The following is a 57,671-nucleotide window of genomic DNA, read 5'->3' as shown; positions in this document are numbered from 1 at the left end:
CCGCCGCCAAGCGATTGAGCGCGGACGTCATCAATTTCTCGGCCAAGGGCTCGAGCGTTTCCAAGGGCGAGTCCCTGAAGGATACCGCCCAGACCCTGTTGGCCATTGGTGCCGACGCAGTGGTCATCCGCCACCCGGATTCCGGCGCCCCGGCCCGGCTAGCGGCCACGGACTGGATTGGCCTGCCCATCGTCAATGCAGGCGACGGCACGCACGAGCATCCCACCCAGGCGCTGCTGGACGCATTCACCCTGCGCCGCCAGGTGGCATTGCGCGATGGCACCAGCCCGGCAGGCCGCGGCCTGGACGGACTGAAGGTCGCGATCGTCGGGGATATCCTGCATTCACGCGTGGCCCGCTCCAACCTGTGGCTGCTGAACACCCTCGGTGCCGAAGTGACGATGGTGGCCCCTCCGACCCTGCTGCCTTTCGGCGCCGGCTCCTGGCCCTGCGCCATCAGCTACGACCTGGATGCAGTGATCGCCTCGGGGGTTGACGCGCTGATGATGCTGCGCGTGCAGGGCGAGCGGATGAACGCCGCCTACTTCCCGAACCCCCGCGAATACTCGCGCTACTGGGGACTGGACGATGCGCGCCTGGCGCAATTGGACGCCTCGGGCGCCGAAACCCTGATCATGCACCCGGGCCCGATGAACCGCGGCCTGGAAATCTCCTCGGCTGCCGCGGATTCGCCGCGCTCCACCGTGCTCGACCAGGTCACCAATGGCGTGGCCGTGCGCATGGCCAGCCTCTACATGCTCCTCTCCGGCGACCTGATCTGAAGGAAGAAACCATGAACTACTTGATCCAGCAGGCCTCCAACCTCGGCGGCGAACCGGTCGACGTGCTGATCGCCGACGGCAAGATCGCCCAGCTGGGCAGCATTGCTGCCGCCGGCGATGCCCAGGTCATCGACGCGCGGAATCTCGTGCTCCTGCCCGGGCTCGTCGACACCCACACTCACCTGCGCGAACCAGGCCGCGAAGACGCCGAAACCGTGGAAACCGGTTCGCAGGCAGCGGCCCGCGGCGGCTACACCGCCGTGCACGCCATGGCCAACTCCACCCCGGTAGCCGATACCGCCGGCGTCGTCGAGCAGGTCTACGAATTGGGCCGCAAGGCAGGCTGGGTGGATGTCCGCCCGGTCGGCGCGGTGACCGTCGGGTTGGCCGGCAAGCAGCTGAGTGAAATCGGCGCAATGGCCGATTCCCGTGCCCAGGTGAAGATGTTCTCCGATGACGGCATCTGCGTCTGGGATCCGCTGCTGATGCGCCGCGCCCTGGAATACGTGAAGGCCTTCGACGGGGTCATCGCCCAGCACGCCCAGGAACCGCGCCTGACCGAAGGCGCCCAGATGAACGAGGGCGAAGTCTCCGCCATCCTGGGCATGCCAGGCTGGCCAGCGGTCGCCGAGGAATCGATCATCGCCCGCGATGTGCTCTTGGCCGAGCACGTCGGTGCCCGCCTGCACGTGTGCCATGTGTCCACGGCCGGCTCGGTGGAGATCATCCGCTGGGCCAAGGCCCGCGGCATCCAGGTCACCGCGGAGGTCACCCCGCACCACCTGCTGCTCACCGATGAGAAGGTGCGCACCTACGACCCGGTCTTCAAGGTCAACCCGCCGCTGCGCCGCGAAGAAGACGTGATGGCGCTGCGCGCGGGCGTTGCCGACGGCACCATCGACGTGATCGGCACCGACCACGCCCCGCACCCCTCCGAGGCCAAGGACTGCGAGTGGGGCGCGGCCGCCATGGGCATGACCGGCCTGGAGACCGCGCTGTCCATCGTGCAGCACACGCTGGTGGACACCGGGCTGATGGGCTGGGAGGGCGTGGCCCGCATTACTTCGCAGGTGCCCGCGCAGATCGGCCGCGTTGCCGACCAGGGCCGACCGATCGCCATCGGCGAACCTGCCAACCTGGTGCTGGTCGATCCGGCAGCCCGCTGGATCGTCGACCCGGCCGCCATGGCCACCAAGGGGCGCAACTCGCCGTTCGCCGGCATGGAGCTGCCAGGATCGGTGCGCGCGACCTTCTTCCACGGCCATGCCACCGTGCTCGATGGCCAGCTGGCTACCCCGAGGACGGCCAATGCCTGAGGGAGCCCTGACCCCGTTGATCTGGACGATTGTCGCGATCGTCGCAGGCGTGGGCCTGATCCTTTTCGGCTGGCGGAACCTCAAGGCCAGGCAGTCAGCGATTCCCGAGCCCTTCGAGGACTTCGCCGATGAGGTGGAGCACCATTTCGCAGGCATGTATGTGGTCACCACCCGGTTCGACGACTGGCTGGCGCGCATCGCGGTCCATGAGCTCGGGGTGCGCACCAACGCCACCTTGGAACTGGGACGCGAAGGGCTGCACCTGATCCGTTCCGGAGCGCGCGACGTGCACATCCCGTGGGAGCACTACGAGGACGTGAAGCGCAGCAACGGGATGATCGGCAAGGTCGTGGAGAAGAACGGCCTGATCGTCATCACCTGGAACAAGGACGGCTTCACCTTCGACACCGGATTCCGTCCCCGCTACCACGAGGACACCCCAAAGATCTATCAGTTGCTGGCGTCGCACAACGACGTAAGCCGAGCAGGAGACAAATAAGTGAATTCCCTGAGCAACCTACCAGCCGTGTTGGTACTTGAAGATGGCCGCATCTTCCGCGGGCGCAGCTATGGCGCCGTGGGCACCACCCTGGGAGAAGCAGTGTTCACCACCGGCATGACCGGCTACCAGGAAACCCTGACTGACCCGTCCTACGCGCACCAGATCATCGTGCAGACCTTCCCGCACATCGGCAACACCGGCGTGAACTCGAAAGATCCGGAATCCACCCGCATGTGGGCTGCCGGCTACGTGGTGCGCGACGCCGCCCGCCGGCCAAGCAACTGGCGCAGCGAGCGCACCCTTGATGCAGATCTGGTCGAGTACGGCATCGTGGGCATCCAGGGCGTGGACACCCGCGCGCTGACCCGCCACCTGCGCGACGCCGGCGCGATGAAGTCCGGCATCTTCTCCGGCGATGACGCCGCGAAGACCGACGCCGAGCTGGTGGCCCTGGTCAAGGCGCAGCCGTCGATGGCCGGCCGCAACATCTCCGCCGAGGTTTCGGTGGACGCCGCCTACATCGTCGAGCCAGCGGACCACGGCTACGACGGCGAGGCCAAGCACACCGTGGCCGCGATCGACCTGGGCATGAAGTCGATGACCCCGCACCGCCTGGCCGAGCGCGGCCTGCGCGTGCACGTGCTGCCGTACAACGCCACCCTGGAAGATATCAAGGCCACCGGCGCTAACGGCGTGTTCTTCTCCAACGGCCCCGGCGACCCTGCCACCGCCACCGCCCAGGTGGAACTGGTCCGTTCGGTGCTCGACGCCGGCATCCCGTACTTCGGCATCTGCTTCGGCAACCAGATCCTGGGCCGCGCGCTGGGCTTCGACACCTACAAGCTGCGCTTCGGCCACCGCGGAATCAACCAGCCGGTGATGGACAAGGCCACCGGCCGCGTGGAAATCACCAGCCAGAACCACGGCTTCGCCGTCGACGCGCCTATCGAGGGCGCCGTCACCGCTCCGGTCGAACGCTTCGGCAAGGTCGAAGTCTCGCACTATTCGCTGAACGACCACGTGGTCGAAGGCCTGAGCTGCCTGGACATCCCGGCCTTCTCCGTGCAGTACCACCCAGAGGCAGCATCCGGCCCCCACGATGCCGCCTACCTCTTTGACCGCTTCATGACCGCGTTGGATTCCGCCGCAGAAAAGGACAGCAAGTAATGCCTAAGCGCACCGATCTGAAATCAGTTCTCGTTATCGGTTCGGGTCCGATCGTCATCGGCCAGGCCGCTGAGTTCGACTACTCTGGCACCCAGGCACTGCGTGTGCTCAAGGAGGAAGGCCTGCGGGTCATCCTGGTCAACTCCAACCCGGCCACCATCATGACCGACCCGGAATTCGCCGACGCCACCTATGTGGAGCCGATCACCCCCGAGGTCGTCGAGAAGATCATTGCCAAGGAACGCCCGGATGCGATCCTGCCGACCCTGGGCGGGCAGACCGCGCTGAACACCGCCATCGCCCTGGACAAGTCCGGTGCCTTGGAGAAGTACGACGTCGAGCTGATCGGCGCGAACATCGAAGCCATCGAGCTGGGCGAGGACCGCGAGAAGTTCAAGGGCGTCGTGGAGCGCTGCGGCGCCGAATCCGCCCGCTCGGTCATCGTGCACACCCTGGACGAGGCCTTCGCTGCCGTCGAGGAGCTGAACTACCCGGTAGTCGTGCGCCCGTCGTTCACCATGGGCGGCCTGGGCTCGGGCATGGCCTACAACCCGGAGGACCTGCGCCGCATCGCGGGCGCCGGCCTGCAGTACTCGCCAACCACCGAGGTGCTCCTGGAGGAGTCCATCCTGGGCTGGAAGGAATACGAGCTGGAGATGATGCGCGACAAGAACGACAACGTCGTGGTCGTCTGCTCCATCGAGAACTTCGATCCGGTCGGCGTGCACACCGGCGACTCGATCACCGTGGCCCCGGCCATGACCCTGACCGACCGCGAATACCAGAAGCTGCGCGACATCTCGATCGCGGTCATCCGCGAAGTCGGCGTCGACACCGGCGGCTGCAACATCCAGTTCGCCATCGAGCCTGACACCGGCCGCGTCGTGGTCATCGAGATGAACCCGCGCGTCTCGCGCTCCTCGGCACTGGCCTCCAAGGCCACCGGCTTCGCGATCGCGAAGATCGCCACCAAGCTGGCCGTGGGCTACACCCTGGATGAGATCCCGAACGACATCACCCAGAAGACCCCGGCTTCCTTCGAACCGGCCCTGGACTACGTGGTAGTGAAGGTTCCGCGCTTCGCCTTCGAGAAGTTCCCGGCAGCGGACAAGACCCTGACCACCACCATGAAGTCGGTCGGCGAAGCGATGGCCCTGGGCCGCAACTTCACCGAAGCGCTGCAAAAGGCGCTGCGCTCCCTGGAGCAGAAGGGCTCCGAGCTGTCCTTCGAGCCGATCCCGGAATCCGAGCACGAGGCCGTGCTGGCCTCGATCGTCAAGGGTTCGACCGAGCGCCTGTCGCTGGTCCAGCGCCTGCTGTTCTCCGGCGTGTCCCTCGAGAAGCTGTTCGAGACCACTGCGATCGACCCGTGGTACCTGGACCAGCTGCAGCTGATCAACGAGGTCGCGCAGCTGGTGGCCGCGAACAAGCACCTGCCGGAACACGTGCTGCGCGAAGCCAAGCGCCACGGCTTCTCCGATGTCCAGCTCGCCCAGCTCACCGGCAAGGCCGAATCGGTCATCCGCGGCATCCGCCATGCCCTGGGCGTGCGCCCGGTCTACAAGACCGTGGACACCTGCGCCGCCGAATTCGAGGCCTTCACCCCGTACATGTACTCCTCGTACGACGAAGAGACCGAGCTGGAGCGCCACGAGAAGAAGTCGGTCATCATCCTGGGCTCGGGCCCGAACCGCATCGGCCAGGGCATCGAGTTCGACTACTCCTGCGTCCACGCGGTGATGGCGCTGCGCGCCGAGGGCTACGAGACCGTCATGGTCAACTGCAACCCCGAGACCGTCTCCACCGATTACGACATCTCCGACCGCCTCTACTTCGAGCCGCTGACCTTGGAAGATGTGCTGGAGGTCATCCACGCTGAAGAGGAAACCGGCGGCGTGCTGGGCGTGTTCGTCCAGCTTGGCGGCCAGACTCCGCTGAAGCTCGCCGCCGAGCTGAAGGCTGCCGGCGTGCCGATCCTGGGCACCTCGCCCGAGGCCATCGACCTGGCCGAGCACCGCGGCGCCTTCCAGCAGGTACTGGATAACGCCGGGCTGGTAGCGCCGAAGAACGGCACCGCGGTGTCCTTCGCCGATGCCAAGACCATCGCCGACTCCATCGGCTACCCGGTACTGGTTCGCCCTTCCTACGTGCTGGGCGGACGCGGCATGGAGATCGTGTACGACGAGGCCAACCTCGAGCGCTACATCACCAACGCGACCGAAATCACCGTGGACCACCCGGTACTGGTGGACCGCTTCCTGGAAGACGCCATCGAGATCGATGTCGACGCCCTGTTCGACGGCACCGACCTGTACGTCGGCGGCATCATGGAGCACATCGAGGAAGCCGGCATCCACTCCGGGGACTCGGCCTGCACCCTGCCTCCGATCACCCTGGGCGCCGACGTGCGCGACCGCGTTGCCGCGGCAACCCGTGCGATCGCCGAAGGCGTGGGCGTGCGTGGCCTGATCAACATCCAGTTCGCCCTCGCCAGCGACATCCTGTACGTGATCGAAGCGAATCCGCGTGCATCGCGCACTGTGCCATTCACCTCGAAGGCTACCGGCGTGCAGCTGTCCAAGGTCGCCGCGCTGATCGGCGTGGGCCGTACCCTGGCCGAAATGCGCGGCAGCTACCTGCCAGCATCCGGCGATGGCGCGCACCTGCCGGAATCGGCGGCGATCGCCGTCAAGGAAGCAGTCATGCCGTTCGCCCGCTTCCGCACCCCGGAGGGCAAGGTCGTCGACTCGCTGCTCGGCCCAGAAATGCGTTCCACCGGCGAAGTCATGGGCATCGACAAGTACTTCGACACCGCTTTCGCCAAGTCGCAGGCCGCAGCGAACAACCCGCTGCCAACCGGCGGCAAGGTCTTCGTCTCGGTCACCAACCGCGACAAGCGCTCGATCGTCCTGCCGGTCAAGCACCTTGCTGACCAGGGCTTCGAGATCATCTCCACCGGCGGCACCGCGGAAGTGCTGCGCCGCAACGGCATCCCGACCCAGGTGGTCGGCAAGCTGCACGAAGGCGGGGAGTCCATTGTCGATTTGATCGTAGCCGGCCAGATCGGCCTGATCCTGAACACCCCGTCGGGCTCGGATGCACGTGGCGATGGCTACGAAATCCGCGCCGCCGCGACGTCTGTCGGCACCCCGGTCATCACCACCGTGGCGGAGTTCAACGCTTCGGTCCAGGCGATCGATGCCCTGCGCGAGTACGAGTGGGATGTCACCAGCTTGCAGGTGCACGACGCCAACCTGAACGCAGCGCGCAATGCCTGAGCCGACCCCATTCGGTCAGCGGCTTCGTTCAGCCATGCAGGCTTCCGGCCCGCTGTGCGTGGGGATTGATCCCCACCCGGCGCTGCTGGAAGCCTGGGGGCTGGAAAATACGGCCGAGGGCGTGCGATCTTTCTCACTGACCGTCGTGGAAGCGATGGCCGGTGCGGCGGCAATCCTCAAGCCCCAGGTGGCTCTGTACGAGCGTTTCGGGTCCAAGGGATTTGCCGCATTGGAAGAAACCTTGAGTGCTGCGAAGTCCGCTGGACTGCTCACGCTGGCCGACGCCAAGCGCGGAGATATCGGTTCGACCATGGCAGCGTACGCGAGCGCATGGCTCGATGATGCTTCTCCGCTGGCCGCTGATGCCGTGACTCTGAGCCCGTACCTGGGTTATGAATCGCTGCGTCCGGCATTGGATTTGGCTGCTGGAACCGGCAGGGGAGTGTTCGTTCTCGGACTGACTTCCAACCCCGAGGGGCCATCGGTACAGCACGTAGGCGGGGAAAACTCGGTTGCTAAATCAATTATTAACCAAGTCACTGCGGATAATGCATACGCAGGAGATTTAGGACATGTCGGGCTGGTTGTTGGTGCGACCATCGGGGATGCACCGTCCAAGCTCGGAATCGATCTGGCAGCTTCCAAGGCTCCGCTGCTCACACCAGGGCTCGGCGCCCAGGGTGCCACGGCCGCGGATATTGCCAAGTCATTCGCCTCAAGCTACGGCCAGGTACTGGGCACGAGCAGCAGGGACATCCTCAAAGAGGGGCCGAGTAAGGCCGCTCTCAGGGAAAAAGCCCTGCGGGTTAGGGACGAATTGCTGGCAGCTCGCTAGCAAAAAATTCGAATAAGTGACATAGGCGCGTTGTGGCTATTAGAGTTTCTAGTAGCCACAACGCGTTTAGTCTTGCAAAAGCAGCGTTAGCTCGCTATGTTTCTCAACATAAGCCTTAGTCCACTACAACTGAAGGATGGCTGAACGATGGTACTGCGAGAACTCTCTGACGAAGATCGTATCCGCGCCCGCGCCAAGGCACTCGCCGCACGCACTCGTCGTGCAGAAATCAAGGCCGAGTTCAGTGCCGGCAAAATTTCCATCACCGAGGTACTAGACTTGGTATACGAAGATGAAGCCGTGGGACGCATGCGTGTCATGGACCTTCTGGAATCGGTACCGGGCGTAGGTGAAGTACGCGCGGCAAATTTGCTGGAGCGACTTGGCATTTCCCCTTCCCGCCGTCTGCGCGGACTGGGACGCAAGCAGCGCACCGCAATCACCGAGCACTTCAAGCAAAGCCCGCCAAAAACGAAAGTGTAGTCAATGACCGCTGCGTCGGTAACTGTTCTAGCCGGCCCCACGGCTGTAGGCAAGGGCACCGTCTCTACCTACATCCGCGATAACTATCCAGATGTCTGGCTTTCGGTGTCCGCAACGACCCGCAACGCCCGGCCAGGGGAGCAGGATGGAGTCCACTACTTCTTCGTGGGCCCCGAACGCTTCCAATCCCTGGTCGAGGAAGGCCAGATGCTGGAATGGGCTGTTGTCCATGGCCAGAACAGCTACGGCACGATTCGATCGACGGTTGAAGATGCAGTGGCAGATGGCAAGAAGGTTCTGCTGGAAATCGATCTGCAAGGTGCGCGCCAGGTCAAGGAGTCGATGCCCGAGGCAAAATTCGTCTTCTTGGCACCGCCATCATGGGAGGAATTGGTGCGCCGCCTTGTGGGACGCGGCACTGAAACGGCCGAGGAACAGCAGCGCCGCCTAGAAACCGCTAAACTAGAACTTGCAGCGGAATCTGAATTCGACGTGACCATCGTCAACGACGATGTCGCACGTGCCGCCGAAGAGCTTGTAGCCCTCATGGGGCTAAAGAACGACAAATAGGGAGTCCTGTGTCCAACCCAGAGGGAATCATTAACCCATCGATCGACTCGTTGCTTGAGACCAACGACTCGAAGTACGCCATTGTGCTGAACTCGGCCAAGCGTGCACGCCAGATCAACGCCTACTACGCGCAGCTGAATGAAGGCCTGTTCGAGTACGTAGGCCCACTGGTGGAAACCAAGCTGAACGAGAAGCCGCTGACCATCGCTTTGCGCGAGCTGGACGATAACCTGCTGAAGGTAACCGCAGCCGAGGTCATCGAAGACTAATCGAAAAGTCGGCGCCCCTGAGCGGGCGCCTTCTTTTCGTTAAGCTCCTTTTTCTCCCGCACCCACCTCATTGCCGCACCGAATCCTCGAGGAAGTACTTCGTGAAGCGAATTGTCCTAGGCGTTTCCGCTGGTATCGCCGCCTACAAGTCCGTACTCCTGCTGCGCTTGCTCGGCGAAGCCGGGCACCACGTCGACGTGATCCCCACCCGGAACGTCGCCAACTTCGTGGGCAACGCCACCTGGGAGGCCCTGTCCGGAAATCCGGTCACCTCGAACGTGTTCGACGCGGTGGATTCGGTCAATCACGTGCGCCTGGGCCAGCAGGCCGATCTGGTGATGGTCGTGCCGGCCACCGCGGACGTCTTAGCCAAGGCCGCTGCGGGATTGGCTGACGATCTGCTCACCGGAACCCTGCTGGCCACGCGGGCGCCGGTAGTGATGGCCCCGGCCATGCACACCGAAATGTGGCAGCATCCGGCCACTGCCGCGAATGTGCAGACCCTGCGGGATCGCGGCGTGCGGGTGATCGAACCCGCTTCCGGGCGGCTGACCGGCAAGGACTCGGGACCGGGCCGGCTTCCAGAACCCGATGAAATTTTCGCCGCAATCCAGGACCTGCTCGCCGAACCGGTGCTGGCCGGAGCCAAGGTGCTGATCACCGCCGGCGGCACCCGTGAACCGCTGGACCCGGTGCGCTTCCTGGGTAACCGCTCCTCGGGCCGCCAGGGTGTCGCGCTGGCACAGGCCGCCAGAGATGCCGGGGCCGAGGTCACGCTGATCGCCACCCATCTGGAAGTGCCCGCGCCGCATGGCGTGCGGCTGGTGCACGCCTCCAGCGCACTGGAGCTGCACGAGGCGGTCTTCGACTGCGCCGAGGGCCAAGACGTGCTGATCATGAATGCCGCGGTCGCCGATTTCCGCCCGGCAAGAATCGAGAACTCGAAGATCAAGAAGCGCGATGAGCATTCGGCTCCGGTCATCGAACTGGTGCGCAACCCGGACATCCTCGCCGAGCTGGTCGCCTCGCGCGGACAGAATCCGCAACTGCCGCCGTTCATTGTCGGTTTTGCCGCCGAGACCGGCGATGAGCAGGGGACCGTGCTGGAGTACGGCCAGGCCAAGCTGAACCGCAAGGGCTGCGAAATGCTCGTGGTCAACGAGGTGGGCGCATCCCTGACCTTCGGGCAGGAAACCAATAGCATCCAGGTTCTTTTCGCCGATGGCGCCGACTCGGTGCAGGCCTCGGGCAGCAAGCTCGAGGTGGCCCGCGTGGTCATCGAACAGATTTCGAATGCAACAAAAAGTCATGCAGCTGTAACAAAGTGAGTGGCGCCATACGGTGCTTGTTCACGAAACGTACCAGATCTGCTTACAGGTCCCAGAGACCAGATAGAGTTATACGGTGACTTCAACAACCCCTGAACTTCGTCTTTTCACCTCGGAATCCGTGACCGAGGGCCACCCGGACAAGATTTGCGACCAGATTTCCGACGCGATCCTCGACGCCATGCTGGCGCAGGATCCGGACTCGAAGGTCGCCGTCGAGACCCTGACCACCACCGGGCTGGTGCACGTTGCCGGCGAGGTGACCACCAATGGCTACGTGGAGATCCCGGAGATCGTCCGCAAGACCATCCTGGACATCGGCTACGACTCCTCGGCCAACGGCTTCGACGGTGCGCGCTGCGGCGTGTCCGTGTCGATCGGCCAGCAGTCCCAGGAGATCCACGACGGCGTCTTCAACTCGCTGGAGTCGCGCGAAGGCACGGCCAAGGATCCCCGCGACATGCAGGGTGCCGGCGACCAGGGCCTGATGTTCGGCTACGCCTCGGATGAGACCGACTCGCTGATGCCGACCCCGATTTTCCTGGCGCACCGCCTGTCCGAGCGCCTGACCCAGGTCCGCAAGAACGGCCGCATGCCGCTGCTGCGCCCGGATGGCAAGACCCAGGTCACCATTGGCTACGACGGCGACAAGCCGGTCTCTGTGGACACCGTGGTCGTCTCCAGCCAGCACGCCGCCGAATACGAGCTGGCGACCCTGAAGGCCGACCTGCGCGAAGAGGTTGTGACCCCGATCCTGGAGCGTTCGGGCCTGGACATCTCGAACACCAAGATCATCCTGAACCCATCGGGCCCGTTCATCATCGGCGGCCCGGTCGGCGATGCCGGGCTGACCGGCCGCAAGATCATCGTGGACACCTACGGCGGCTTCGCCCGCCACGGCGGAGGCGCCTTCTCGGGCAAGGACCCTTCGAAGGTCGACCGCTCGGCTGCCTACGCGATGCGCTGGGTGGCCAAGAACGTGGTCGCCGCCGGCCTGGCACGCCGTGCCGAGGTCCAGGTGGCCTACGCGATCGGCGTTGCCCGTCCGGTGGGCCTGTATGTGGAGACCTTCGGCACCGAAACCGTTGATCCGGCCAAGATCACCAAGGCCATCAACGAGGTATTCGACCTGCGCCCGCTGGGCATCATCGAAGACCTGGACTTGAAGCGCCCGATCTACCGCAAGACCGCTGCCCACGGCCACTTCGGCCGCGAGGACAACGACTTCACCTGGGAGAAGCTGGACCGCGTCGAGGCCCTGCGCAGCTGGTTCAACGCCTAGGACCTGAGCGTGCAGCAAGACGCCCTCATCTCAGCACCCGAGCCGGCCCGCCTCAAGCGGGTTGCCCGGGTGCTGATTGATTCTTCCGTCCCGCACCTGGACCGCTTCTTCGATTACGAGATTCCTCCCTCGATGGCCCAGGATGCCGTGGCGGGGGTGCGCGTGAAGGTGCCCTTCGGGCCGCAGCTGCTCTCCGGATTCATCGTCGCGGTGCTCGAGGACCACGCCCCGGAGATGAAACTGCGGCCGCTGGCCAAGCTGGTCAGCACCCAGGTGGCGCTGTACCCGGAAATCGTGGCCGCCGCGCAGGAGATCGCGACCCGCTATGCCGGAACCCTGTGGGATGTGGTGCGTCTTGCGGTGCCCGCCCGCGCGGCCAAGGTCGAAAAAGAGGAATTGGCCACCGTCGCGCCGTTGCTGCCCGACGCCCCGAACCAGCTCTCCCGCTACGAGCACGGCGCCCAAGCGCTTGACGCCTGGGGAAGCGGCGAAACCCTGCGCGCCGTTGCCACCTGGGTGCCGAATTTCCACGGTGCCTGGCCAGGTTTCTTGATGGATGCGGCCCGTCCGGTGCTTGAGCGCGGCAAGCGCGTGCTGCTGATCGTGCCCGACGCGCGCGACCTGCGGCTGCTGGGTGGCTATCTCGATGAGCACTTCGGCGCCGAATCCTATGCGCGGCTGCAGGCCGACGACGGGCCGACTCCGCGCTACCGCAACTTCCTGCGTGCCATCGGAGGGCATGTGCAGATCGTCATCGGCACCCGTTCGGCGGCGCTATGCCACGTGCCCGGGCTGGAACTGATGATCGTGTGGCAGGACGCGGACCAATCGCACCGCGAACAGCGCGCACCCTACCAGCACAGCCGCGAGGTGGCGTTGCTGCGCAGCCAGCAAGCAGGCATCTCCCTGCTGATCGCATCGCCATCGCGCTCGGTCGAAGCCCAGCGCCTGGTGGCGACCGGCTGGGCCACCGAATTGAAGGTTCCCCGCGACCTGTTGCGTGCGCAAACCGCCCGCATTGTGGCCACCACAAACGATTTCGAGCTCGAGCGCGACCCGGTGCTCGCCCGGGCGCGCATCCCTTCGCTGGCCTGGCGGGAAGCTACCAAGGCCCTGGAATCCGGCCCGGTGCTGGTGCAAGTGGCGCGCACCGGGTTCATGCCGGCGCTGGCCTGCCAGGACTGCCGGACCCCGGCGCGCTGCACTGCCTGCCAAGGCCCGCTGCACATCGCCGGCAAAGGCTCGCATGTGGCTTGCCGCTGGTGCGGCGAGCAGTACCACGACTACCGGTGCGTGCACTGCGCCTCATCGAGGATCCGGGCCGCCAGCATCGGCGCCGACCGCACCGCCGAAGAACTCGGGCTGGCCTTCCCCAAGGTCAGCGTTATTTCTTCCACCGGAGCAAAACCCGTGGACAAGATTCCCGGCAAACCGGCGCTGGTGGTCGCTACGCCAGGGGTCGAACCATTTGCCGAATCCGGCTACGCCGCGGTTCTGCTGCTCGATGCCGACAAGATGATGGCCCACGATTCGCTGCGCAACCCCGAAGAAGTCATCTCCCGCTGGTTCACCGCTGCTTCCATGGCGCGTGCCGACGGGGTAGTGGTGCTCACCGGCAATCCGAGCCCCGCCGGGGCCGCGCTGGTGCGCTATGACCCGGCGAGCTTTGCCGAACGCGAATTGGCCGAGCGCCGCGAGGTGGGGTTGCCTCCGGCAGTGCGCAGCGCAGTGATTTCGGGCCTGGGCGCCGAACGGCTGGTCGCGAACCTGGATCCGCAGACCCGGCAGTGCGTGCAAATCCACGGCCCGACGGTGATAGACGGGCCCCCGGCCCAGCACCGCTACGTGCTCTTCTTCTCCTACGCCGACGGGCCGGCGGTGACCATGGTCCTGCGCCAGCTGCGCGCGAGCATGTCCGCGGCCAAGGACCCGGTCGTGAATATCGCTATCGACCCGGACGACGCGCTCTAGGAGCCCGCCGCGGGATCCTCGGCCTGGCCGGTTGCCAGCAGCTGCAGGAAGCCATCGATGGCGGCGGCGGTTTCGGGAGCTTTCTCGTAGTGGATCAGGTGCCCGACGTTCTCGAGCATGACCAGTTGGGCGTTGGCGAAGCTGGCCCGCAGCGCCTCCTGCGTCTGCGCGGTGCCCAGTTCGTCTTGCAGGCCGCCGACCATCAGCGTCGGCAAGCCCAGCGCAGGGGAGTAGTCCCCGACCGTTGCGCTGACCGAGGCGCGGTACGACTGGGCCAAGGTGGCCCGCGAGTGGAAGCCGCCGAAGTAGGCGCGGTGCTGCTCGCGCACGTAGCGGCGGATTTCCGGGTCCCTGCTCTTGGTCATCACCAGGCTCATGGCATCGCTGAACAGCTTGGAACGCAGCAACGGTTCGCCGATGCGGGCCGGAAGCTTGGCGCACACCTCGTAGTAGCCGCTGGTGAGCTTGGCCAGCAGCGCCTGGTCGGACTCCAACGCCGGCTCGGAGATCGGGTTGAGCAATACCAGCGAAGCAAAGCCGCGGACGGTGGCCAGCTTGGCGGCCACGATCGAGCCGAAGGAATGCCCCAGCAGGTGCACGGAGGATTCCAGCTGCAGCTCTTCGGCCAGCTCATTGAGCACCGCAGCGTACCCCTCGACGTCATGGGGCAGATCCGCCATCGAGGTCGAAGTGCCAAAGCCGGGAAGATCGGGAACGATCACCGTGTAGTGCTCCAGGTGCGAGACGATGCGCGCCAGCCCGTGGTGGTCTCCGCGGAAACCATGCACGGCGTAGATCACCCCGCGGGAGGGCTGCTGGGCCGGGTGGGTGTAGACCCGGATTTCTGCACCGTTCAAATGATGGGTGGTCACTAGCTGCTGTCGTGGGGCCATGGCTTTAACCCTACCCGTCCAGCAGCGCCAGAGCGGTGCCCTCGTCGATCACCAGATCGGTGATCAGCCCGCCTTTGAGCGCACCGCGCACGGCCTGGAGCTTGCCGCGGCCGGCGACCACGCAGAAACGGGTCGGCACCTTGCGAAGGGCATCGAGGTTCGGGCCGGTGGAGCGGGCATTAAGCGAAATGTTCGAGCTGTTCCCGTCCTTGTCGAAGAACACCGTGGCCACGTCGCCGACCACGCCGATCTCGTTGAGCTCTTGGGTTTCCGCCTTGGTCAGGTAGCCGCCGCGGTAGACCTGCGAAGCCACGGCGGAGCCGGCCGAGCCCAGGGAGAATACCGCGAGACTCATCTCCTTCTGCACCTGCAGTACCCGGCGGATCGATGTTTCCTCCCACATTGCGTCGCGGGTGGAGGCCCGGTCGAAGAAGGCCGGGACCGGGAACTGCTCGGTGCGGGCGGTGAAGGCTTGGCCGAAACGCGTGAGGATGTCGCTGGCATAGCGCACGCCGCTGGTCACCGGATTAGCCGCTCCATTGAGCTGCACGATTTTCGTGTCATGGGTCGGGTGGGAGCCCAGCGCCGTGGACACCGACTGCATGGTCGATCCCCAGGCAACACCCACCGTCATCGAGGAGGAAACCATGCCGCCGAGCAGGTAGGCCGCGTGCGCAGAGACCCGGGCCAGCAGCTCGGAGTCATCCATGTTGCCATCGGTGGGTACGACGTTGAAGCTGATCCCGTAGTGCTCGGAGAGCTGGTTTCCCAGCAGCGCCGACATGTTGGCGCTGGGGGAGATGCTGATCGAAACCATGCCGGTGCGCTTGGCGTGGGTGAGCAACCGGGAGACCGTGGACCGCGAGGTGCCCAGCTCCTTGGCGATCACTTCCATCTTCATATCCTGAAGGTAATACAGCTGGGCGGCGCGCAGCGCATCCTTGGCCTTGGGGGTGCTGTGCACAGATGTGCCAGTCGTTGCCCGCTTGTAGGTGCCCCCGGACGAGGATTTCATCATGATTCAGACCACTTCTGCACGTTTGTGCATTTTGTTTGACCGCTTTGCCGTTCAGTAACAAGACTAGCTTCAGACTCATTCAATATTTACATAAGGGGCACAAATCGTGATTCGGGAACAGCTAGCCAAACTGCGCGAACGTCCGCAGGCGCAGGTTCTGGTTGTTGGCGGTGGCATCAACGGCGTAGCGACCTTCCGCTACCTGGCCATGCAGGGGATTGATGTAGCCCTGATCGAGCGCGGCGATTACTGCCAGGGCGCTTCGGGTGCCAGCTCGCACATGATCCATGGCGGAATCCGCTATCTGGAGAACGGCGAGTTCCGCCTGGTTCACGAGTCGGTGCAGGAGCGCAACTCGCTGCTGGAGATCGCTCCGCACTACGTGAAGCCGCTGCAGACCACCATTCCCATCTTCTCCACCTTCTCCGGCATCCTCAGCGCACCGATGCGCTTCCTGTCCCACAAGTCGGGCAAGCCAACCGAACGCGGGGCGGCGTTGATCAAGGCCGGGTTGATCATGTACGACGTGTTCGCAGGGATCGGCGGACGCAACACCCCTTGGCATAACTTCAAGGCCGGCAAGGCTGCCCGCCAGGATCTGCCAGCACTGCGCGATGACGTCAAGTACACCGCCACCTATTTCGACGCCTCGGTGCACAACCCCGAGCGGCTGACCCTGGATGTGCTGCGTGAAGGCCTGAACGCCAACGACGAGGCCCGCGCCAGCAACTACGTTGAGCTGGCCGGCGTCGACGGCGGCACCGCGAAGCTGCGCGATATGCTCTCCGGCGAAGAATTCGACTTCGACGCCGATGTCATCATCAACGCCACCGGCGCGTGGGTGGATCTGACCAACAAGGACCTGGGCCGCGATACCAAGTGGACCGGCGGCACCAAGGGTTCGCACATCGTGCTGGATCACCCGGAACTGCTCGCCGCTACCGGAGGCCGCGAAATCTTCTTCGAGCATGAAGACGGCCGAATCGTGCTCATCTACCCGATGCTCGGCCGCGTGCTGGTCGGCACCACCGACCTCGAGCACGACATGAACGAGCCAGCGGTATGCACCGACGAGGAAGTCGACTACTTCTTCGAGCTGGTCCACCATGTCTTCCCGGGCATCAAGGCCACCAGGGAACAGATCGTCTACAAGTTCTCCGGCGTGCGCCCCCTGCCCAGCCATGACGACACCGCGCCAGGCTTCGTATCCCGCGATTACCAGATCAAGGAAACCCGCCTGACCGACGCGACCACCATGCTCTCGCTGATCGGCGGCAAGTGGACCACCTTCCGCGCATTGAGCGAGAACCTCGGCGGCAAGGCCCTGGAATTCCTCGGCGCCCGTGAAGTGAAGTCCACCGCCGGCGTAGCCATCGGTGGCGGAAAGAACTTCCCGGCCAACGAGGGCGAACTCGCCGCTTGGTATGCCGCGCGCGAGTCCAAGGCCGGCCGCGAACGCTTGCGCGTGCTGCTCGAGCGCTACGGCACCGGAGCCGATGCCCTGCTGGAGACCCTCGGCGGCAACGAAACCATGCTGGAGCACACCAACGAGCTGTCCTGCCAGGAGTTGGCCTACATGGCGAACCATGAGCAGGTGGGCCGGTTGATCGATGTCTTCATCCGCCGCACAAACCTGGCCTTCCGCGGCCTGGTCACGAAGGATTTGGTAATCGAGGCAGCTAATTGCCTTGCAGAGCCGATGGGTTGGGACCAGTCCCAGACCCAAGCCGAGATCGACCATTCGCTCTCAGTACTCGCAGAAGCCCACGGAGTCACCCTGGTCTAACCTGCATCCAGGCCGGCGGCAAGGCGCCGCTGGCACTCGAAACCACTAAGAGGTCAACGTTGTCCACTCACGTGTTTCTCGCCGAATTAGCCGGCACTTTCATTCTCCTGCTGATGGGCGGCGGCGTCTGCGCGAACGTCGCCCTGAAAGGCACTCTCGGCAGCGCCGCGGGCTGGGTAGCCATCAGCTTCGGCTGGGGCCTGGGCGTCTATTGCGGCGTCTGGATAGCTGGGATCTCCGGAGCCCACCTGAACCCGGCAGTCACCCTGGGCCTGCTGGTCAACCCGGACGTTGCCGAGTACGCCCCCGGCGTCGCCAAGACCATGGCCAATACGCTGCTCTACTTCGCGGCGCAGTTCATTGGCGCCTTCCTGGGTGCCGTGGGCACCTGGCTGTCCTACAAGAAGCACCTGGATGATCCGCAGAACGCGGGCACGCAGCTGGGCGTCTTCGCCACCGGACCGGCCATCCGCTCCTACGGCTGGAACCTGGTCTCGGAAATCTTCGGCACCTTCGTCCTGGTGTTCGTGATCGCCGGACTGGGGCATACTCCTCACGAGCTTGGCCCGCTGGCTGTCGGCCTGCTGGTTGTTGCCATCGGCCTGTCCCTGGGTGGAGCCACCGGCTACGCCATCAACCCGTTCCGCGACCTCGGTCCACGAATTGCCCACGCCATCCTGCCGATCAAGGGCAAGGGCTCCTCCGACTGGTCCTACTCGTGGGTTCCGTTGGCTGGTCCAGCCATCGGCGGTATCCTTGGCGGACTTGCCGCCGCGCCAATGTTCTAGAAAGAGAGCAGTGAATCATGAGTGAAAAATTCGTCATCGCCATTGACCAAGGCACGACCAGCTCCCGCGCAATTGTCTTCACGCACGCCGGTGAGGTGCATTCGGTAGGCCAGAAGGAACACGAGCAGATCTTCCCGGCTGCCGGATGGGTCGAGCACGATCCAGCCGAAATCTGGAGCAACGTGCGCGAAGTGATTGGCCAGGCCCTGTCCAAGGCCAACCTGACCCGCCACGACATCGAGGTCGTCGGCATCACCAACCAGCGTGAAACCGCGGTGGTGTGGGATAAGAACACCGGCGAAGCCGTCTACAACGCGATCGTCTGGCAGGACACCCGTACCCAGGACATCGTCGACGAACTGGCAGCCGATGGCGGCCTGGAACGCTACAAGCAGACCGTTGGCCTGCCCCTGGCGACCTACTTCTCCGGCACCAAGATCAAGTGGATCCTGGACAATGTCGAAGGTGCCCGGGAGCGTGCCGAAGCAGGCGACCTGCTCTTCGGCACCACCGACAGCTGGGTGCTGTGGAACCTGACCGGCGGCGTGGACGGCGGCGTGCACGTCACCGACGTGACCAACGCATCACGTACCCTGTTCATGGACCTCAAGACCCTGGACTGGGACGAGAAGATCCTGGCTGACTTCGGCGTGCCGCGCTCGATGATGCCGCAGATCCGCTCTTCTTCGGAGGTCTACGGCTCCGTGCACACCAACCAGCTGCTGCGCGAGGTGCCCGTTGCAGGCATCCTGGGCGACCAGCAGGCGGCGACCTTCGGCCAGGCGGCCTTCACCGCAGGTACCGCGAAGAACACCTACGGCACCGGTTGCTTCCTGATCTTCAACACCGGCACGGAGATCGTGAATTCGACCAACGGCCTGCTGACCACCATGGCCTACAAGCTGGGCGAAAACGCACCGGTGTACGCCTTGGAAGGTTCAATTGCCGTGGCCGGGTCGCTGATCCAGTGGCTGCGCGACAATATCGGCATGATCGCTACCGCTCCGGAGATCGAGGAACTGGCAGCAAAGGTGGAGGACAACGGCGGCGTGTACATCGTTCCGGCCTTCTCCGGGTTGTTCGCACCATATTGGCGCTCGGATGCCCGTGGCGCGATCGTGGGCTTGACCCGCTATGCGAACAAGAACCACATCGCCCGTGCGGCCCTGGAGTCCACCGCATTCCAGACTCGCGAAGTCCTGGATGCGGTCAACGCCGACGCAGAGGTTCCGCTCACCGAACTGAAGGTCGACGGCGGCATGGTGGCCAACGAAGCCCTGATGCAGTTCCAGGCTGACATCCTCGGCGTGCCAGTGGTTCGCCCGAAGGTCACCGAGACCACCGCACTGGGTGCAGCCTACGCTGCTGGCCTGGCCGTTGGCTTCTGGAAGGACCTGGGCGAACTGGAAGACAATTGGGCCGAGGACAAGCGCTGGGAGCCAACCATGGATGAGGCTACGCGTGAGCGCAGCTTGCGCCTGTGGAAAAAGGCTGTCACCCGCACCTTCGACTGGGTCGACGAAGATACCAAGGCCTAAGCGCAACCGTGGCTTGGCCGGTTCCGAACCGGCCGCAACCGGCAACGCCCGAATCACCCGGATGGGTGGTTCGGGCGTTGCCGGTTTAACCCGCGGGGCAGCTCAATCGCCTCAATCGCCCGATGCGGCCTCAGGGGTGTCTTCCTGGCCTGGACGCGCGGTTTCCTGCGCGGCGGGTCTGCGGCGCGCGGGGGACTCGCCGGCTTGCCGGGCGTCCCAATAGGTATTGCGGCGGGGCTTTTGCTCCGGATCGACATGTGCAGGCATGACCACGTGCGGCAGCCCATCGACATCGACGACCTCGAGCTGTCCGGCATGGCGCTTGTGGTGATCGGACGTGCACATTCCCGCCCCGGACCAGACACTGGTTTCGCCGCCTTCGGACCAGGGCTTCTGGTAGTGGTCGGTTTCGACATGATCCGGCGGCGCGGTGCAGTCGGGCACGATGCAGCCGCGATCCCGGGCCATGATCGCTTCGCGGATCCGGCCTTTGTGGTAGCGCATCTTGCGCCCCATATCCAGCACTTGGCTGTTGCCGCCGAGGACCATCGGGATGATGTTCGCCCTGGCGAGCAGCTGCCGGAGTTCTCCGGGCGGGATGTCGATGCCATTTGTGGTCATGCCGTGCGCGTCCGCCAGGTTCTGCAGATCCGCGAGCCACAGGTAGACCACGAACTTCGGGATGACGACTTTTCGATCGCCGCCAGCAAATGGTGCGCGCAACAGCGCCATGAACGCGTTGAGCCGGCGACGATGCAGATCGGGCTGCCCGGCGGGGGAGTCCTGCAGGTGCGGCTCGTCTTGCGCCCCGTCTTGCGGTTCGCCTTGGGCCTCTGCCTGCTTTGCGGTGCGGCCGCCGTCCGGGTTCTGGCCACCGTGAGCTTCTGGTTCCTCTTCGGCCCACGGCGGCATGGGCTGATCGCTGCGCAACCACGACGGCGGCTCGGGTGCGGCTCCACTTCCGTTGCCAGCGTTCTGGCCTGCCGTGGACTCCTGGTCCGCTTGGGAGTCCTGGCCCTCTCGCGGGCCGCCGCTGGCGCTGGATCCCGAACCCGCCGGGCGCTGCTGCTGGGGATCGCGATCGGCCCGGCCGGCCTTGGTTCGTGGGTTGCCGGCCTGCGTGAGTACCGAATGAACCAGTTGCGCGTCGGTGGCATTGGTGCGCAGCGAGAAGAAATGCACGCCGTTTTTCATCGGGCCGATGAACATGCCGAGCTTGGGAGGCAGCTGCTTGCCGTGCAGTTCTTTGTAGGTCCTGATTGAGGTGCTGATCTGCTTCTGCGCGGCGGCGGGGCCCAGCTCCCGCAGGGAGTGGGCCGCGGCTTGGTCCAGGCTGCGGCCATCGGTGCCATGCGCCAGCAGCGGCACGGGCACGCCGTCAAAGATGGTGTCCTGCGGTTCGAGCCGTTCAAGGCGCCGCGCGGCGGAAGCGATGGCCCGGCGGTTGGCAGCGCCCTGCCCGTAGAGTTCGGCCAGATGCTTGAAACGCGGCGCGCAGATGCCGCCATCGGGGGTGCGCCGGCCAATGAGCAGGTGCGCGTCGGCAATGCGCCGTTGGGCTTCGAAGTAGCTGATGCCCAGCCATGCGGCCAGCAGCTGGGCGGTGTCCTTGTAGCAGCAGCGCCCCGGGGCAAGGTCCGGTTCCCCGGCAAAGAGCCCGTCGGTGATGGCGTCGGGGTCATCCGCAGGCAAACGCAGGGCCGCGTAGCTGTCCAGTGCCAGCGCCCGGGCGCCGGTGGCCTCGGCATGCAGTGCGCCGGCGTGTTGCTCGCAATGGACTTGCTGGGCGAACCTTTCGGTGAGCTGCAGATGCGCCAGGACCAGGCGCGGGTCGCCCGCATCGCGCACCAGCTTGCCCAGCGCGGCATACAGGGCCAGGCACAGGTAGCCAAGGCGCAGCACCATGGCACCGGACAAGGCCGGTCCGAGGTGCATCGGGGCCTGGCATGCGGTGCGCAATGCGGCGATCAGGGCTGGCGCGTTCATGGCTCCATGATCGGGCGCTGGAAGCTCCTGCCCCTGCGGGCAGCTGCGGGATGTGGATAACTGCGGTGGCGCCGCGTTTGCCGCTGTGTGCAATCTTGCGCTTCATCGATGCGCGCGTGGGCAGGGGATATGCGATAGAATCGCGATATGAATCCGAAGCGCAACCTAGCCTGAGCACGGCCCGTTGGCCGTACCCCCGAGTGGAAATTTGGGGGCTTTTGTTGTGTCTGGAACCAAGAACAAGTTTTTCCTATCGGAAATTTTCCGCAAAGCGTGTGAGAAGAGCAGCGTGACATCATCGACGAACGAACCCAGGACCTACGACTTCAAGGACATCGAGTCCAAGTGGCTTCCGGTGTGGGACGAACTACAGGTGTTCAAGCCCGCCGATGATGGCAGCCGCGAACGCCGCTATGTGCTGGACATGTTCCCCTACCCATCGGGCGATCTGCACATGGGCCACGCCGAGGCCTTCGCCATGGGCGATGTGGTCGCGCGCTACTGGCGCTTGCGCGGCTATGACGTGATGCACCCGATCGGCTGGGACTCCTTCGGCCTGCCCGCAGAGAATGCCGCGATCAAGCGCAATGCCCACCCTGCCGAGTGGACCTACAAGAACATCGATACCCAGGCCGCCAGCTTCAAGCGCTACGCGATCTCCGCCGATTGGGATCGCCGCCTGCACACCTCGGATCCGGAGTACTACCGCTGGACCCAGTGGCTGTTCAACAAGTTCTACGAGAAGGGCCTGGCCTACCGCAAGGACCACCCGGTGAACTGGTGCCCGAAGGACCAGACCGTGCTGGCCAACGAGCAAGTCGTCAATGGCGCTTGCGAGCGTTGCGGCACTGCGGTGACCAAGAAGTCGCTGAACCAGTGGTACTTCAAGATCACCGAATACGCTGACCGCCTGCTTGAGGACATGGAGCAGCTCAAGGGCCATTGGCCTGAGCGCGTGCTGCTGATGCAGAAGAACTGGATCGGCCGTTCCGAAGGCGCCGAGGTCACCTTCGGGATCGAAGCGCACGAGGACAAGCCTGCGCTGCAGATCCCGGTCTTCACCACCCGCCCGGACACCTTGTACGGTGCTACCTTCATGGTGGTCGCCGCCGACGCGCAGCTGGCTGGCGAACTGGTCACCGATGAGCACCGCGCCGCCTTGGAGGAATACCAGGAGCAGGTCAAGGCCCTGTCCGAGATCGAGCGCCAGTCCAGCGAACGCGAGAAGACCGGCGTATTCACCGGCCGCTACGCGATCAACCCGCTCTCCGGGGAGAAGCTGCCGGTCTGGGCGGCGGACTACGTGCTGGCCGACTACGGCACCGGAGCCATCATGGCCGTGCCTGCGCACGACCAGCGCGACCTGGACTTCGCCAAGGCCTTTGACCTGCCAGTACGCGTGGTCGTCGAAACCGGTGAAGAAGACCCGAACGAAACCGGCACCGCCACCGCGGGCGAGGGCCAGCTGATCAATTCGGGGCAGCTATCCGGTTTGGAGAAGACCGAGGCGATCGCCAAGGCCATTGAGATCGTGGAAGCTGCCGGCACGGGCAAGCACACCATCAACTTCCGCCTGCGCGACTGGTTGCTGTCCCGCCAGCGCTTCTGGGGCACCCCGATCCCGATCATCCACTGCGCTGATTGCGGCGAGGTCCCGGTTCCCGACGACCAGCTGCCGGTGCGCCTGCCCGATAACCTGCGCGGCGAGCAGCTGGCCCCGAAGGGCACCTCCCCGCTGGCCGCCGCCGAGGAATGGGTCAACGTGGCCTGCCCGCAGTGCGGCGGCGCCGCCAAGCGCGACACCGACACCATGGACACCTTCGTGGATTCCTCCTGGTACTTCCTGCGCTTCGTCTCCCCGCAGTACACGCAGGGCCCTTTCAACCCGAAGGCCGTGCGCGACTGGATGCCGGTAGGCCAGTACGTCGGCGGGGTCGAGCACGCGATCCTGCACCTGCTGTACTCGCGCTTCTTCACCAAGGTCATCCACGACCTGGGCCTGATCGACGCGACCGAGCCGTTCTCCGCGCTGCTGAACCAGGGCCAGGTCCTGAACGGCGGCAAGGCGATGAGCAAGTCGCTGGGCAACGGCGTGGATTTGGGCGAGCAGCTGGACAAGTTCGGCGTCGACGCGGTACGCCTGACCATGGTCTTCGCCTCCCCGCCGGAGGACGACGTGGACTGGGCCGATGTCTCCCCATCGGGCTCGCAGAAGTTCCTGGCCCGCGCCTGGCGCATCGCCCAGGACACCACCAGCGAGGCCGGCGTGGACTACGCGGCAGGGGACAAGGCGCTGCGCCAGGTCACCCACCGCACCGTGCATGAATCCGCCGCGCTGCTGGATTCGGGCAAGTTCAACGTGGTCATCGCCAAGACCATGGAGCTGGTCAACGCGACCCGCAAGACCATCGACTCCGGTGCCGGGGCAGCGGACCCGGCAGTGCGCGAGGCCGCCACGGTGACCGCCCAGTTGCTGAGCATGTTCGCCCCGTACACCGCAGAGGACATGTGGGAAGCGCTGGGCTATGCGCCCTCCGTGGTCACCAGCGCCTGGCCTGAAGTGGACGAGTCGCTGCTGGTCGATGACACCATCACCGCGGTCGTGCAGATCAAGGGCAAGGTCCGTGCCCGCCTGGAGGTTCCGGTGGACATCACCGAGGAGCAGCTGCGCGCCCAGGCCCTGGCCCACGAGTCGGTGATCCGGATGCTCGATGGCAAGGAGCCGCTGAAGGTCATCGTGCGTGCGCCGAAGCTCGTGAACGTGGTTCCCGCCCCGTAAGCTCGGCTCATGACTGAACGCCAGAAAAGCTCGCGCGCGGGCTGGCTGCCCAAGTGGCTGGCCCCGCGCGGGCTTTCGCGTACCCGCATCGGGGTCGTCTCCGATTCGGCGGCCTGCCTGCCCGGGCATTTCGGGCCGCATCCGGACTTCATCGAAGTGCCGATCCCGATCATCGTGGACAACCATGTGCACGGCGAAGACCTGCAGGCGCTGATGATGGGCCTGGCCATGGGCAAGGCGGTGAAAACCTCGCGCCCGGCGCCAGGCGAGTTCGAACGCGCCTACCGGCAGCTGCTCGACGCCGGCTGCGAGTCGATCATCTCGATCCACATGTCCGGGGCGCTGTCGGGCACCGTGGAGGCGGCCCGCTTGGCGGCCCGCAGCTTTGACGCACCAATCACCGTGGTCGATTCGCGCACCGTGTGCCTGCCCCAGGGATTTGCCGTGGCCGATGTGCTGGCCGCCCGCGCCGCCGGCGCCCCGCTGGAGATGCTCGAGCAGATCGCCGGCACGGCCACCGCCAACACCGTGTACTTCGCGGTGCCAAGCCTTGAGCAGCTGCGCCGCGGCGGCCGGATCAGCGCGCTGTCCTCCGTGGTCGGCAGCTTGCTGAATTTCAAGCCGATCCTCGGGATTGCCGAGGGCTCGATCGTCGCCCTGGAAAAGCCCCGCTCCTTCGCGCGCGCCACCGCACGGCTGGTCGCCCTGGCCCTGCGCGACGCCCGCGACGCCAGTGGCGAGGTGCGGCTGGGGGTGATGCATTTCGGCGCCGAGGAACTGGCCGAGGAAATCGCCACCGAACTGGCACCGTTCAGCGCCATGCCGGTCGTGGTCGAGTCCCTTCCGGCGGTGCTGGCCGCGCATACCGGCCTGGGCGTGATCGCCGTGTGCGTCGCCCCCAGCTATCCACAGCCGGCGTCCATCCTGGATCGGCCGCCGGCGCCATAGCCCAGACTGTGGCCCATGGGCCGCCACGACTTCTTCAGCAAGTACGCGCCACGTCCCGGTCGCCTGAGATTCGCGATCTCGCGCGTGGCCGTGCTGGTGCTGGTCATTGTGGTGCTCGCCTGGATTGCGATCTCCATCCTGCTCGCGCCACCGCCGGTCGCCCAGGAGCTTGAAACAGTTCCGCTGGTATCCGACCCGTCCGCTTCGGCGCCGGAGGACCGCCAGTCCCCGAGCCTGGCCGCACCCGAGGTCACGGTCCACGTGGTCGGCGCGGTGAAGAAGCCCGGCGTCTACCAGCTGCCCGTGGATTCGCGGATTGCCGACGCGGTGGACGCCGCCGGCGGGCTGGCCAAAGGCGCACGTGCGCAGATGGTGAACCTGGCGGCCAAGCTGGTCGACGGCCAGCAGGTGGTCCTTCCGGGCGCCGAGACGGCCACGGAACTAGCCGCGGCACCGAGCGCGGCGGCGGGCGGGAAGATTTCGCTCAACAGTGCCGATTCCCAGACCCTGCAGGAGCTTCCGGGGATCGGGCCGGCATTGGCAGCCCGGATCATCGACTTCCGCACCGAGAACGGCCCGTTCAGCTCCGTGGAAGAGCTGGATGCGGTACCGGGCATCGGTCCGGCGCTGCTGGGCCAGCTGAGCGAACTGGTGATCCCGTGAACACCGATTTCCGCGGCCTGTGGCTGCTGGGCGGCGCGTGGACCGCCGCCTATTTCACCCTCCCGGTATGGTTGCTGTGGGTACTTTCCGCGCTGATGGCTGTCCTGTTGTTCCTGCTTTTGCGGCCCCGGCACGACCGCGCCTACGCGGCGCCATGGTTTACCGGTCCTATTATCCTGCTCCTGGGGGTGGTGGCCGTCAGCAGCCTGGCCTTCACCGACCCCCAGTGCCAGCTGCCGGGCGCCGGCGAGCAACAGCGCCGTGCCGTGGTCCGCTTCGAGGACCCGGCCACCGCGCAGGGCCAGGGGGCTGCCGCCGGCCGGGCGGAAATCCAGCGGTACTGGGCCAACGGCCAATGGGTGCCATGCCGGGTGCCGGTCTTCCTCACCATTGATTTCGGGGTGCCGGCCACTGCGGGCGAGTTCGAGACCATCCTCGACTTGGAAGCAGCAGCTGCCGGCGCCTTCGATTGGTGGGCGCATGCCGCCAGTGAACCGCAGGTGAGCTCCTGGGTTGAGCCTACCGCCGCGGATTACCTCAAGGAACGGTTCACCCAGGGCCTGCGCGGCCTGCCGGACAATGCCCAGGCGCTGCTGCCTGGCATGCTCTATGGCGATCGTTCCGGACAGGACGAAGCGTTGAGCGAGGCGATGAGATCCAGCGGGTTGAGCCACCTGACCGCGGTGAGCGGATCGAACATTGCCCTGATCGGGGCCATTGTGCTGGTGCTGCTCCGGCTGTTTTCGGTGCCACGGGCACCCAGCGCGATCTTGATGATTGGCGTGGTCGGGCTCTTCGCCTGGTTTGCCGGGCCGGATCCCAGTGTCCTGCGCGCCAGCCTGATGGGCAGCATTGCGGTCATCTCGGTGCTGCTGGGTCGTGGCCAAGGCTCTCTGGGAATACTGTGCCTGAGCGGAACCGCCTTGCTGGCTATCGATCGCTCGCTGGGTGCCGAACCGGCCTTCGCCCTGTCGATGCTGGCGACCCTGGGAATCATCATGCTCGCCCCGGCCCTGACCGAAATTCTTCTCCACATATTCCCGGCCTGGTTCGCGCAGCTGACGGCCATTTGCTGCGCGGCGCAGTTCACCTGCCTGCCGGTGGTCATCGCGTTGAATTCGGATTTCAGCCTGTACTCGCTGCCCGCGAACCTCGTGGTCGCGCCGTTGCTGCCCTTGATTACTGCGCTCGGCATGGCCTGCCTGCTGCTGTGCACGCCGTGGCCAGCGCTGGAATCGGTGCTGATCTGGGTTCCGGGGCTGCCGGCAGAAGCCATTGGCCAGGTGGCCCATTTCGTTTCCGGGCTCCCCGGTGCCGCCCGGCCGTGGCCCGAAGGCCTACCCGGAATCGTCTTGGCAGTGATGCTCTCCCTGGTGCTGTGCACCCTGCTGGTGCTGGGCCGGGAAACCGAGAGGCTCCGGGTCAGGCAGGTGTCCCTAAGCGTGCTGGGAGCGATCCTGGTATTCGCCGTAGCGCTCGTTCTGCCTGCGACGCTGTTCTACCGGGAAGATATCGCGCCGCATTGGAGCATTGCCATGTGCGATGTGGGCCAGGGCGACGCCTTCGTCATCAATCTGGGGGATTCAGAGGGCTGGCTGATCGATACCGGACCACCGGAGAGCGGGTTGCTGCTGTGCCTGGAGCGGCTGGGCATCAGCACCTTGAGCAAGGTCTTCATCACGCATACCCACAGCGACCATTTCGGGGCCGTGGGCGAGCTGGAGAATTCGGACGTAAAGATTGGTGAACGCCTGGTCTCGACTGGGTTCGACCTTGAACTATGGCCCGGTGCACGCGCCTTGGAGCCCGGTACGCGGCAGGCTGCAGGGGAGGTGGGCTTCGAAGTCGTGGGCCCCGAGGCGCGCTTCGCGAAATACGCCGAACCCAACGATACGTCGCTGGTCATCCGGTTCAGCTTTTCCACCGGGCCCGGGACCATCGATCTCTTCACAGCCGGGGACATGGAAACCGAAGCCATGGATCGCCTGCTGCGCCTGCATCCGCAAGGGCATGCAGCGATCCTGAAAGCCTCGCACCATGGGGCACGCAACGGCGGAACCGAAATCATCGAGCAGATCCGTCCGCAGATCCTGCTGGTCTCCGCGGGGAAGGATAATTCCTATGGCCATCCGCACCCCGAAACCCTGGCGATGGCGCAGCAGGTCGGCGCGACGGTGATTCGCACCGACCAATCGGGTACCGTACTGCTCACATTTACCAGCCAGGGCGTTCTGGGTACCGCCCTGGGTACGCCGGTTCGGTAGGATCGTTATATCGACCGATGCACTAAGGAGTTCGATGGCACGCGCCCAAGCAAATCCGGGTATCTCATGGCGGGAACTGCGCCCACAACCACTGATCCTGTTGACCGGTTCAGAGGATTACCTCGCTTCGCGCGCCTTCGAATTGCTGCGTTCCCAGGCATCCCAGCGGGACGATATCCAGCACACGCGTCTTGACGCGACAAAGTACGAGCCTGGAGAGCTGCTCATGGCCACCAGCTCTTCGCTGTTTTCCAGCGCCAATCTGGTCGAGGTCCACGAACTGGCCCACATGAACGAGTACTTCCTCAAGGACGGCCTGGCCTACCTGAAAGACCAGGCTCCCGAGAATGTGCTCATCATGCATTACTCGGGTGGTACGCGCGGCAAGAAGCTGATTGACGCAATCAAAGCTGCCGGTGCCCTGATCGTCAATTGCCAACCGGTGAAAAAGGACTCCGAGAAGATCGACTTCGTCCAGTCCGAATTCAAAGCCGCCAAGCGCCGGATTACCAATGACGCGGTCAAAGCCCTCGTAGCGGCGGTAGGCAACTCGCTGGCAGAGCTTGGATCGAGCTGCTCCCAGCTGATTGCCGACACCACGGGAACCATTGACCAGGATACGGTCGACAGGTACTACGGCGGCCGGGTTGAAGCAACTGCTTTCAAGGTGGCCGATGCCGCAATTTCCGGCAACGCCCAGATGGCGCTTCGCACTTTGCGCCATGCGCTGGGTACTGGAACCGACCCGATTCCCATTGTGGCCACCTTGGCGATGAAGGTCCGCCAGATCGCCAAGGTCGCCGGCGTGAATGAACCCGCAGCTTCATTGGCATCCGAGTTGGGGATGGCGCCGTGGCAAGTTCAGCAGGCGCAGCAGCAGGCTCGCGGCTGGAAACGCAGCGATCTTGCCCTGTGCGTCGAAGAAATAGCGAATACCGACCGCATGGTCAAGGGCGGCAGCCGTTCACCGGGCTACGCGCTGGAACACGCCATCATGTTCATTGCAGGCAAGGCTCCGGGACGCTAGCCGCTGAGGTTCCAGGTGGGGGCGGGCACGATGCACTCGTGCGTGCTCCCACTGCTCTTTAATGAAGGCTAGCCATCGGCGCGTGTCTGCCTGGAAGCTTCGACGAGCAGTTCCGGGCAAAACAAAACCCCCGCACTCGATGAGTGCGGGGGAGTTGATGAAGTCTAAGCTCGGCTTAGAGGGCGTTAACCTTCTTGGCGATAGCCGACTTGCGGTTAGCAGCGTTGTTCTTGTGCAGAACACCCTTGCTTACAGCCTTGTCGATCTTCTTGCCAGCCAGGCGCAGTGCCTCGGTTGCCTTTTCCTTGTCACCGGAGACTACTGCCTCGTTGACGTTACGGATCACGGTCTTGACCTCGGAACGGACAGCTACGTTACGCAGACGTGCCTTCTCGTTGGTCAGGATACGCTTCTTCTGGGACTTGATGTTAGCCACTTTAATAAACTCTCTCGTTTATCGTTTTATACGGTCGGTAGAGGGTTCATCCTTCAAGCCATCGACTGAGCGGTGTGGGGCACCTATGGCGACCCGAAGGGGGCGTGTTGCCCAACCTGCGCAACACACAAAGATTAACTTTATCAGATAGGGAGCCTGACAACGAGTGCTTATGCGCGTTCGTTTAGGGCGTTCACCACATTTGAGAAGCGTTCGCGATCCAGGATGGCGCCTTCGCGCCGGACGGCTTGCTCGCCGACTCGGATAATGCGATCGAGCTTGACCTCGCTCGGACGCCGCTCGCGGTCCCAGTCGCCGGTACCGATGTCCATGTAGTTGCGGTCGCGGTGATCCGAGTTGTTCTTGTCCTTGCTGGTGAGCATCAACCCCAGCAGCCAGCCACTATCACGGCCGACGATCAGCACCGGGCGATCCTTGCCCTGCGAATAATCCTCTTCATAGGGAACCCAAGTCCAGACAATTTCTCCCGGATCGGCGTTGCCGTCCTTCGCCGGGTTGTACTCGTAGTGAATCTTGCCACGGTAATCACCCGGGTAGCCGGCACCCGCTGGAGAATCCTGCATGGAGTTGGCACGAGAGCGGCTTCCGGCAGTGCTCGGGGACCCGCTGGCCGCGCGGTTGCTGGCCGGGCGCTTGCTTGCCGAATTTGCGCGGACCTTGCTGATTTCCTTCAGCGCGCGCATGACGATGCTAAATATCTTCTCTGGATTCAGTGGCATGGACGACAAACTATCAGTTTCAGGCTGTCGAAATATGAGAAGACGCGGAAATCATGACAGAATAGAAGCTAATCCAACTATGTCTTTTAGTCAGCTAGTGAGGTCTGTTTAGGTGTCTCCATTGGCCCGCACCGCTCCGGTGCCTGCCGCGACCGATCCGTCGCTCATCCGTAACTTCTGCATCATTGCCCATATCGACCACGGTAAGTCGACCCTGGCCGACCGGATGTTGCAACTGACCGGCGTTGTCGCTGCCCGCGACATGAAGGCACAGTACCTCGACCGCATGGACATCGAGCGCGAACGCGGCATCACCATCAAGTCCCAGGCTGTGCGCATGCCGTGGGGAGCCGAAGATGGCACCCCATATGCACTGAACATGATCGATACCCCCGGGCACGTCGACTTCACCTACGAAGTCTCGCGTTCGCTGGCAGCCTGCGAAGGCGCGATCCTGCTAGTTGACGCCGCCCAGGGCATCGAGGCGCAGACCCTGGCCAACCTCTATTTGGCTATCGAGGGCGATCTGACGATCATCCCTGTGCTCAATAAGATCGACCTGCCCAACGCGCAGCCGGAAAAGTACGCTGCCGAGCTGGCCAACCTGATCGGTTGCGAGCCAGAAGACGTGCTGAAGGTTTCGGGCAAGACCGGTGAAGGCGTTGAAGCACTGCTCGATGAGGTCATCAAGCAGCTCCCGCCGCCTGTCGGCGATGCCAAGGCTCCGGCTCGCGCAATGATCTTCGACTCCGTATACGACACCTACCGTGGCGTGGTGACCTACGTTCGAGTTGTCGATGGCAATCTGTCTCCTCGCGAGAAGATCCAGATGATGTCCACCGGCACCACCCACGAACTGCTGGAAATCGGCGTATCCTCGCCGAACCCCGAGCCCACCAAGGGCCTGGGCGTTGGCGAAGTGGGCTACCTGATCACCGGTGTCAAGGACGTGCGCCAGTCCAAGGTCGGCGATACCGTCACCAACTTCCACAAGCCGGCCACCGAGTCCCTGGGCGGGTACGAAGAGGCCAAGCCAATGGTCTTCTCCGGCCTGTACCCGATGGACGGCACCGACTACCCGGTACTGCGTGATGCACTGGATAAGCTGCAGCTTAACGATGCTGCGCTGACCTACGAACCGGAAACCTCCGTGGCCCTGGGCTTCGGCTTCCGCGTGGGCTTCCTGGGCCTGCTGCATCTGGAAATCACCCGCCAGCGACTGGAATCCGAATTCAATCTGGACCTGATTTCCACGGCGCCGAACGTGGTGTACGAGGTCATGGGCGAAGACAAGCAGATGATTACGGTGACCAACCCCTCGGAATTCCCGGATGGCAAGATCCTGGAAGTCCACGAGCCAATGGTTGCCGCCACCATCCTGGCGCCAAGCGAATTCATCGGCTCGGTCATGGAACTGTGCCAGACCCGCCGCGGCACCATGCGCGGCATGGACTACCTCTCCGAGGACCGTGTCGAAATGCGCTACCACCTTCCGCTGGCTGAGATCGTGTTCGACTTCTTCGACCACCTCAAGTCCAAGACCCGCGGCTATGCTTCGCTGGACTGGAAGGCCGACGGCGAGCAGGTGGCAGATCTGGTCAAGGTCGACATCCTGCTCCAGGGCGAGCAGGTGGATGCTTTCAGCGCCATTACGCACCGCGACAAGGCCTACAACTACGGGACCATGATGACCTCGAAGCTGCGTGAGCTGATTCCTCGCCAGCAGTTCGAAGTTCCAATCCAGGCCGCGATCGGTTCGCGCATCATTGCCCGTGAGAACATCCGCGCAATCCGCAAGGACGTTCTTGCCAAGTGCTACGGCGGCGATATCAGCCGCAAGCGCAAGCTGCTGGAAAAGCAGAAGGAAGGCAAGAAGCGCATGAAGATGGTCGGCCGCGTGGAGGTCCCGCAGGAAGCCTTCATTGCCGCACTGTCCACCGACGAGCCGAAAAAGAAGTAGATGCCTTCAGTACTGCCTGACGGCGATCCGGCTCCGGCCGATGGTCTGCTCCCTGCCTCATGCGCGCATGAGGCACAGGGGCGGACCATGTCCTTTTATGTGCATATTCCGTTCTGCACCGTCCGTTGCGGCTACTGCGATTTCAACACGTACACCGCCACGGAGCTGGGCTCCGGTTCCAGCCAAGCAACCTACGCTGCCACTGTCAGCAAGGAAATCAGCTTCGCCCGCGAGGTGATGGACCGTTCGGGCCAACCGCACCGCGAAATTGAAACTGTCTTCTTCGGCGGCGGAACTCCCACGCTGCTGCCCGCCGGAGACCTGGTCTCGGTGCTCGGCCGGATCCGCGACGACTTCGGCCTGAAGCCGGGCGCGGAAATCACCACGGAGGCCAACCCGGATTCGGTGACCCGCGAAAGCCTGCAGGAGCTGGCCGACGGCGGGTTCACCCGCGTGTCCTTCGGCATGCAGTCCGCGGTGCCCCACGTGCTCAAGGTGCTTGAACGCACCCATGATCCGAAGCGCGTTCCGCAAGCCGTTGCGTGGGCGCGCGAGGCCGGCCTGGATGTCAGTGTCGATCTGATTTATGGCACTCCGGGGGAGAGCCTGGCAGACTGGCGCACCAGCATCGAAGCCGCGTTGAGCTACGAACCTGATCACATTTCGGCGTATGCGCTGATCATCGAGGAAGGCACCAAGCTGGCGGCCCAGATTCGCCGTGGCGAGGTACCGAACATCGATGATGACGACCATGCCGAAAAGTACCAGTTGGCCGACGACATGTTTGCCGCGGCCGGTTTCTCCTGGTACGAGGTCAGCAACTGGGCGAAGACCCCGGCGAATGCCTGCCAGCACAACATCGCTTACTGGCAGGGCGGCGACTGGTGGGGCGCAGGCCCCGGCGCGCATTCCCATGTTGGCGGGCTGCGCTGGTGGAATGTGAAGCATCCAGCCGCGTATCAGCAACGGATCGATGCTGGAATCTCCCCGGGCCACGGCCGCGAATACCCGGATGCCGAGGCCGTGCAGCTTGAGCGCACGATGCTGTTGACCCGGCTGGGTTCGGGCATGAAGATTAGCGAGCTCGATGAAACCGGACGCAAGAAAGTCGCCGGCTTGATCGCCGACGAGCTGATTGATGCCAAGGCCGCGTTCGCCGGCACATTGGTGTTAACGCAGCGAGGCCGGCTCCTGGCCGACCTCGTGGTGCGTGAACTGCTCGATTTCTAAGACTGGGCAATCACTGCTACTTCATCAGCCGCAGATTGAATTGGTAGCGGTAAGGGCGTCCCTTGTTGGCCTGGATGGCAGCAAGGGCGCCCGAGACCGTCATGAAGACCCAGAGGGCCACGGCGAGTACTGCGAAAAGCCAGCCGATCACCGGCAAGACCATGAGCACATTGAATACGATGGCGAGAATGGTCAGCGGGAACGTGAAATTGAACGCTTCCTTCGATTCCTGTGCAGTGAACGGGCCACGGTCCCGGAATACGGCAAAGACGATTGCCGAAGGAACGCAACCCAAGATGGCACCGAAGTGGGCCATCATTGCCCACTGGCGATCTTCTGAAGGAGTCAGCGGCAGCGCAGAGGTCCTGGAACCTTCGAAGCGGGAATTCTCCGATGGCTTCGTCTGGCGTGATGTCACTATTTTTCCTTGTCTTGCTAAGTGTGGTTCCTCTTATCATAGCGACCGCGGCTGGGCCCACGGGGAGATTCGCAGACTAATCTCCAACTATTAGTCAATCGTTAGGAAACCGTAATCTTCGGTCGTGAGAAAATCGATCAATTCTTCAATCCGGCCCAAGAGCTGTGGTTCAAGCTGCCCGTAATGCTGCACCGTGGACAAGAGCCGCTGCCATCCGATGCCGATGTCTTCCGCGGTGGAGTGCGGCCAGCCAAAGGCCCGGAGCACACCGGTTTTCCAATCGGTGCCCTTGGGGATCACCGGCCAAGCCTTGATGCCCAGTGTCGCAGGCTTGATCGCCTGCCATACATCCACGTACGGGTGGCCGAGGATCAGCACGTTTTGCGCTGCACCGGGGACCTTCATCGCCTCGGCAACGATGCGCGATTCCTTGCTTCCGGCAACCAGGTGGTCAACCAGGATTCCCAGGCGGCGCTGCGCGGAGGGGGCGAAGTCGCGGATAGCCCCGGCAAGATCGTCCACGCCATGCAGTGGTTCAACGACGATGCCTTCAACACGCAGGTCGTGGCCCCAAACTTTTTCAACCAGCTCAGCGTCGTGCTTGCCTTCTACCCAGATGCGGCTTGCCCTGGCCTCCCGGGCCTTCAGTCCGGCAACGGCACGCGAACCCGAAGCCGAGACCAGCTTCTGGGGCGGTGCGGCCTTGGCAACGGGATCAATGATCTCCACCGCTTCGCCTTCGAGGAAGAACCCGAAGCCCGCCTGGAAGGAGCGGGTCTTGCCGTGGCGGTCCTCGAGCACGATCACGCGCATGCCACCGGATTTCTCGGTACGGATGACTTCTCCTACCCATCCTGAGGTGGCATCTTCCAGAATCATGCCACGTTCAACAGGGACCTGGCGGAGTTTTTTCGGTGCCGGTGCACTCAGATCCCGTGGTCCCCAGGAGTAATTAGTCACGTACTGCCTTTCGCTGTGATCGAATACGCTCGAAATCCAATGCTAGCAACTGCTGAACGTATTAGACTTGGCACTTGACAGGTTAGAGTGCCAAAGCCGGGCACAGGGAATCCAAGGAGGTGCTGTTGTGACAGAGCCGCGACGCCTAGACGTTCTGCGTGCCATCGTGGAGGACTACGTCCAATCCCGTGAGCCAGTGGGCTCCAAAGCGCTCCTGGACCGGCACAACCTCGGTGTCAGCGCCGCGACGATCCGCAATGACATGGCTATGCTGGAAGAAGAGGGGCTCATAGTCGCTCCGCATACTTCCTCCGGACGGATCCCCACCGAAAAGGGATACCGCCGCTTCGTCGATGAGATCGGCGAGCTCAAGCCGCTGTCGCGGGCTGAACGCGACGCCATCAACAAGATCCTGGACAGCTCCACGGACCTGGACGAGATGCTCAAGAGCACTGTTCGCCTCCTGGCGCGGTTGACCAACCAGGTAGCAATGATCCAGGTGCCGCACTACGACACCGCTTCGTTGAAGAACCTCGATCTGGTCGGACTGGGCTCGGCCCAGGTGCTGATGGTGATGATCGCTTCCAATGGCACGGTGGATCAGCGCATGATGCCGGTCCAGCGTTCCTACAGCGATGATGAGCTGGATGACTTGAAGCTGTGGCTGCTCAACAATTTCGGGGGAGTGAAGCTTGCCGAACTTGCCGGCCGGCTCACCCGCATCGAGCGCAGTTCGACGCAGCAGGCCGACCCCCTGGTGGACCAGGTGATCGGTGCGCTGGAAGAAATGGCCCAGGCGGCCAACGCGCAACGCATCATCATGGCAGGCACCGCGAACCTCGCCCGCGTGGAAGGGGACTTCCCGCTGAGCATAACCCCGGTGCTCGAGGCGCTCGAGGAGCAGGTAGTGCTGCTCAAGCTCTTCTCCGAGCTGGAAGCCGATTCGCGCGGCGTAGCCGTGGCCATCGGCACCGAGCACCACTACGGGCAGCTGTCGGAAGCCGCCGTGGTCGCCACCACCTACGGCACCGATGTGCGCAACAAGCTCGGGGTCCTGGGCCCCACCCGGATGAACTATCCAACCTCCATGGCCTCGGTTCGTGCGGTGGCACGGTACCTGTCGAAGATTTTGGCTAACTAGCCTCGCTGGGCACCGCCCGGCACTACCGAATTTCAAGATTCTCAGGAAAGGACACGGCGAATAACGTGAGCTCGCATTACGAGACCCTAGGCGTCGCCAAGGACGCGACCCCGCAGGAAATCAAGAGTGCCTACCGCAAGTTGGCGCGTAAGCTGCACCCGGATGTAAACCCTAGCGATGACGCTGCAGAACAGTTCAAGCTGGTCACCCGAGCCTACGAAGTCCTTTCCGACCAGACCAAGCGCTCCAACTACGACGCCACCGGCGATGAGAACGGCAACGGCCACCCGGGCTTCGGCGGTGGCGGCCAGGGCTTTGGCGGCTTCGGCGACATCTTCGAGCAGTTCTTCGGTGGCGGCCAGGCCCAGGGCCCGGCATCACGCACCCAGCCGGGCCGCGACGCGCTGATCACCATCACCATCGACCTGGAAGATGCGGTCAAGGGCACGGTCTACCCGCTGGAGATGGAAACCGCTGTCACCTGCAAGACGTGCAACGGTTCGTGCACGCGCGAAGGCACCAGCCCGGTCACCTGCGACATCTGCCATGGCGCAGGCCAGGTGCAGCGTCCAGTGCGTTCATTCCTGGGCCAGATGATGACCGTGGAAACCTGTGCGGCCTGCCGCGGTTTCGGCACCACCATCCCGGACCCCTGCCTGGAGTGCAACGGCGAAGGCCGGGTGCGCGAGCATGTGTCGAAGTCGCTGAACGTTCCTGCAGGTGTCGACTCCGGCACCCGCATCCAGCTGCGCGGACAGGGCGAAGCCGGCCCGGGCGGCGGGCCTAACGGCAACCTGTTCGTCGAGATCGACGTGCGCCGCCATAAGGTCTTCGAGCGCGCCGGCACCGACCTGCACGCCAAGATGAGCCTGCCAATGACCGCCGCCGCACTGGGTTGCGAGCTGAAGCTGGAAACCTTCGACGGCGGCCAGTCCATCAATGTGGAGCCAGGCGCCCAGGATGGCGACACCGTCACCCTGCCGGGCCTCGGTGTGCCGCGCCTGCGCGGAGGCAAGCGCGGGGACATCATCGTGCACCTGCAGGTGGAGACGCCGACCAAGCTCGACGCTGCCCAGCGCGATCTGCTCGAGCAACTGGCCAAGCTGCGTGGCGAAGAACTCTCGGCCGGCCGTGTGGAGCACAGCGGCGGCATGTTCTCCCGCCTGCGCGACAAGCTGAACCAGCGCTAGGCATGAGCAACCACAGCTTCGTCATCGACGCCCAGCAGGGCCGGGACGCAACGGTCGGGGACATTCTTGAACTGGATGGCTCCGAAGCGCACCACGCGGTCACCGTTAAACGGGTCTCCGCGGGCGAGCACCTGGACCTGCTGGATGGCAAGGGGCTGCGCCTGACTGTGGAGGTCATCGGCACCGCCAAGGACCTGCTGAGCGTGAAGGTCCTGCGCCGTGCCGAGGAAGCGGTCAGCGATCACCCGGTCACCCTGGTCCAGGCGCTGTCCAAGGGGGATCGCGACCTGCAAGCTGTCGAGTCCGGCGTGGAACTTGGCGTGCTGTCGGTACGCCCCTGGCAGGCGGACCGCTCGATCGTGCGCTGGAACGCGGCCAAGGTCGACAAGGCCATGGCCAAGTGGCGGGCCCAGGTGCGCTCGGCGCAGAAGCAGTCGCGCCGCGCCTATGAGCCGGAGGTGCTGGACCCGCTGGGTTCCAAGGAACTGGCCAAGGCCATCGCGGCCGATACCGCAAATGGCGCACTGGTTCTGGTTCTGCACGAGCAGGCCGCGGAATCGGTGGCCCGGCATGTGCAGTCGTGGCTCGCCGATGCGCGGACCGGCCAGGAGATCATCATGATCGTCGGGCCAGAAGGAGGCATCTCCGAAACGGAGCTGCAGTCCTTCGTCCATGCCGGCGCCCAACCAGCCCTGCTGGGCCAGCATGTGCTGCGTGCCTCGACCGCGGGCCCCGCGGCCCTGGTCTTGATCCGCCATTTGATCGGCGAAATCTAGGTTCCAGAATTCCGGTTAGCAGGTGAATTGCTCCGCAGATCCCGGCAGGCATGTGCCTGCCGGGATCTGCGGAGCAATTTCGTCTCCGGCCGGCGCAACGGGTTCGAGCCGAGAAAAGGCCTCGGGACGGGGAACGCGAAGTCGCTGCGGGCCGGATACGCGAATGCGGCAGCCGATCGGATAAGGACGCTGTCCAAGGCAACGGCACTGGAAATCCTGCCAGCAGGCCAAGAATGCTCAGCTGCCACCAGTTCAGGAGCTGGCCCGGACAACGGGCGCCCAGATTCATGTCCAGGACTTCCGGCGGGGGCTGCAGCGCTGGATGCTGCGTTACTCGACGCGGAAGTCGCTGGTGACCTTGCCGACCAGATGGTCCGATCCGGTCTCAACGCCCCAGAAAGTCAGCCGGTATGAGCCGGCACGCAGATCGGTGGTCAGGGTGAATGAACCGTCGGCATTGATCTGCCCGGGGTTGACCTGCTTCTGAGCGGTCATCACCGTGAGCTTGCCGTCGGCGTCCTTGCGCTGCAAGGAGTAGAAGGTGCCGATGTCGAACTGGGTGGTTCGGCCGTTAATCTTGATCGAGCCATCCGCCAAGGTCTTGTTGAACTGCGGATCGATGATCCAGATCGGTGCAATGAACGCCGCATCGCGCTCGTAGACATCCTTGAGCCGGAAACCGTCGAAGACTGTGGCATTTGCCTGGCCGTCAACCAGGATGCGGACCGTTGCGGGAAGCTCGCCCACGACCAGTCCAGCGCTGGCGGCAGCTGCCGTAGCGGTGAAGACCAATTGCTGGATGGCGCGCTCCGACAGGCCCTGGTCGAGATTGGCGCTGAAGACCTTGGCCGGCAGATCCAAGGTGATGACATTCGCATTATTGATTGAAACCCCGATTTCATCGGTGGGCTTCAAATGGGTATAACGTTTCGGCTTCATCGGGTCGGCTGAGAGCAGCGTCCAGATCGCATCGCCGATGGGTTCCTGATGGCGGGTGTCCTCGATGTACTCGCGGTACAGGAACACGCCGGTATCGGTGTTTTCCAGCCAGTAGATGGGCAGGCTAGCCGCGATGCCGACATCCTCGCCAGCGTCGGTGGCGTTCGGCAGGTTCAGCGATTCAGCCACGGCGGTCGATGGCATCTCATAGGAGCTCTCGCGATTCGTCAGACCGCATCCTGCGGCGACGACGAGAGCGGCAGTGATTCCCAAAACGCCGAATCGGCGTGGAATCTTCCGCAAGATCCTTGATTGCACTGCGTACCAATCCGTGGTGATTTTAGCTGTTGTGGCTCCTGGCCGTATTGGAACCGCTCTCAAGCTTGCCATATCAGAAGCGGCTAACTGCAGAAAAATGGCCCAACTTACTAATCCGTAACCAAATCTATATGTTCGCCACTTGCCCCGATTAGCATCATTCAAGACTACTTTCAGGTTCTACTGCTTACGCTGAGACCTGAATTTTCTCCGGATTGGCCTGCGACTCGATAGAATGGCAAGCAGGACAAATCACGATTACCACCAAGCTCGCAAAGGGGCGCCGCGCACTGCATGCAGGTTGAACAGAATAAGGCGACAGCGGAGAACGGATCCGCATCGCTCACCATCAGTTTCGATACAGCTGAGCTCATGATTGCCACCCTCGGTCCCAATGACGAGCTCTTGCGTATTCTCTCCGGCGCCTACCCGCAGGTGAGCTTCCGCCCCAACGGCCAATCCCTGGCTCTGGTAGGTGAACCGCAGCAAGTCCGCAAGGCCCAGCGCGTCACCGAAGAAGCCCGTTCGCTGGCCACTCGCGGCTCGCGCATGAGCGCCGAAACGATCGAGCAGATCATCAAGATGCTCAGCGCCGGCAATCCGGATGCACCCACCGACGTCCTGGGCCTGAAGATCCTCTCGGGGCGCGGACGTTCCATCCGCCCCAAGACCGTGAACCAGAAGAGCTATGTCGACGCCATAGAGGATTCGACAATTACTTTCGGCATTGGCCCAGCCGGTACCGGCAAGACCTTCCTGGCCATGGCCATGGCCGTCGCCGCCTTGCAGGACAAGCAGGTCAACCGCATCATCCTGACCCGGCCTGCCGTTGAGGCAGGGGAGAAGCTGGGGTTCCTGCCGGGCTCGTTGACCGAGAAGATCGACCCGTACCTGCGCCCGCTCTACGATGCCTTGCACGACATGATCAATCCGGAAACCATTCCGCAATTGCTCGAAGCCGGAACCATTGAGGTCGCTCCGCTGGCCTATATGCGTGGACGCACCCTCAATGACGCCTTCGTGATCCTGGATGAAGCGCAGAACACCACCAGTGAACAGATGAAGATGTTCCTGACCCGCCTGGGATTCGGTTCCAAGATGGTAGTGACGGGGGATGTCACCCAGGTGGATCTGCCCAACAATGCGACCTCCGGGTTGCGCATGGCCAGCGATGTCCTTGAAGGCATCGACGACATCAGCATCTGCCGACTCGACTCTTCGGATGTGGTTCGCCACCGTCTGATTGCCGACATCGTTACTGCTTACGACCGTTGGGATGACACCCGACGCAAAGACCACAACCGGGGACGCCGCAGCAAATGAGCATTGAAGTAAATAACGAAACCGAATACGACGTCGATCTCAAGGATGTCAACGCCTTGGCAGAATCGGTGATGCGGGCAATGTTCCTGCATCCGGAAACCGAAGTATCGATCGTTTTCATCGACGAGGATGCCATGAGCGCCCTGCACGTCGAGTGGATGGACCTCGAAGGCCCCACCGATGTGATGAGCTTCCCGATGGATGAGCTGCGCCCAGGAACTGCCGGTGCGCCGGGGGAGAGCGGCATCCTTGGCGACATCGTCATCTGCCCTGCCGTCGCCGAAGCGCAGGCCAAGGCCGGGGGCCACAGCACCCACGATGAAATCCTGTTGCTGACCACCCATGGCCTGCTGCACCTCATGGGTTTCGACCACATGGAGCCAGCAGAAAAGGAAGAGATGTTTGCGCTGCAGCGCCAGCTCCTAGAGAGCTACACCGGCCGCCCCGCGCCAAAGGAAACGGTGGAATAACCCCGTGGAAATAATTTTGCTGATTCTCGCCCTTGTTTTCATGGCCTTCTCGGCCGTGCTGACTGCCGCAGACTCAGCCTTCTACGCATTATCCCGGCACGCTGCTGAACGCCTGCGCGCCGAGTCCAATTCCAAATCGCTGTCCGCAATTCTGGATGAAACAGAAACCCACGCCCAGGCAGTGAAGTTCTGGCGGATCTGGTTCGAGACCGCTTCCGCTGTCGCTGTAGCCCTGCTCGTTTCGCAGTGGATCGAGAATGTGTGGCTGATCGGCATGATCTCCACTATTGCGATGGCCGCCCTGGGATTCGTCCTGGTCAGCGTGTCGCCACGTCGCTACGGGCGTTCCAACGCCCAGAACGTCGTGCAGTCCACCGCCACCCTGGTCCGCTTCCTGCGCCTGGTTCTCGGACCCATCACCACGTGGTTGGCATCCATCGCCAAGGCACTGAGCCCCGGCGGTGTGGATGGAGACGGCTACCTGGGCAAGGAACGACTGCGTGATCTGGTGGATCGCGCCTCCGAAGGCGAGGACCTGGATGAGGAATCGGCGGAACTGATCTCCTCGGTGATCGACTTGGAGGAGACCAGCGTTCGTTCGGTGATGGTGCCGCGCACCGACATGGTGGTGCTGGATGCGGATCATTCCTTCCACAGCGCCATGGACCTGTTCATCGCCTCGGGCTTCTCCCGCATCCCGCTGATCGGCGAGGACACCGATGATATCCAGGGCATCATCTACCTCAAGGACCTGATCCGCGAGATCCACGGCCTGCAGCAGGCCCGGACCCTGGCCGAATTGGCGCGAAAGGTCCGCTTTGTTCCCGAATCGAAGTCGGCAGCAGAGCTGATGCAGGAACTGCAGAAGGAATCCATCCACCTGGCCATCGTCATCGACGAGTACGGCGGCACCGCGGGCCTGGTGACCCTGGAAGACCTGCTTGAGGAAATCGTTGGCGAAATCGATGACGAGTATGATCGTTCGAGGGCCGAATTGATCCAGAACCCTGACGGGTCGATTTTCGCCGTGGCGGCGGCATCCATTGACGATATTGCCGACCACTTCGACATGCACATCGAGGAAGAGGACGTCGACACCGTCGGCGGCCTGCTCTCCAAGGCCTTGGAATCGGTGCCGGTACTCGGTTCCACCGCTGAAGTGCACGGCCTGCGCCTGACCGTGGTAGCCCTCGCGGGCCGCCGCAACCGTATCGGCAAAATCCATGTAGAGCGTCTGGAAACAGATGCATCCGACCATATTGAGAACGACGAGGATTCCTCACATGAGTGAAAACCACAACCTGCTTGCATCCAGCGGATGGCCTGAGGGCTTCCGCTCCGGCTTCACCTCTTTCGTAGGCCGCCCGAATGCCGGCAAGTCCACCCTGACCAATGCGCTGGTAGGCCAGAAGGTGGCCATCACCTCGGCCAAGCCGCAGACTACCCGCCACACCATCCGCGGTATCGTGCACCGCGAGGATGCGCAGTTGATCCTGGTCGATACCCCGGGCCTGCACCGTCCGCGCACCTTGCTCGGCCAGCGCCTGAATGACCTGGTCGCCGACACCCTCTCCGAGGTGGACGCGATCGGCTTCTGCATCCCGGCCAATGAGAAGATCGGCCCGGGCGACCGCTACATCGCCACGCAGCTGGCTCAGCTGCAGCGCAAGCCGATCATCGCCCTGGTCACCAAGGCTGACCTGGTGGACCGCGAACAGCTCGCGCAGCAGCTGGTTGCGGTGGCCGAGATGGGTACCCAGAACTTCGGCGAGAACGGCTTCGCCGCAATCGTTCCGGTCTCGGCTGTCAAGGAATTCCAGGTCGAAGAGGTGGCCAACGTGCTGGCAGAGCACCTGCCAGTGGGCCCGCCGCTGTACCCGGACGGCGAGCTGACCGACGAGCCGGAAGCCAAGATGGTTTCCGAGCTGATTCGCGAAGCCGCCCTGGAAGGCGTGCGCGACGAACTGCCGCACTCGCTGGCCGTCGTCGTTGAAGAGATGGTTTCCCGCGAAGGACGCAGCGAAAGCAATCCGCTGATCGACATCCACGTCTCGCTCTTCGTTGAGCGCTCCAGCCAGAAGGCCATCATCATTGGCCGTGGCGGTTCGCGCCTGCGAGAGGTCGGCACCAACGCCCGCCAGGGCATCGAGAAGCTGCTGGGCACCAAGGTCTATCTGGACCTGCATGTGAAGGTTGCCAAGGATTGGCAGCGCGACCCGAAGCAGCTTGGACGTCTCGGCTTCTAGGCTGCGCACTTCAGCGCTGGAAAATGCGTAGCTCGTCCCTCAAGACCAGACCGGTCTTGGGGGACGAGCTGGTTAACCGGCTGCTTGGCCCGCACTCTGGATCTCCCGGGCCAGCCTTTCCGCGGGAGAAACGCCAGTACGCAGCCCATGGGTTCCAGCGCCGATGCGGATCGTCTCCATCCATGGACCTCCCTGGCGCTTAGCTCCATGAGCCCCATTGTTCGCCTGCTTGGGCATCCTGTCCGCCGCCTTGCGCAAGGCGGACGTCCACTATGTGACACGCAAGTGACATAAGTTTCACTTGCCTCCAAAGCGCGGTGCTATGCTCATTTCGTGCATTTCGAGCTTCTACTACTACTTAGCCGCTGCGAGGATCCAAAGGACCGCTAGTGGTCTACAGGCCGACCCCTCGTCGCGGAGTAGCTCTTGTCTGGCCCCACAAACTAAGCACTAATTTTGTCTAGGGGACCCACAGAAATGCAGAACATGCAGAAATCTTCGAACATGCCAATCCACAAGTATGTTCCATTCCAGGACCAGATCGAGGTCAATCTGCCCGATCGCACCTGGCCCGACAAGTACATCACCAAGGCCCCGCGCTGGTGCGCGGTCGACCTGCGAGATGGCAATCAGGCGCTGATCGATCCGATGAGCCCGGAGCGCAAGCACAAGATGTTCGACCTGCTGGTCGAAATGGGCTTCAAGGAAATCGAGGTCGGCTTCCCATCGGCTTCGCAGACCGACTTCGACTTTGTCCGCCAGCTGATCGAGCGCGGCATTCCCGATGACGTGACCATCCAGGTGCTCACCCAGTCCCGCGAGCACCTGATCGAGCGCACCTACGAAGCGCTGGAAGGCGCCAAGCAGGCCATTGTCCACCTGTACAACTCCACCTCGATCCTGCAGCGCGAAGTCGTCTTCCGCCAGGACGAAGACGGCATCGTGGACATCGCCGTCCAGGGCGCCCGGTTGTGCAAGAAGTACGAAGAGCAGCTGACCGGCACCAAAATCACCTACGAGTACTCGCCAGAGTCCTACACCGGGACCGAGCGGGCCTTCGCCAAGCGCATTTCCGAGGCCGTAGCCGAGGTCCTGGAAGCGACCCCGGAGAACAAGATGATCCTGAACCTGCCGGCCACGGTGGAAATGGCTACCCCGAATGTGTACGCCGACTCCATCGAGTGGATGCACCGCAACCTGGCCAACCGCGATTCGATCATTCTCTCGCTGCACCCGCACAACGACCGCGGCACCGGAGTGGCCGCGGCCGAACTGGGCTACCTGGCCGGCGCCGACCGCATCGAAGGCTGCCTGTTCGGCAACGGCGAACGCACCGGCAACGTCGACCTGGTGACCTTGGGCATGAACATGTTCGGCCAGGGCATCGACCCACAGATCGATTTCTCGGACATGGACCACATCCGCCGCACCGTCGAGTACTGCAACCAGCTGCCAGTGGCTGAACGCAGCCCGTACGGTGGAGATCTGGTCTTCACCGCCTTCTCCGGTTCGCACCAGGACGCAATCAAGAAGGGCCTGGAAGCGATGGAAGCCAAGGCTTCGGCTGAAGGCAAGGACATCAACGACCTGGTCTGGGCTGTTCCGTACCTGCCGATCGACCCGAAGGACATCGGCCGTTCCTACGAGGCCGTGATCCGCGTGAACTCGCAGTCCGGCAAGGGCGGGGTTGCTTACCTGCTGAAGAACGACTACAACTTGGACCTGCCGCGCCGCGCGCAGATCGAGTTCTCCGGCGTCATCCAGCGCAAGACCGATACCGAGGGCGGCGAGATCTCCTCGCAGCGCATCTGGGACGTTTTCCAGGATGAGTACCTGCCGGTCAGCGAAGATTCGGGCATGAACCCCTGGGGCTACTACCAGATTGCTTCGGCGACCGCGGCTTCGGCGGAGGACGGAAGCTTCCGCCTGGATACCAAGCTGATCATCGACGGCGTGGCCCATGAGCGCAGCGCCCAGGGTAACGGTCCGGTCTCCGCGCTGGTCAAGCTGCTCAACGATGATGGCGTGGATCTGCGCGTGCTGGACTACTCCGAGCACGCCATGAGCGAAGGTGGCAACGCCCGTGCAGCCGCATTCGTCGAATGCGCCGTGGGCGATCGCATCCTGTGGGGCATTGGCCTGGACACCAACACCAACATTGCAGCACTGAAGGCCGTAGTTTCGGCCGTCAACCGCGCAATCCGCGACAGCAAGTAGGTCTGCGGCACCACCTCGTTGCCAGCTCGACGCCACGGCCAGCCTCACCACGCTGGCCGTGGCGTTTTGCCTTCTCGGTACTGCCAGGGCGGCTGGCAAGCAAGCGCCGACGAAGAAAAGGAACTGGCTACTGCGTCGCTGTCGGCGTTCCCGCTGAATTCAAATCAAGAGACGCCTTGAACCCCATTTCCTCGGGCCCGGTAGATGCCGGATTGCTCCTGCAGCTACCGCGCCCAGGGACGAATCGACACCCATAGGAATCGATGGATTCAGAGTTTTGGGAGTGAAGTGGGAGAATATTGTCCGTGTCCAGATCAGGTTTCGCCTCCAAGAGCTACCACACCCGTGGTTTGGTCTTGCGTACCCACAAGCTGGGAGAAGCCGATCGCATCATCACCCTGCTGACGCCCAATGGGATTGTCCGTGCCGTGGCGAAAGGCGTACGCCGGACCTCGTCGAGGATGGGTGCCACGCTGGAACCGTTCATGGAAGTCGACGCGCTTCTGGTGATGGGCCGCAATCTTGATATCGTCTCGCAGGCACAGCTTCGAAATCCTTACGGCCAATTGCTGGTCATGGATTACCCGAGCTACACGGTGGCCAACGCCATGTCGGAGATCGCTGAAAAATTGCTGGAAACAGAAAGCGATTCGGCCCTCAAGCAATATCAGCTCTTCCACGGTGCGATCGCCCTGTTATCCAAGCAGCGAGTCGATTCCGGAGCCGTGCTGGACTCCTACATCTTGCGGGCCCTCTCGGTTGCTGGTTGGGCGCCGTCCTTTACCGACTGCGTGCGCTGCGGCAAGCCTGGCCCGCATCAAGCGCTCCACGTCCAGCTTGGCGGCGTCGTCTGCCCCGAATGCCGTCCCTCTGGATCGTTATCGCCGCACCCCGTCACCATTGAATATCTGCAGGCGCTGCTGGAAGGGGACTGGTCCACCGTGGCAGAAGCAGGACCTCGAGCGCGCAAGCAAGCTGCAGATATCGTGGCCAACTACTTGCAGTGGCACCTTGAGCGTGCCGTGAATTCCCTACGTCTTGTGGAGAGAAATTGAAGAAGCTTCCTAAGATCACCGGCCGCCGAGGCCCAGTCGCTCCTTATGCGCATCCGGATCATCCGCAGATGCCCGCCATTCCGCAGGAACTCATCCCTGAACACGTAGCTATCGTCATGGATGGCAATGGACGTTGGGCGAACCAGCGGGGATTGCCTCGTACCGAGGGGCACCGTGCAGGCGAAGCAGCTTTGCTTGATGTGGTGGCCGGAGCCGTGGAGCTGGGCGTCAAGTACGTCTCTGTCTACGCGTTCTCAACCGAGAACTGGAAGCGCAGCCCTGAGGAAGTGCGCTTCCTGATGGGCTTCTCACGTGATGTTCTGCGCCGCCAACGCGATACGTTGAACTCTTGGGGCGTCCGCATACGCTGGTCGGGGCGAGAACCCAAACTCTGGAAATCGGTTATCAATGAACTCAAGGAAGCCGAAGAACTCACCAAAGACAACCTGGGTTGCCAGCTGACCATGTGCGTGAACTACGGCGGGCGCGCGGAACTAGGCGACGCTGTCAGCGCGATTGCCCGGGATGTTGCAGCCGGCAGGCTTCGCGCTAGCTCGGTTGGCGAAAAGACTATCGCCAAATACCTGCATGCTCCGGAACTGCCTGATGTGGATCTTTTCCTCCGAACCAGTGGCGAGCAACGCACAAGCAACTTCCTGCTGTGGCAGTCGGCATACGCAGAGATGGTCTTCCTCGACCAGCTTTGGCCGGATGTCGACCGGCGAACGCTGTTTACCGCCGTAGAAGAATATGCCAAGCGCGATCGCCGTTACGGCGGAGCTATCGACAAGCCACAGGCCTAGGACGTTTTCAGCGTTGTTCCCACCAATCGCAACCAGAGGCTTAGATCTCGATATGCTGCGGATCTGGCGGGTTCAGCGGAGGTGAATACATCGTGCATTGCGCCAGGAATTTCGGACAAGGTAACGAAACTGCCTAGTTTCAACGCCCGCAAGCGCGTTTGCTGAACGTCGAGTACCGAATCGCAGTGCTGCATGTCAGGGGAGTAGCTCGTGCCGATATGGGTGCGATCCGAGGTGAGGACGAAGATCGGCTGTTGAAGTTTCAGCCCCTTCGCAACTAGGGCATGGCCATCAAATATCGTTTTCAGCCATCCCGCGGTGTTCGGAAAAGCGATCCGTGGTCGCCATAGCCGATGAACGTCCCACTGGCCATGGCTATCAGTACTTAGCGATTGCCAGTAATGATCGAATTCTGGTCCGTTGAGCTTCCTGCGCGGATTCGTGCGGGTGATCGCTTCCATAAGGCCGTGAAAAGGAATGCGCAGGAAGGCCGTTCCCTGAAACTCAAGCCATGGAGCATTCAGGACCAGAGCTTTAATGCCCGGCGCTTGGCGCGCAAGCCACAAGCTCAGGATCAAGCCGCCCGTCGAGTGCCCCTGGGCTACTACCGGTAATTGAGGATGCTCGTTACGCAGCAGTTCCAAGCTCGCATTGAGCTCCTCATCGAAGTCCGCCAAGTCTTCGACGTAACCAGGCAAAGCATGTTCGGCTCTCAGACTGCGTCCATGCCTGCGTAGATCAAGTGCGTAGAAGTGGTATCCATGGTGATGCCAGAAAGCTGCCAGTTCGCGGTTGTAAAAATAATCGCTCCAGCCATGCACGCTCAGAACAATTCCCTGGGCTCGTCGTCCGAGCCGATTCCTGAATCCAGCCGGGCGATAGCGGACCAAGGTCGCGACGGCCGGTCCTTCCGCATCGACGCCGAAATCCAAGGTTTGGTGCTCAAAATCAGGCCCGAGGGGATCTTCAACCCATTGCCCCGGCCTAGTTGAAGACATAAAGTCTGGCCAACTGGTGCTTTCTGGAACAACGAAGTGCTTCATATCTTGAATACTACCCATCTCAAGTTGTCTGTTTCGGGTTCTTCACGGGAAAATGGTTCCATGCGCATATACCCACTGGTCTTCAAGCACGTGTTCACCAAGATGGATCCTGAGCAGGCTCACCATTTTGCATTCAACGCGATCAAGATTGCGCAACGCGCAGGGCTCACTAAGGCAGCTCGCAAGTTCTTCGCTCCGGTACCCAAGCTGAAGCGCACCGTTATGGGCATCGACTTCCCGTCCCCATTCGGATTGGCTGCTGGCTTCGACAAGGGCGCCACCGGAATCCTGGCGTTGAGCGACATCGGTTTTGGCCATGTTGAAATCGGAACCGTCACCGGACAGGCCCAGTCCGGCAACCCGCAACCGCGGCTCTTCCGCTTGGTTGAGGACCGCGCGGTAATCAACCGGATGGGCTTCAACAACGAAGGCGCCGAAACTGTCGCTGCCCGTGTCGCCAGTTCTCGCCAAGAGCTCAAGGCTGGTTACGCTGGAACCCGCCCGGTCATCGGCGTGAATATCGGCAAGACCAAGGTCGTAGAGCTGGAAGACGCGGTAGGGGATTACCTCGCGTCCACCCGCCAGCTGGCGATCCACGCAGATTATCTGGTCGTCAATGTTTCGAGCCCCAACACCCCGGGTCTGCGCCTGCTCCAGAGCGTTGATTCTCTTCGTCCGCTGCTTTCGGAAGTCGGCCAGTTGGCTGACAAGGTTGCCGGCCGCCATATTCCGTTGCTGGTCAAGATTGCTCCCGATCTTAGCGATGAGGATGTCGCTGACGTTGCACGCTTGGCCATGGAACTTGAACTCGACGGCATTATTGCCACCAATACGACCATCGGTCGCGAGAACTTGACCAGCGATGCGTCCAAGGTTGAAGAGATTGGCGCCGGCGGGCTATCTGGCGCTCCGCTCAAGCAGCGATCGCTTGAAGTTCTTCGCCAGTTGCGTTCACTCGTTCCGGCCGATATGGCTCTGATCGCCGTCGGCGGCGTGGAAAATGCAGCGGATGTGAAGGAACGCCTGGACGCAGGCGCTGACCTGGTACAGGGTTACACCGCATTCCTCTACGAGGGTCCGTTCTGGGCACGTTCGATCAATAAGGACCTGGAGCGCATGCTCTAGTTCTTTGGAGTGGAATGTCCCAAATGCTCCGGTATGGCTCCGATTCGCGAAGAGTCGGAGCCATTCCGCGTTAACTGGGCCCATCTTCTGCGTACGTTCTTCCTGCAACAGCTTTGAACGCAACTTGGATCAGGAGACTAGGAGAGGGCAGCCGCGCTAGGGGAGAACGTGGCAATAGCGGTTGCCGACCGGGATGAATCCTTGTATCTGAGCCAACAAGGCCGCATGCTGCGAGCACGGACAGTGACTGGCAGAAATGCGTCGCGGCAACGATATTCCTATCGCAGAATCTGCATCAACTTGTACTTGGCTCCACAAACTTTGAACATTGTTATTCAATCAAGCAATTAACTAGAAAGGGGCAAGCTCAGCGAGCTTGCCCCTTTGCGGTCTAGCGGTATCGACTAGTCGATATTTGCGCCGCGCTTGACCTGTGGCTTTGGCAGGCGCAATTTGCGGAACTGCATTCCACGCATTGCCGCGTACATGCGTACGCCCTTTTCCATGTGGCCGAACTTGGCGACCAGGCGCTTCTTCAAGAGGATGGTCGTCACAATTGCTTCGATGATGATCAGTGCGATAACAACCCAGAGGGCTGCCTGCACAAACATCTGGATCTGCAGGTTGCGCTGGAACACCAGCGAGACAACCAAGAAGGCCAGGATGATGAACATCATGTACTCGCCGAACATCCAGCGAGAGTCAATGAAGTTACGGGTGTAGCGCTTCTGCTCACCCTTGTCGCGTGGCATCAGGTAGCGTTCATCGCCAGTTTCGTTGGCTAAGCGCAAACGATTCTGCGCTTCAACACGCTGTTGACGCTGGGCTTCCTTAGCGGCCTTGCGATCGGTAGGAACCAACGGGCGCTGACGGTTCGCCTGCTGCGCATTGCGCTTGGGCGTTGGACCAGTCTTGCGGCCGTCGGTTGTTTCCGGGGCCTGCTGGGCAGACTCCACATTTACGGGGGATTGAGGTTCATCCTTCTTACGTCCAAACACCCCTCTATTCTAGCCGGAAATAGTTAGCGGCGTGACATTCGATACGCGAGGAATTGCTAGGCTGAAGGCATGACCGAAAATACTACCTTCGACGCTGTTGCAAGCGGCGTCGATATTGCCGCTCTAAAAAGCCACATCGAAACGAACTTCGAGAAGATCCTCGAAGAGCTCACTTCCCTGGTCGCGATCCCGAGCATCGCATGGGAATCCTTCGACCCGCAGAACCTGGAAAAATCGGCTGCGGCAGTGGCCGAATTGGCCAAGTCGGCCGGGATGGAGACCGTGGAAATCCTGCGCGAGCCTGCGCAGAACGGCGCTATGGGCGCACCTGCCGTGGTAGCCCAGCGCAAGGCGGCACCCGGAAAGCCAACCGTGCTGCTGTATGCACACCACGACGTCCAGCCTCCGGGCAACGAGGCGGACTGGAAAACCCCGGTATTCGAAGCCACGAAGGTAGGGGACCGGCTGTTCGGCCGCGGTGCCGCTGACGACAAGGCCGGCATCATGGTCCACATCGCGGCGATGCGCGCCGTGCTGGACCTCATTGGCGATTTCGGCGTCGGCGTGACCTACTTCTTCGAGGGGGAGGAGGAAGCCGGATCCCCATCATTCCGCAACTTCCTCGAAGCCCATCAGGACAAGTTGGCAGCAGATGTGATCGTAGTTGCCGACTCGTCCAACTGGTCGGTTGGAACCCCAGCACTGACCAGCTCGCTGCGCGGCATGTGCGCAGCGGAGATCACCGTCCGCTCGTTGAACCATGCAGTTCACTCGGGCATGTTTGGCGGACCAGTTCTCGATGGCCCGATCCTCGCCGCCAAGTTGATCTCCAGCTTCCACAACGAGGACGGTTCTGTTGCCGTGGCCGGCCTGGTTGCCAACGACATCGCTGAAGTCGACTTCGACGAAGCCGAATTCCGCAGGGACTCCGGCGTTCTGGAATCCTTCCAGCTTGCCGGCACCGGCAAGATCACCGACCGCTTGTGGAATAAACCAGCACTGAGCGTGATTGGAATGGATATCCCGAGTGTCGACCACTCGTCGAATACCTTGCTGCCGGCAACGCGTTTCAAGGTATCGATGCGCCTGGCCCCAGGGCAGAATCCTGCAGATGCGCTCAAGGCCCTTGAAGCACACGTCAAAAGCGTTGACCTTCGCGGCGCCGAGGTTGAATTTGTCGCCACCGAAGCAGGCAACGCCTACAAGGCGAACCTGGACGCTTCGGCAAATGACACCGCGCGCTGGGCGCTTGAACAAGCTTGGGGCGTTGTACCAGTGAATATGGGCCTGGGTGGATCAATTCCATTCATCGCAGATTTACTGGAAGTTTTCCCGAAGGCGCAGATCCTGGTGACCGGTGTCGAGGATCCCGATTCGCGTGCGCACTCGGCCAACGAGTCGCTGCATCTAGGCGACTTCCAGCACGCAATTGAGGCTGAAGCCCTCATGCTGGCGAGGATCAACGCCAAGGGACTATGAACCGTGTCATACGGAGAGACGCAGGGGAAGAATTCTTCAGCGTAGCGACGTAGGATAGAAGCAAGAACAGAGGTGCCGGTTCCAGTAACAAATCTGGAGCTTGGTGCCGCATCGAGCAGTATGGGAGGAAAATCATGACTGCATCTGTTGACCAGACCAAGGGCGATCCAACTGAGGTGCCAACCCATGAGGTGGAGATTTCCGACGTGGCGGCGGACAAGGTTCGCTCGCTTCTGGAACAGGAAGGCCGGGATGATCTTCGTCTCCGCATCGCCGTGCAGCCAGGTGGCTGCTCGGGCCTTATCTACCAGCTTTACTTCGATGAGCGCATGCTCGACGGCGACGCGGTACGCAACTTCGATGGCGTTGAGGTCATCGTTGACAAGATGAGCGTCCCGTACCTCGCTGGCGCGTCCATTGATTTCGAGGACACCATCTCGAAGCAGGGCTTCACCATCGACAACCCGGCCGCATCGGGTTCCTGCGCCTGTGGAGATTCCTTCCACTAGGCCGTAGGGAACAAACGCCGCTGTTCAAACGTTGAAGAAATTTCTCGTTAGCACAGCGGCGTTTTTCGGCATTCTGACCCCAAAGAGGGTAAGCTCTACATTAAGTAGTAAAACTATGTTTCCCTTCGTGAGCCACCTCACCGTGCAACTCGTTTAAACCACGAGGTGACTTATGAAGACCACATTCTGCACCAACAAAGAGGAAGGGCCGTCTGTGAGTTCGCAAGACCGAACCGGCAGTCGCGGGTCCGCTAAAGCCAAAGTACTGGCTTTAGTCGGCACTGGCGCATTGCTGTTGACGGGATGTACAGCGGAGGCAAAACGCGGTTGGCTCCCAAACGTGGAGCGCGACACCACCAACCACACCGGGGCAATCCAGGATTTCTGGGTTAACTCGTGGATCGCTGTTATTGTCGTCGGCGTATTGACCTGGGGATTGATGCTCTGGTGCGTCATCGCCTACCGCCGCCGCAAGAACGATACGGGTTACCCGCGTCAGCTGAGCTACAACCTGCCATTGGAGATCTTCTACACGGCCATTCCTTTGGTCCTTGTTCTAGTCTTCTTTAGCTTCAACAACACCCTGGAAAAGCAGATCAACGCCCCTGTTGATTCTGAGGTCGTAGTCGATGTCCGAGCCAAGCAATGGTCTTGGGACTTCAACTACAGCTACCAGGGCACCGAGAAGTATTACGCCGGCGAACAGGCTCACCTGAACACCGATGGCTCGGAAGGCGTTCGCGAAGAACTGCCAACCCTGTACCTGCCAGCGGGCAAGTCGGTAACCCTTGAGCTGAATAGCCGCGATGTCATCCACTCCTTCTGGGTACCAGCCTTCTTGCAGAAGCTGGACATGATCCCAGGCAAGACCAACTACATCTACCTGACTCCACAGGTTGAAGGCAGCTACGACGGAAAGTGCGCCGAGCTTTGCGGCGAGTACCACTCCGAGATGCTCTTCAACGTCGAGGTTGTCAATGAGTCCGAGTTCAAGGCTCAGCTGGCAAAGATGGAAGATGGACATATTGGTGAAGAGTACGACCGTAAGCCAGATGTTGTTAACGGCGTCGTAGTAGAGCACGGGGAAGGAGAGTAATCATGACAACGTTTGAATATGCAACTGACGACGTGAAGTCGATTGCTCCAGCCGTAGTGCCGAAGTCCAAGGGTCGTCTGTTCGTCGACTACATTACTTCGACCGACCACAAGAAGATCGGGTACATGTACCTGATCAGCTCGTTCATCCTGTTCTGTGTCGGTGGCGTTATGGCGCTGCTGATTCGTGCAGAGCTGTTCGAACCAGGCATGCAGATCCTGCAGACCAAGGAACAGTACAACCAGCTGTTCACCATGCACGGCACTGTCATGCTCTTGATGTTCGCAACCCCGCTGTTCGCAGGTTTCGCCAACGTCATGATGCCCCTGCAGATCGGTTCCCCGGATGTGGCCTTCCCACGTCTGAATGCATTGGCTTTCTGGTTCTTCTCGCTGGGCTCGCTGATCGCTCTGGCCGGCTACCTCACCCCCCAGGGTGCAGCTAGCTTCGGTTGGTTCGCTTACGCTCCGCTGTCGAACACCACCTTCTCGCCAGGAATCGGCGGAGACCTCTGGGTCTTCGGCCTTGCACTGTCGGGCTTCGGTACCATCCTAGGCGCCGTCAACTTCATTACCACGATCATCTGCCTGCGTGCACCTGGCATGACCATGTGGCGCATGTCGATCTTCTCGTGGAACACCTTGATCACCTCGTTGCTGGTCCTGATGGCTTTCCCGCCACTGGCAGCTGCGCTGTTCGCACTGGGTGCAGACCGCCGCTTCGGTGCCCACATCTTCGATCCAGAGAATGGCGGTGCCGTACTATGGCAGCACCTGTTCTGGTTCTTCGGGCACCCTGAGGTCTACATCATTGCTTTGCCGTTCTTCGGCATCGTCTCCGAGATCTTCCCAGTGTTCTCCCGCAAGCCGATCTTCGGCTACAAGGGCCTGGTCTTCGCGACCATCTCGATTGCTGCACTGTCGGTTTCCGTGTGGGCACACCACATGTACGTCACTGGCTCGGTAATGCTGCCGTTCTTCGGCTTCATGACCATGCTGATCGCAGTTCCAACCGGTGTGAAGTTCTTCAACTGGATCGGAACCCTGTGGCGCGGCTCGATCACCTTCGAAACCCCAATGCTCTGGAGCATGGGCTTCATGATCACCTTCCTGTTCGGCGGTCTGACCGGTATTATCCTGTCGGCTCCGTCGCTGGACTTCCACGTATCGGATACCTACTTCGTTGTGGCTCACTTCCACTACGTAGTCTTCGGTACCGTTGTGTTCGCGATGTTCGCTGGCTTCTACTTCTGGTGGCCGAAGTGGACCGGCAAGATGCTCAACGAGCGTCTTGGCAAGATTCACTTCTGGTTGCTGTTCATCGGCTTCCACGGCACCTTCCTGATCCAGCACTGGCTGGGCGTTATGGGCATGCCACGTCGCTACGCCGACTACATGCCTGAAGATGGCTTCACCACCATGAACCAGGTTTCGACCGTCTTCGCATTCATTCTGGGTGCGTCGATGATTCCATTCTTCTGGAACGTGTGGGTTACCCACCGTAACGCCAAGAAGGTCGAAGTAGATGATCCATGGGGCTTCGGCGCATCGCTGGAATGGGCAACTTCTTGCCCTCCACCACGCCACAACTTCCACTCGATCCCTCGCATCCGTTCCGAGCGTCCGGCACTGGATCTGCACCACCCGGAACTGAGTGGACGGGTAACCCCCGAAACTCCGGTTGCGAAGATCTTCGGCTCGGCTGACCAGAAGGACGTGTAACGATGAAAGTTGAATCCTGGATTTTCCTGGGTGGCGTCTTCTTCTTCACCCCAGTAGCGATTGTCTACGGTTACATGACCAACTGGAGCGAATGGGTCGGATTCCTGGCATTGCTGATGCTGGTCGCATTGTCCGCGATGGTAGGTGGCTACTTGCTATTCACCGCTAAGCGCGTTGGCAACAGGCCCGAGGACCGCGTGGATGGCGAAATCCACGAGAACGCCGGCGATATCGGAATGTTCTCCCCATGGAGCTGGTGGCCACTGGTCCTGGCTTCGGCTGCAGCGATTGGCTTCCTTGGCCTCGCTGTGGGCTGGTGGGTCTTCTTCATCGGCGCCGGTTTGGCCGTCGTTGGCGTGACCGGCTGGGTTTACGAATACAGCCGTGGCGATCACGCTCACTAGGCAGTAACCCTAACGGGACGACAAGCAATTTTGCTTGTCGTCCCGTTAGTCTTTTAATAGGGGTTCCTCGATGGCGATAGGCCGTCAGGATATTTGGATCAAGGAGAAGCAGCATGCGCCACGCACCGCAGCCACATGTCCAGGCGCACCTTGATCCGGCCAGCCGGCAAAGCAAGTACCGGCAAATCCGAGAGATTCTCAAGACCCATGCGCGCGAGGCGTGCAAACCCGGCTACAAGCTTCCGCCCGAACGCGTGCTGGCAGAGCACTTCGGCGTGGCCCGCAAGACCATCCGCCAAGCCATCGATGCCTTGGTGGATGAACAAGTGCTCAAACGCGTGGTGGGAATCGGCACGTTCGTCGTGCCCGAAAAATTGGACCTTCGTGTCCGCCTGCATTCCTACTCCGAAGATATGATGCGCCGCGGCATGGTTCCCGATGCCCATGTACTCGAATTCGCGGAGATTAAAGCCAGCGCCACCTTGGCTTCGCAGCTGATGGTGGAGGAGGGTACTGCCGTAGTCCAGTTCAAGCGCCTGCTGCTGGCCGATGGCACCCCCATGAGCCTGGACGAGAACTATATGCCTGCCGATCTCGTGCCTGGCTTTGTGGATGGCGAGCCGCCGTCAAAGCTCTATCAGGCATTGCACGAGCGCTATGGCATCTTGCTCGAATGGGGTGAGGACCAGGTGGAAAGCACTGCGGCGAGCAAGCGGCAAGCCGTGCTCCTGGGCGTAGAACCAGGCTTCCCGCTCCTGCAGATCACCCGGTATGCCTACATCGGCGATCGGCTAGCCGACTACTCGGTCTCGCTCTACCGCTCAGACCGCTACAAGCTCTTCGTGCCGTTGCAGCGAGTGGGCACACGCACGCCTCGCTACACCGACACTTTCTAGGGCTGGCATAGCCATGCGGCCGGCTGCTTCGATTCCAACGCGCAAGTGCCAAGCACCCCCCGTCAACCATCCCCAAGGATGCCATATCTGCCGTTCAAAATGGTTCCGGGCATCAACTACTGAATAAGCACTCCCGCAGCCTGGTCCGCCGGTATGGAGCTATAGCAGGAGCAAGCAGGTCTCCCGCACACGGAAGAAGATCGCGGCGCAAGCTCAAAGCCGCTTCAAGGCAGCAGGACATGGAATGTCGACGGAAGTTGAAAAGTGGACACTCCAGCCGCCCTGTCCAGTGGGAAACCATCCACACTAGTGCGATAGGCCGCAGCGAAGATCCAATATATCCCTAGATCACACAGTCCTGGTTGCAGCGAGATTCTGCCATCCGGTCGATGCGTCCAGAGCTATTCCGTCATCCAATTCAAACGATTCTGAAGCAGGACTGGAGGGCATGGTGCCTGCCGGGCGTTCTTTCTGGCAGGGGAGCAGCATTGGAAGAACGCCCTGGCCATCGGCTCGACCATGCCGAGAGCCAAAACGGGAGTCGAAACTGCTGCATCCGAAGTCTTGGCGAACGTGATTGCGCAACTGAGCTCGTCCCCAGTCTGGAGAGCCTTCGCTGGAAAGACAAATGCACTGAGCAGCTCTCCGCTCCGGTTCGGCCCGGGACGATTCCGGGCAGCTGCACCTGTCGCAACTGGCATTGGC

General features: G+C 62.4%; 49 protein-coding genes (1 of these 49 only partly in view). 39 read left to right on the top strand and 10 right to left on the bottom strand.

What is annotated here, in order from left to right; translation table 11 throughout:
• The 12 genes from ACIQTS_RS10345 to ACIQTS_RS10290 form a co-directional block, all read left to right on the top strand.
• On the top strand, positions 1 to 782 hold the 3' portion of the coding sequence (locus tag ACIQTS_RS10345; RefSeq protein WP_105658303.1) for an aspartate carbamoyltransferase catalytic subunit. The gene continues 181 nt to the left of window position 1, outside the view; only the last 782 of its 963 coding nucleotides appear in the window; its start codon lies beyond the left edge, outside the window; its stop codon occupies positions 780 to 782.
• A gap of 11 nt (positions 783 to 793) precedes the next feature.
• Entirely contained in the window at positions 794 to 2,098 is a 1,305-nt protein-coding gene (locus tag ACIQTS_RS10340) for a dihydroorotase (protein ID WP_402473199.1), read from the top strand.
• The gene (locus ACIQTS_RS10335) at positions 2,091 to 2,597 is read left to right on the top strand and encodes a hypothetical protein (RefSeq protein WP_105658305.1); all 507 of its coding nucleotides are present in this window, start codon (positions 2,091 to 2,093) and stop codon (positions 2,595 to 2,597) included. Before ACIQTS_RS10340 ends, ACIQTS_RS10335 begins: the two co-directional genes overlap by 8 nt.
• Positions 2,598 to 3,767 carry a glutamine-hydrolyzing carbamoyl-phosphate synthase small subunit gene (carA, locus tag ACIQTS_RS10330; RefSeq protein WP_402473196.1) on the top strand — a complete coding sequence of 390 codons (1,170 nt, stop codon included), beginning with the start codon at positions 2,598 to 2,600 and terminating at the stop codon, positions 3,765 to 3,767.
• Positions 3,767 to 7,045, top strand: a complete 3,279-nt coding sequence (carB, locus tag ACIQTS_RS10325; protein ID WP_105658307.1) for a carbamoyl-phosphate synthase large subunit — start codon at positions 3,767 to 3,769, stop codon at positions 7,043 to 7,045. The genes carA and carB overlap by 1 nt, the downstream gene beginning before the upstream one ends.
• Positions 7,038 to 7,880: an orotidine-5'-phosphate decarboxylase gene (gene pyrF, locus ACIQTS_RS10320; RefSeq protein ID WP_402473193.1), complete on the top strand. Its 843-nt coding sequence runs from the start codon at positions 7,038 to 7,040 to the stop codon at positions 7,878 to 7,880. The genes carB and pyrF overlap by 8 nt, the downstream gene beginning before the upstream one ends.
• 147 nt (positions 7,881 to 8,027) lie before the next feature.
• Positions 8,028 to 8,363 (top strand): integration host factor, actinobacterial type, encoded by a 336-nt coding sequence (gene mihF, locus ACIQTS_RS10315; RefSeq protein ID WP_013349055.1) that lies wholly within the window; start codon positions 8,028 to 8,030, stop codon positions 8,361 to 8,363.
• A gap of 3 nt (positions 8,364 to 8,366) precedes the next feature.
• Positions 8,367 to 8,933, top strand: coding sequence for a guanylate kinase (gene gmk, locus ACIQTS_RS10310; protein ID WP_105658309.1), 567 nt, complete (start codon positions 8,367 to 8,369; stop codon positions 8,931 to 8,933).
• An 8-nt stretch (positions 8,934 to 8,941) separates the two neighbouring features.
• On the top strand, positions 8,942 to 9,202 hold the full coding sequence (gene rpoZ / locus ACIQTS_RS10305; protein WP_286134300.1) for a DNA-directed RNA polymerase subunit omega: 261 nt from the start codon (positions 8,942 to 8,944) through the stop codon (positions 9,200 to 9,202).
• A gap of 101 nt (positions 9,203 to 9,303) precedes the next feature.
• Positions 9,304 to 10,530, top strand: coding sequence for a bifunctional phosphopantothenoylcysteine decarboxylase/phosphopantothenate--cysteine ligase CoaBC (gene coaBC / locus ACIQTS_RS10300; protein ID WP_402473188.1), 1,227 nt, complete (start codon positions 9,304 to 9,306; stop codon positions 10,528 to 10,530).
• Positions 10,531 to 10,606: 76 nt separating this feature from the next.
• Entirely contained in the window at positions 10,607 to 11,812 is a 1,206-nt protein-coding gene (gene metK, locus ACIQTS_RS10295) for a methionine adenosyltransferase (RefSeq protein WP_402473185.1), read from the top strand.
• 9 nt (positions 11,813 to 11,821) lie between these two features.
• Positions 11,822 to 13,783 (top strand): primosomal protein PriA, encoded by a 1,962-nt coding sequence (locus ACIQTS_RS10290; RefSeq protein ID WP_402473183.1) that lies wholly within the window; start codon positions 11,822 to 11,824, stop codon positions 13,781 to 13,783.
• On the opposite strand, the gene ACIQTS_RS10285 is transcribed toward ACIQTS_RS10290, so the two are convergent.
• Positions 13,780 to 14,676: an alpha/beta fold hydrolase gene (locus tag ACIQTS_RS10285; protein WP_402473180.1), complete on the bottom strand. Its 897-nt coding sequence runs from the start codon at positions 14,674 to 14,676 to the stop codon at positions 13,780 to 13,782. The two genes, ACIQTS_RS10290 and ACIQTS_RS10285, sit on opposite strands and share 4 nt — an antisense overlap.
• A 10-nt stretch (positions 14,677 to 14,686) precedes the next feature.
• Positions 14,687 to 15,694, bottom strand: a complete 1,008-nt coding sequence (locus ACIQTS_RS10280; RefSeq protein WP_332486174.1) for a sugar-binding domain-containing protein — start codon at positions 15,692 to 15,694, stop codon at positions 14,687 to 14,689.
• A gap of 106 nt (positions 15,695 to 15,800) precedes the next feature.
• Between ACIQTS_RS10280 and ACIQTS_RS10275 the strand changes: the two genes are divergently transcribed.
• From ACIQTS_RS10275 to glpK, 3 genes are read left to right on the top strand one after another with little or no spacing between them, the layout of a single operon-like run.
• Positions 15,801 to 17,480 (top strand): FAD-dependent oxidoreductase, encoded by a 1,680-nt coding sequence (locus tag ACIQTS_RS10275; protein WP_402473177.1) that lies wholly within the window; start codon positions 15,801 to 15,803, stop codon positions 17,478 to 17,480.
• A 59-nt stretch (positions 17,481 to 17,539) separates the two neighbouring features.
• Positions 17,540 to 18,268 carry an MIP/aquaporin family protein gene (locus ACIQTS_RS10270; RefSeq protein WP_105658317.1) on the top strand — a complete coding sequence of 243 codons (729 nt, stop codon included), beginning with the start codon at positions 17,540 to 17,542 and terminating at the stop codon, positions 18,266 to 18,268.
• 17 nt (positions 18,269 to 18,285) lie between these two features.
• Positions 18,286 to 19,806, top strand: a complete 1,521-nt coding sequence (glpK, locus tag ACIQTS_RS10265; protein WP_105658318.1) for a glycerol kinase GlpK — start codon at positions 18,286 to 18,288, stop codon at positions 19,804 to 19,806.
• Between the two features lie 111 nt (positions 19,807 to 19,917).
• Here glpK and ACIQTS_RS10260 read toward each other — a convergent pair whose 3' ends face one another.
• Positions 19,918 to 21,792, bottom strand: a complete 1,875-nt coding sequence (locus ACIQTS_RS10260) for a hypothetical protein (RefSeq protein WP_402473174.1) — start codon at positions 21,790 to 21,792, stop codon at positions 19,918 to 19,920.
• Between the two features lie 289 nt (positions 21,793 to 22,081).
• Here ACIQTS_RS10260 and leuS point away from each other — a divergent pair, with 289 nt between their 5' ends.
• Genes leuS through holA form a run of 5 tightly spaced genes read left to right on the top strand, consistent with a single transcriptional unit; the run spans position 22,082 to position 29,473 of the window.
• Positions 22,082 to 24,571 carry a leucine--tRNA ligase gene (gene leuS, locus ACIQTS_RS10255; RefSeq protein WP_402473171.1) on the top strand — a complete coding sequence of 830 codons (2,490 nt, stop codon included), beginning with the start codon at positions 22,082 to 22,084 and terminating at the stop codon, positions 24,569 to 24,571.
• A gap of 9 nt (positions 24,572 to 24,580) precedes the next feature.
• Positions 24,581 to 25,519, top strand: coding sequence for a DegV family protein (locus ACIQTS_RS10250; protein ID WP_402473169.1), 939 nt, complete (start codon positions 24,581 to 24,583; stop codon positions 25,517 to 25,519).
• Positions 25,520 to 25,534: 15 nt separating this feature from the next.
• The gene (locus ACIQTS_RS10245) at positions 25,535 to 26,182 is read left to right on the top strand and encodes a ComEA family DNA-binding protein (protein ID WP_332594741.1); all 648 of its coding nucleotides are present in this window, start codon (positions 25,535 to 25,537) and stop codon (positions 26,180 to 26,182) included.
• Positions 26,179 to 28,446: a ComEC/Rec2 family competence protein gene (locus ACIQTS_RS10240; RefSeq protein ID WP_402473165.1), complete on the top strand. Its 2,268-nt coding sequence runs from the start codon at positions 26,179 to 26,181 to the stop codon at positions 28,444 to 28,446. The genes ACIQTS_RS10245 and ACIQTS_RS10240 overlap by 4 nt, the downstream gene beginning before the upstream one ends.
• A gap of 34 nt (positions 28,447 to 28,480) precedes the next feature.
• Positions 28,481 to 29,473 (top strand): DNA polymerase III subunit delta, encoded by a 993-nt coding sequence (gene holA, locus ACIQTS_RS10235; protein WP_402473162.1) that lies wholly within the window; start codon positions 28,481 to 28,483, stop codon positions 29,471 to 29,473.
• A gap of 175 nt (positions 29,474 to 29,648) precedes the next feature.
• Here the strand turns inward: holA and rpsT are convergent, their stop codons facing one another.
• Positions 29,649 to 29,909 (bottom strand): 30S ribosomal protein S20, encoded by a 261-nt coding sequence (rpsT, locus tag ACIQTS_RS10230; RefSeq protein WP_105658324.1) that lies wholly within the window; start codon positions 29,907 to 29,909, stop codon positions 29,649 to 29,651.
• A gap of 170 nt (positions 29,910 to 30,079) precedes the next feature.
• Entirely contained in the window at positions 30,080 to 30,649 is a 570-nt protein-coding gene (locus ACIQTS_RS10225; protein ID WP_400289083.1) for a type II toxin-antitoxin system PemK/MazF family toxin, read from the bottom strand.
• 112 nt (positions 30,650 to 30,761) lie between these two features.
• Between ACIQTS_RS10225 and lepA the strand changes: the two genes are divergently transcribed.
• The gene (lepA, locus tag ACIQTS_RS10220) at positions 30,762 to 32,609 is read left to right on the top strand and encodes a translation elongation factor 4 (protein ID WP_105658326.1); all 1,848 of its coding nucleotides are present in this window, start codon (positions 30,762 to 30,764) and stop codon (positions 32,607 to 32,609) included.
• Positions 32,610 to 33,839, top strand: coding sequence for a radical SAM family heme chaperone HemW (hemW, locus tag ACIQTS_RS10215; protein WP_332594743.1), 1,230 nt, complete (start codon positions 32,610 to 32,612; stop codon positions 33,837 to 33,839).
• Between the two features lie 16 nt (positions 33,840 to 33,855).
• Here the strand turns inward: hemW and ACIQTS_RS10210 are convergent, their stop codons facing one another.
• Both ACIQTS_RS10210 and ACIQTS_RS10205 read right to left on the bottom strand, forming a co-directional pair.
• Entirely contained in the window at positions 33,856 to 34,257 is a 402-nt protein-coding gene (locus ACIQTS_RS10210; protein ID WP_105658328.1) for a DUF4870 domain-containing protein, read from the bottom strand.
• A gap of 90 nt (positions 34,258 to 34,347) precedes the next feature.
• Positions 34,348 to 35,217 carry a DUF3097 domain-containing protein gene (locus ACIQTS_RS10205; RefSeq protein ID WP_105661288.1) on the bottom strand — a complete coding sequence of 290 codons (870 nt, stop codon included), beginning with the start codon at positions 35,215 to 35,217 and terminating at the stop codon, positions 34,348 to 34,350.
• 127 nt (positions 35,218 to 35,344) lie between these two features.
• Here ACIQTS_RS10205 and hrcA point away from each other — a divergent pair, with 127 nt between their 5' ends.
• The 3 genes from hrcA to ACIQTS_RS10190 all read left to right on the top strand — a co-directional run bounded on the left by hrcA (position 35,345) and on the right by ACIQTS_RS10190 (position 38,324).
• On the top strand, positions 35,345 to 36,358 hold the full coding sequence (gene hrcA / locus ACIQTS_RS10200) for a heat-inducible transcriptional repressor HrcA (RefSeq protein WP_105658330.1): 1,014 nt from the start codon (positions 35,345 to 35,347) through the stop codon (positions 36,356 to 36,358).
• Positions 36,359 to 36,423: 65 nt separating this feature from the next.
• Positions 36,424 to 37,548, top strand: coding sequence for a molecular chaperone DnaJ (dnaJ, locus tag ACIQTS_RS10195; RefSeq protein ID WP_105658331.1), 1,125 nt, complete (start codon positions 36,424 to 36,426; stop codon positions 37,546 to 37,548).
• A 2-nt stretch (positions 37,549 to 37,550) separates the two neighbouring features.
• Positions 37,551 to 38,324 carry a 16S rRNA (uracil(1498)-N(3))-methyltransferase gene (locus tag ACIQTS_RS10190; protein WP_402473154.1) on the top strand — a complete coding sequence of 258 codons (774 nt, stop codon included), beginning with the start codon at positions 37,551 to 37,553 and terminating at the stop codon, positions 38,322 to 38,324.
• Between the two features lie 330 nt (positions 38,325 to 38,654).
• On the opposite strand, the gene ACIQTS_RS10185 is transcribed toward ACIQTS_RS10190, so the two are convergent.
• Positions 38,655 to 39,566: a GerMN domain-containing protein gene (locus tag ACIQTS_RS10185; RefSeq protein WP_105658333.1), complete on the bottom strand. Its 912-nt coding sequence runs from the start codon at positions 39,564 to 39,566 to the stop codon at positions 38,655 to 38,657.
• 309 nt (positions 39,567 to 39,875) lie between these two features.
• Between ACIQTS_RS10185 and ACIQTS_RS10180 the strand changes: the two genes are divergently transcribed.
• From ACIQTS_RS10180 to ACIQTS_RS10150, 7 genes are all read left to right on the top strand, one after another.
• Entirely contained in the window at positions 39,876 to 40,904 is a 1,029-nt protein-coding gene (locus tag ACIQTS_RS10180; protein WP_105658334.1) for a PhoH family protein, read from the top strand.
• Positions 40,901 to 41,374: an rRNA maturation RNase YbeY gene (ybeY, locus tag ACIQTS_RS10175; RefSeq protein ID WP_105658335.1), complete on the top strand. Its 474-nt coding sequence runs from the start codon at positions 40,901 to 40,903 to the stop codon at positions 41,372 to 41,374. The genes ACIQTS_RS10180 and ybeY overlap by 4 nt, the downstream gene beginning before the upstream one ends.
• A gap of 4 nt (positions 41,375 to 41,378) precedes the next feature.
• Positions 41,379 to 42,665, top strand: coding sequence for a hemolysin family protein (locus ACIQTS_RS10170; RefSeq protein WP_402473152.1), 1,287 nt, complete (start codon positions 41,379 to 41,381; stop codon positions 42,663 to 42,665).
• On the top strand, positions 42,658 to 43,620 hold the full coding sequence (era, locus tag ACIQTS_RS10165) for a GTPase Era (protein WP_402473149.1): 963 nt from the start codon (positions 42,658 to 42,660) through the stop codon (positions 43,618 to 43,620). The genes ACIQTS_RS10170 and era overlap by 8 nt, the downstream gene beginning before the upstream one ends.
• 477 nt (positions 43,621 to 44,097) lie before the next feature.
• On the top strand, positions 44,098 to 45,837 hold the full coding sequence (gene leuA, locus ACIQTS_RS10160; RefSeq protein WP_402473147.1) for a 2-isopropylmalate synthase: 1,740 nt from the start codon (positions 44,098 to 44,100) through the stop codon (positions 45,835 to 45,837).
• A gap of 305 nt (positions 45,838 to 46,142) precedes the next feature.
• Positions 46,143 to 46,892: a DNA repair protein RecO gene (gene recO / locus ACIQTS_RS10155; RefSeq protein ID WP_402473144.1), complete on the top strand. Its 750-nt coding sequence runs from the start codon at positions 46,143 to 46,145 to the stop codon at positions 46,890 to 46,892.
• Positions 46,889 to 47,695 (top strand): isoprenyl transferase, encoded by an 807-nt coding sequence (locus ACIQTS_RS10150; protein ID WP_402473142.1) that lies wholly within the window; start codon positions 46,889 to 46,891, stop codon positions 47,693 to 47,695. The genes recO and ACIQTS_RS10150 overlap by 4 nt, the downstream gene beginning before the upstream one ends.
• On the opposite strand, the gene ACIQTS_RS10145 is transcribed toward ACIQTS_RS10150, so the two are convergent.
• A complete protein-coding gene (locus tag ACIQTS_RS10145; RefSeq protein WP_402473141.1) occupies positions 47,692 to 48,738 on the bottom strand; it encodes an alpha/beta hydrolase in 1,047 nt (348 codons plus the stop codon). The genes ACIQTS_RS10150 and ACIQTS_RS10145 overlap by 4 nt on opposite strands.
• A gap of 60 nt (positions 48,739 to 48,798) precedes the next feature.
• On the opposite strand from ACIQTS_RS10145, the gene ACIQTS_RS10140 reads away from it, so the two are divergent.
• Positions 48,799 to 49,863 carry a quinone-dependent dihydroorotate dehydrogenase gene (locus tag ACIQTS_RS10140; RefSeq protein WP_402473138.1) on the top strand — a complete coding sequence of 355 codons (1,065 nt, stop codon included), beginning with the start codon at positions 48,799 to 48,801 and terminating at the stop codon, positions 49,861 to 49,863.
• 404 nt (positions 49,864 to 50,267) lie between these two features.
• On the opposite strand, the gene ACIQTS_RS10135 is transcribed toward ACIQTS_RS10140, so the two are convergent.
• Positions 50,268 to 50,861: a DUF3043 domain-containing protein gene (locus ACIQTS_RS10135; protein ID WP_402473136.1), complete on the bottom strand. Its 594-nt coding sequence runs from the start codon at positions 50,859 to 50,861 to the stop codon at positions 50,268 to 50,270.
• Positions 50,862 to 50,930: 69 nt separating this feature from the next.
• Here ACIQTS_RS10135 and ACIQTS_RS10130 point away from each other — a divergent pair, with 69 nt between their 5' ends.
• The 6 genes from ACIQTS_RS10130 to ACIQTS_RS10105 all read left to right on the top strand — a co-directional run bounded on the left by ACIQTS_RS10130 (position 50,931) and on the right by ACIQTS_RS10105 (position 56,966).
• On the top strand, positions 50,931 to 52,340 hold the full coding sequence (locus ACIQTS_RS10130) for a dipeptidase (RefSeq protein WP_402473133.1): 1,410 nt from the start codon (positions 50,931 to 50,933) through the stop codon (positions 52,338 to 52,340).
• A 134-nt stretch (positions 52,341 to 52,474) separates the two neighbouring features.
• Positions 52,475 to 52,849 carry an iron-sulfur cluster assembly accessory protein gene (locus ACIQTS_RS10125; RefSeq protein WP_105658344.1) on the top strand — a complete coding sequence of 125 codons (375 nt, stop codon included), beginning with the start codon at positions 52,475 to 52,477 and terminating at the stop codon, positions 52,847 to 52,849.
• 172 nt (positions 52,850 to 53,021) lie between these two features.
• A complete protein-coding gene (gene coxB, locus ACIQTS_RS10120; RefSeq protein WP_286134304.1) occupies positions 53,022 to 53,945 on the top strand; it encodes a cytochrome c oxidase subunit II in 924 nt (307 codons plus the stop codon).
• Between the two features lie 2 nt (positions 53,946 to 53,947).
• Complete coding sequence (ctaD, locus tag ACIQTS_RS10115) at positions 53,948 to 55,666, top strand: cytochrome c oxidase subunit I (protein ID WP_105658346.1); 1,719 nt, start codon at positions 53,948 to 53,950, stop codon at positions 55,664 to 55,666.
• 2 nt (positions 55,667 to 55,668) lie between these two features.
• Positions 55,669 to 56,070 carry a cytochrome c oxidase subunit 4 gene (locus ACIQTS_RS10110; RefSeq protein ID WP_105658347.1) on the top strand — a complete coding sequence of 134 codons (402 nt, stop codon included), beginning with the start codon at positions 55,669 to 55,671 and terminating at the stop codon, positions 56,068 to 56,070.
• A gap of 113 nt (positions 56,071 to 56,183) precedes the next feature.
• Positions 56,184 to 56,966 (top strand): GntR family transcriptional regulator, encoded by a 783-nt coding sequence (locus ACIQTS_RS10105; RefSeq protein ID WP_105658348.1) that lies wholly within the window; start codon positions 56,184 to 56,186, stop codon positions 56,964 to 56,966.
• Positions 56,967 to 57,671: the final 705 nt, after the last annotated feature.

This window comes from Glutamicibacter sp. NPDC090743 (assembly GCF_044769125.1).
Taxonomy (GTDB): domain Bacteria; phylum Actinomycetota; class Actinomycetes; order Actinomycetales; family Micrococcaceae; genus Glutamicibacter.
The sequence above is the reverse complement of the archived record's forward strand: the minus strand, read 5'-3'. Positions and strand labels throughout refer to the sequence as shown.

Excerpts from the sequence above, each read along its gene's own strand:
- ACIQTS_RS10340 (WP_402473199.1), top strand. The coding sequence starts at position 794 with ATGAACTACTTGATCCAGCAGGCCTCCAACCTCGGCGGCGAACCGGTC.
- ACIQTS_RS10335 (WP_105658305.1), top strand. The coding sequence starts at position 2,091 with ATGCCTGAGGGAGCCCTGACCCCGTTGATCTGGACGATTGTCGCGATC.
- carB (WP_105658307.1), top strand. The coding sequence starts at position 3,767 with ATGCCTAAGCGCACCGATCTGAAATCAGTTCTCGTTATCGGTTCGGGT.
- pyrF (WP_402473193.1), top strand. The coding sequence starts at position 7,038 with ATGCCTGAGCCGACCCCATTCGGTCAGCGGCTTCGTTCAGCCATGCAG.
- mihF (WP_013349055.1), top strand. The coding sequence starts at position 8,028 with ATGGTACTGCGAGAACTCTCTGACGAAGATCGTATCCGCGCCCGCGCC.
- gmk (WP_105658309.1), top strand. The coding sequence starts at position 8,367 with ATGACCGCTGCGTCGGTAACTGTTCTAGCCGGCCCCACGGCTGTAGGC.
- ACIQTS_RS10285 (WP_402473180.1), bottom strand. The coding sequence starts at position 14,676 with ATGGCCCCACGACAGCAGCTAGTGACCACCCATCATTTGAACGGTGCA.
- ACIQTS_RS10280 (WP_332486174.1), bottom strand. The coding sequence starts at position 15,694 with ATGATGAAATCCTCGTCCGGGGGCACCTACAAGCGGGCAACGACTGGC.
- glpK (WP_105658318.1), top strand. The coding sequence starts at position 18,286 with ATGAGTGAAAAATTCGTCATCGCCATTGACCAAGGCACGACCAGCTCC.
- ACIQTS_RS10260 (WP_402473174.1), bottom strand. The coding sequence starts at position 21,792 with ATGAACGCGCCAGCCCTGATCGCCGCATTGCGCACCGCATGCCAGGCC.
- ACIQTS_RS10250 (WP_402473169.1), top strand. The coding sequence starts at position 24,581 with ATGACTGAACGCCAGAAAAGCTCGCGCGCGGGCTGGCTGCCCAAGTGG.
- ACIQTS_RS10245 (WP_332594741.1), top strand. The coding sequence starts at position 25,535 with ATGGGCCGCCACGACTTCTTCAGCAAGTACGCGCCACGTCCCGGTCGC.
- holA (WP_402473162.1), top strand. The coding sequence starts at position 28,481 with ATGGCACGCGCCCAAGCAAATCCGGGTATCTCATGGCGGGAACTGCGC.
- ACIQTS_RS10225 (WP_400289083.1), bottom strand. The coding sequence starts at position 30,649 with ATGCCACTGAATCCAGAGAAGATATTTAGCATCGTCATGCGCGCGCTG.
- hemW (WP_332594743.1), top strand. The coding sequence starts at position 32,610 with ATGCCTTCAGTACTGCCTGACGGCGATCCGGCTCCGGCCGATGGTCTG.
- ACIQTS_RS10190 (WP_402473154.1), top strand. The coding sequence starts at position 37,551 with ATGAGCAACCACAGCTTCGTCATCGACGCCCAGCAGGGCCGGGACGCA.
- ACIQTS_RS10180 (WP_105658334.1), top strand. The coding sequence starts at position 39,876 with ATGCAGGTTGAACAGAATAAGGCGACAGCGGAGAACGGATCCGCATCG.
- ybeY (WP_105658335.1), top strand. The coding sequence starts at position 40,901 with ATGAGCATTGAAGTAAATAACGAAACCGAATACGACGTCGATCTCAAG.
- era (WP_402473149.1), top strand. The coding sequence starts at position 42,658 with ATGAGTGAAAACCACAACCTGCTTGCATCCAGCGGATGGCCTGAGGGC.
- leuA (WP_402473147.1), top strand. The coding sequence starts at position 44,098 with ATGCAGAACATGCAGAAATCTTCGAACATGCCAATCCACAAGTATGTT.
- ACIQTS_RS10145 (WP_402473141.1), bottom strand. The coding sequence starts at position 48,738 with ATGAAGCACTTCGTTGTTCCAGAAAGCACCAGTTGGCCAGACTTTATG.
- ACIQTS_RS10140 (WP_402473138.1), top strand. The coding sequence starts at position 48,799 with ATGCGCATATACCCACTGGTCTTCAAGCACGTGTTCACCAAGATGGAT.
- ACIQTS_RS10130 (WP_402473133.1), top strand. The coding sequence starts at position 50,931 with ATGACCGAAAATACTACCTTCGACGCTGTTGCAAGCGGCGTCGATATT.
- ACIQTS_RS10125 (WP_105658344.1), top strand. The coding sequence starts at position 52,475 with ATGACTGCATCTGTTGACCAGACCAAGGGCGATCCAACTGAGGTGCCA.
- coxB (WP_286134304.1), top strand. The coding sequence starts at position 53,022 with ATGAAGACCACATTCTGCACCAACAAAGAGGAAGGGCCGTCTGTGAGT.
- ctaD (WP_105658346.1), top strand. The coding sequence starts at position 53,948 with ATGACAACGTTTGAATATGCAACTGACGACGTGAAGTCGATTGCTCCA.
- ACIQTS_RS10110 (WP_105658347.1), top strand. The coding sequence starts at position 55,669 with ATGAAAGTTGAATCCTGGATTTTCCTGGGTGGCGTCTTCTTCTTCACC.
- ACIQTS_RS10105 (WP_105658348.1), top strand. The coding sequence starts at position 56,184 with ATGCGCCACGCACCGCAGCCACATGTCCAGGCGCACCTTGATCCGGCC.